A 57,671-nucleotide genomic window follows, 5' to 3' on the forward strand; every position below is an offset into this window, starting at 1 on the left:
TCATTGGAACAGGAAGCTGCTTCGCGTTAAATCCACCTAAGTATTGGTATAAAGGAATATCTAAGTAGTTTGCTGCTGCATGTGCAACCGCCATCGAAACACCAAGGATTGCATTTGCTCCTAGTTTACCTTTATTATCTGTACCATCTAGCTCGATTAGAGCTTTATCGATTCCTACTTGGTCTAACACATTAAATTCTTCAGCAACAAGAAATGGAGCGATGATTTCGTTCACATTATCAACCGCTTTTAACACACCTTTTCCAAGGTAACGGTCCTTGTCTCCGTCACGAAGTTCAACCGCCTCATACTCTCCAGTCGATGCTCCACTTGGAACCATTGCGCGTCCGAAAGCGCCTGACTCTGTAAAAACCTCCACTTCAACTGTTGGATTTCCGCGGGAATCTAATACTTCACGAGCATATACGTCTACGATAAATGGCATGAAAAATCTCTCCTTTTGATAAATGGCTATTTTTTTTAAAAATCTTTATTTCTGAATTAATGTTGTGCCTGTCATTTCAGTTGGTTTTGTTATACCTAATAAATCTAGCATAGTTGGTGCTAAATCTCCAAGAATGCCATCTTCACGAAGCTTGGCATCTTGTTTCGTGATAATAACAGGGACGGGATTCGTCGTATGTGCCGTCATTGGTGTTCCTTCGAGTGTGACAACCTCATCAGCATTCCCATGATCAGCAGTAATAATGACCGAACCACCCTTTAATAAAATTAAATCAACAACTTTGCCGAGACATTCATCCACGACTTCGATCGCCTTGATTGTCGGCTCAAGCTTCCCTGAATGCCCAACCATATCTGGGTTTGCAAAGTTTAAGATGATGGCATCGAACTTATCAGCTTCGATTTCCTTTACAAGTGCATCAGTCACTTCAAATGCACTCATTTCAGGCTGTAAATCATATGTAGCAACCTTCGGCGAATTGATTAAAATTCTTTCTTCGCCTGGGAATTCAGCTTCTCGACCCCCACTCATAAAAAAGGTCACATGGGGATACTTCTCAGTTTCCGCAATACGCAATTGCTTTAAACTATTTTGAGATAACACCTCACCAAGCGTATTATCCAAGTTCGTCGGTTTAAATGCAACATATCCATCCACTGTTTCGCTAAAATGAGTTAAACAAACGAAATGCAAGTGTTTCGGATGTTTTGGCCCACGATCGAAGGAGCGGAAATCCTCGTTCGTAAATGTATTAGAAATTTGAATGGCACGGTCTGGACGGAAATTGTAAAAAATGACGGCATCATTGTCCGCAATAGTGGCAATCGGTTCGCCGTTTTCCTTTGTTATAACAGAAGGAAGAACGAATTCGTCGTAGATTCCATTTTTATAAGAGTCTTCAATGACCTCCATTGGCTCTGTATACGCTGGTCCTTCTCCATACACCATCGAGCGGTACGATTTTTCCACTCGCTCCCAACGTTTGTCACGGTCCATTGAATAATAGCGGCCTGAAATCGTGGCAAACTGGCCAACACCATACTCCTTCATTTTTTCCAATGTCTGCTCGATATAGCCACCTGCTGTTTGTGGCCCTACGTCACGTCCATCAAGGAACGCATGAATATATACGTTCTTCACGCCTTCTTCAGCCGCTAATTTCAACAAAGCAAACATATGGTTGATATGACTATGCACACCACCATCTGACAGAAGACCGAACAGATGAAGATTCGTCCCATTCTTTTTCACATGCTCCATGGCAGCGCAAATGGTATCATTTCTTTCAAATTCACCTTCACGAATGGCGACGTTCACACGGGTTAAGCTTTGATACACAACTCTTCCCGCACCAATATTTAAATGCCCGACTTCTGAATTTCCCATCTGCCCTTCTGGTAATCCGACTGCCTCTCCACAAGCCGTTAAATGAGAATGTGGATACTCGTTCCAAAAGCGGTCAAAGTTCGGTTTATTCGCTTGAGCAACGGCATTCCCTTTTCTTTCGCTTCGACAAGCAAATCCGTCTAAGATGATTAAAGCAACAGGTGATTTGCTCATTTCACACCTGCCTCCAATAATTGCAAGAATGAGGTGGATTCTAGACTCGCGCCACCTACAAGAGCTCCGTCAATATCTGGTTGTGCCATGTATTCGGCAATATTACTTGGCTTTACACTACCACCGTATTGAATGCGAACCTCATCAGCCACTTCTGTGGAAAATTGCTCTGCAATCACTTGACGAATATGAGCACATACTTCATTCGCATCTGCAGGAGATGAAGATTTACCTGTACCGATCGCCCAAATCGGTTCATAAGCAATGACTGTTTGTTTTGCTTGCTCATCGGTTAATCCAGTTAAAGCTATTTTCACTTGGTTTCCAACGAGCATGTTAGTTTGTCCGGCTTCCCGCTGCTCTAACGTCTCACCACAGCAAACGATTGGTGTGAGTTTATGCTTAAAAGCGGCTAATGTTTTTTTATTTACTGCTTCATCGGTTTCATTAAACATTTCACGACGTTCAGAATGCCCTAATATGACATAATTTACTCCAAGATCTGATAAAGCTACTGGGCTGATCTCACCAGTAAATGCACCGTTTTCTTCAAAGTGCATATTTTGAGCACCAATTTCTACCTCATTGCCTTTTGAAGCTGAAACTAGACTTTCTAAAAAAAGCGCTGGTGCACAAATCACAGACTCCACTTTGTCTTTCGCTGGCACTAAACCTTTCACCTCTTCCACAAAGCTATTTGCTTCCGAAAGAGTTTTATGCATTTTCCAGTTTCCTGCAATGATTGGTTTACGCATCTAGGTTCCATCCTTTCTCCTTATCCTTTTTCTTTGTTCCACTTTAAGACCTCTTTATAAAGGTTGATCTAAATGAAACTATCGTACTGTTACAACTGGCCACTTTTTAAAAAGTTGGTTTATTTCGCTAATCAGAATTTATATCCATAAATTCTGAACGCATAAGTGCAACTACCCCTCTGTCTTCGCCTTAAGGCTAGCCAATCGGCGAGTTTTCTTTATCGTTTAATGCGACAACGCCTGGAAGTGCTTTACCTTCCATAAACTCTAACGATGCTCCGCCACCAGTGGAGATATGGCTCATTTTATCAGCAAGATGGAATTTCTCCACTGCTGCTGCAGAATCGCCTCCACCAATGACAGAATACGTGTCATTTGCGTCTGCTAGACTTTGTGCTACGGCTTTTGTTCCGTTTGCAAAGGCATCAAATTCAAACACGCCCATCGGTCCGTTCCAAATAACTAGCTTTGATTTTTCGATGACATCCTTATAAATGGCTGCTGTTTTTGGTCCGATATCCAATGCTTGCCAATTGGCTGGGATCTCCGTCACATCTACTTCTTTTGTGTTTGCTGTAGCTGAAAATTCATCGGCTACAACAAAATCAACTGGTATGTAAAAATTAACACCTTTTTCTTTTGCTTTATCCATAAACGATTTTGCTAAGTCGATTTTATCTTCTTCTAAAAGCGATTTTCCGATTTCATGTCCATTCGCTTTTACAAAAGTATTCGCCAGTCCGCCACCGACAATAAGGTTATCGACTTTTTCAAGGAGATTTTCAATCACGTCTATTTTATCTTTTACTTTAGCGCCACCAATTATTGCGGTAAATGGTCTTTCAGGATTGGAAAGAGCTTTGCCTAGAACATCTAGTTCTTTTTCCATTAAGAGTCCAGAAACGGCTGGTAGATAGTGCGCGATTCCTTCAGTTGAGGCATGGGCACGGTGTGCTGCACCGAAGGCGTCATTTACATACAGATCAGCGAGTTCAGCAAAGGCTTTCGCCAGTTCAGGATCATTCTTCTCTTCACCAGGGTAGAAGCGCACGTTTTCAAGAAGAAGGACGTCACCTTCTGTCATTTCAGCGATGAGTTGTTTAACACTTTCTCCATATGCTTCGTCAGCCTTTTGGACGTCTTTGCCGAGAAGCTCAGAAAGTCGTGCTGCAACAGGAGTTAAACGCATTTCTTCGTTTACTTTTCCTTTTGGGCGGCCAAGATGGCTTGCTAAAATAACCTTTGCCCCTTGCTCACTTAAATATTGAATCGTTGGCAAAGCAGCACGAATTCTCGTATCATCCGTTACCTGACCATCCTGCATCGGCACATTGAAATCCACACGGCAAAATACTCTCTTCCCGTTCACATCCACATCTTTCACAGACTTCTTATTCATCACAAAAGAACCTCCCAATCGAAATAAAATAACACTTTACCACATTAACGCACTGGGGGTCAGACCCCCGATGCGTTAATGCGTTATAGTGGTGGGGGACTGACCCCCGACGTGGTAACGTGTTAAAAAGGGGAGTGGGGATTTTTCCCCGCTCCCCTTTCTAAAGACTAGCTTAATTTTCCAATATTCATTATAGCGGTTCTATTCTTCAATTCCAACTTTATTATGAATGTTTTATAGTCCTTTTTGTGCGATGTAGTCACAAAGGTCGACTACGCGGTTGGAATAGCCTGTTTCGTTGTCATACCAAGATAGAACTTTAACCATGTTTCCTTCTAATACCATCGTTGATAGTGCATCGATCGTTGAAGAAGCTGCGTTTCCATTGTAATCACGAGACACTAAAGGCTCTTCGCTATAAGCTAAAATTCCTTTTAATTCGCCTTCTGCCGCATCTTTTAATACTTGATTCACTTCATCTGCGGTTACCGTTTTATCAAGTTCAGCCACTAAATCGACAACAGATACGTTTGGAGTTGGAACACGCATCGCCATCCCATTTAACTTCCCTTTCAATTCAGGTAATACTAACGCAACTGCTTTAGCTGCACCTGTTGAAGTTGGGATAATGGATTCTCCCGCTGCACGTGCACGACGGTAGTCTTTATGTGGAAGGTCTAAAATTTGTTGGTCATTTGTATACGCATGAACCGTCGTCATCATTCCACGCTTAATACCAAATTTGTCATTTAATACTTTAGCAAATGGGGCTAAACAGTTTGTTGTACAAGATGCATTTGAAATGACATGGTGGTTTGCTGCATCATACTTATCATGGTTTACACCCATTACAATTGTGATATCTTCATCATTAGCTGGCGCAGAAATAATAACCTTTTTCGCACCCGCTTCTAAATGCTTCGCTGCATCTGCACGCTTCGTGAAACGGCCAGTCGATTCTATGACGATGTCGACACCAAGCTCTCCCCAAGGAAGCGCTGCAGGATCACGTTCAGCAATTACTTTCACTTTGTGGCCGCCAACTACTAAGTAGTCGCCATCGACCTTCACATCTACATCAAGAGTTCCATGAACGGAATCGTATTTTAAAAGATGAGCCAACATATTTGCATCTGTTAAATCATTGACCGCTACAACCTCTACATTTGGGTTATTTAATGCTGCACGAAAAACTACACGTCCAATACGACCAAATCCATTAATACCAACTTTTACTGCCATTTTTATTTCCTCCTTTTATTGTTTAAGGGTTATATTTATTAAAAAATATTTTGCTAACATATTAGGGTTAGTCAACTAACAAACGTTTTGCTGCCCCTTCATCCGTAATTAGAATGGTTGAAGTTGGAGCTTTTTGCATGTATGCGCGAATCGCTTTTGCTTTTGAAGATCCTCCAGCTACAGCTATGACATTGGGGATATGGTCTAAATCGCTTAATTGAAGGCCGACCGTAAGTACTTTATGAACAACTTCACCGGCTTCATTAAAATAATATCCAAACGCTTCGCCCACTGCTCTCTCCGCTTTCATTTTTTCCAAATCTTGAGGATTCGTTTTACGGCGCTCTGCCATTGTTATAGCGTCTCCAATTCCGTGTAAAACCATGCTAGCTGAACGGATTTTATCAAGCACCTCTTTAATCATTGGTTCCTTCATAAAGGATTCATAAATATCGTCGCTTACCTGATCAGGAACATAAAAAACTCGATGTTTTTGTTTCGTATTAGTTGCCATAATTGAACAAATTGTATTTGCTTGGTTTTGAACATCTTCACCAATTCCACCCCTTGCTGGAACGAATAACAAATCATCCCTTGTGAGATCAGGTGTTAATTTTTCGGCCACAGCAGCCATCGTTGTTCCACCAGTAACGGCGATCGTTTCATTACCACGAATGAAATCCTTCATACTTGTTGCACAAGCCCTACCTAATTCACTTTTTATCCAAGGAGATTCATCGCTATCACCAGAGACGATCACCACTTTACGAATATTAAAGCGTTGCCTTAATTGCTCTTCCATCACGTCGATACCCGCCGCTTCCCTCATCACCGAGTCAAGCTTTTCTAACAAGTCGATTCCGATAGAAGTAACCTCCATCCCGACGCTTTTAACCGAGATCAAGTGTTGATCTTTTAAAAAATCAACCTCACTGCGCAAAACTCTCTCCGTTAATCCTAAGCTTTGGGCTAAACTCCTTCTTCCTACCGGCTGCATTCGATAGATATATTGAAGGATATGATATCGTTTCTGCATAATTTCAAGCAGGTCAGGTAATAATTTCTTTTGTATATCAATCAATGAATACATAAGTCAAAACTCCTTCATGCCACTATTCAGTCTAGGTGGACAGAAAATGTCCCTGTTAGACAAATTATGTCCCACTAAGGATAAAAAAAATCACCCCTGCTACAATTTTCATTTTAACAGGAGTAAAAAAGAGTTTCAAGCTATATGCTTTCTTGTAACCGCTTACTAATAATAAATTTATTAATATGGCCGTATTCAACCTCTTCCCCGTCTATTTCAACTACTGGAATCATCAGCCCGTACTTTTCCGTTAACTCATCACTTTCATCTATATCTTTTTCAATCCATTCAAATTCCATTTCTTGATGGAGCTCCTCTATGACCACTTTTGCTTTGTCACATAAGGAACATTTTTGTCTTGTATAAAAAATTAGTGTCGGCATTTTTCATTTTACCCCTTTAATGATCGTATCTTTTCCTTTTAGAAGAGGATGGAATGCTTAGCTGATCGCGATATTTCGCGACCGTTCTACGTGAAACTACGATACCCTCTTGATCTTCTAATAGCGCTACGATCTCTTGATCAGAAAGTGGTTTTTGCTTATTTTCGTTATCAATTAGTTTCTTTAAAGCATCTTTCACTTGAGTAGATGAGGTCGAATCCTCATTTGTCGTTTGAATCGAGCTAGTAAAAAACGATTTTAGTTCAAAAATACCAAATGGTGTTTGCACATATTTTTCCCGAACGGCTCGACTTACCGTTGACTCATGGATCTCGATTTCATCCGCTACTTCCTTCATCGTCATCGGCCTTAAGTTCGATGGCCCACTTTTGAAAAAATCGGGTTGTTTCTCGACAATCTTAAGAGCTACTTTTTGCAGTGTTTCTTTCCTTTGTTCCAGGCTTTTTTGGAGCCATTGATATTGTTGAGCCTGATCTTCCATATAACGAGATACTTGTTTATCATCAGAACTTACATATTGATGATAATAAGCTTGATTAAATGAAATTTTCGGTAAAAGTTCATCAAAGACTGTGATCGAATATTCACTGCCATCCCAAACGACAACAATATCAGGAACGACAAAGGCCGTCGATTCTGTCATATATTTTGCTCCTGGTCTCGGATTCAAGGTTTGAATAAGATCAAAAGCAGACTGAATATCAATTAAACTGACTTGGAGTTGTTTGGATAGTTCTTTCCATTTTTTATCGGCAAAGGCTTCAAAATGCAATTCTACGAGAATAATTGCTAATGGGTGTGGAGTTGGCATTCTTTTTAGCTGAATCGACAAACATTCCTGTAAAGACCTTGCTGCAATTCCTGCTGGCTCCATTGCCTGCAAGATCGCGATGCTTTTTTCCAAATGATCAGAAGGAACATTATTACATGCCGGACACTCTGCTAAATACCCATTTTCATCAATGCATTGAATTAAAAGTTTGAGTGTTTGCCTTAAGGGCTTAATCTCATCATTTAAAGGAATTTGTGCCATTAAATGTTCGACAATTGACTTTTTATGTTCACCTATTTGTTCTAGCCAGTCATTTTGAATGGTAGTGGTCGTTGCTTTTCGTTTCTTTTTTCGGTCTGCAAGAGGGTTCACAGGCACAGCCGTTGGGTCGACTTGGATGAGTGGGTTTTCTAATGCTTTACTTTCAAGGAACTCAGTTAGCTCCTGTGTAGAATATTGTAATAACGCAATCGCCTGTGAAAGCTCCTGTGTCATTGTTAATTTCAAGCTTTGTTGTTGAAAAAGCCCTTGTTTGAAACTCATCACACTCACCCCTTATCCCTTATTTTACAATAATGTGTGAGTTTGGTGAATGGGAATAAAATGGAAGCGTTTACATAAAGGTGATGATCCGTTCAAAAATAGTTGAATAATTCATATTCTAACCTTTAAACGTAACGAATCCGACAAAATACCTAAAAAATTTGACGATACATGTCGAAATATAGTAAATTAGAACTAGCGAAGAATACTCAAACTATTCTTTTTCTTTGGCAAGGGAGCTCGGAGTACCGACCAAGCTTCCTTCTCCTTCAATTAACTAAAAAGGTATGGATCATATGGATATAATAAATACTTTAGAAAAAATAATGAATGAGAATATGGTTCAACTAGTCCTTTACATTCTTGTCATGATGATTTCAGGAACCATTTTATATAGATTAGTAAATTTCATAAAATTACCTGAAATTATTGGTACTCCTATTGCAGGAATGGGTGCATTATTTATTTCCTTTAAGTTATTTATGTTAACAAATGGGTATTAATTATAGGTACGGACACTTCATTGAAATGGAGTGTTTTTTTGTTAAAAATAAAAATGACAAACCTCATTACTAGGTTTGCCACTCTTTTATCCTATTAACGCGCCCGGAGGGAATCGAACCCCCATTTTAAGAACCGGAATCTTACGTGCTATCCGTTGCACCACGGGCGCATATTTACTGCAAGTGCCTTTACATTATATAAAAGGTTTAGGTTCTTTGCAAGAATTATTCAATTTACTAGGTTTGCTCTGATTAAAGTAATCCGAAACTGGTTATGATGAGTAAAAGTTGTCGAACGATTTCATCTATATAGGCAATCGAATTGTTTGACCTTAATTGACCATCAGTGTATGATAACAATACATAATCTTCTAACTTAATCAGCGGGATGAGATCCCTCTGATAGAAGTTTCACCTTATATTCAAGGAGGAAATAATAATGAATTTGATACCTACAGTTATTGAGCAAACGAACCGTGGCGAAAGAGCCTATGATATCTACTCTCGTCTTTTAAAAGACCGCATCATTATGTTAGGAAGTGGTATCGATGACCACGTTGCTAACAGCATTGTTGCCCAATTACTTTTTCTAGAGGCAGAGAATCCTGAAAAGGACATTACCCTTTACATCAATAGCCCTGGTGGAAGTATTACTGCTGGAATGGCGATCTATGATACAATGCAATACATTAAACCGAATGTATCGACGGTTTGTATCGGGATGGCAGCATCGATGGGTGCTTTCTTACTTGCAGCTGGTGAAAAAGGTAAACGATTTGCTTTACCAAATAGCGAAGTTATGATTCATCAACCACTTGGTGGTGCACAAGGTCAGGCGACAGAAATCGAAATCGCTGCCAAACGCATTCTTTTCCTACGAGACAAACTTAACGGAATTTTAGCTGAGCGTACTGGCCAACCGATGGAAGTCATCGCAAAAGATACAGACCGTGACAATTTTATGACAGCTGAGGCAGCGAAAGAATACGGTTTAATTGATAGCATCATTACGCGTAATGTTTTAGAAGATAAAAAGAAGAGTGAAAAATAGGACTTAGTGCTACTGCGCTATACTATAGAAAAAAGGACTGAGGCAACCTCAGTCCTTTTTTCTATCCCTCATGTTGAATAAATTTTTCCAGCGCATCTAATGCTTCTGATTCGTCATGGCCTTCTGTTGTAATGGTAATCATTGATCCTGAGCTAATTGCCAAACTCATTAGTCCCATGATGCTTTTCGCATTGACCTTTTTACCGTCTTTTTCTAAAAAAACATCTGATGAAAAACGGTTTGCCTCTTGAACAAATTGAGCAGCTGGTCGTGCCTGTAATCCTGTTTTCAGTTTTACCTCTACTTGTCTCTCAACCATTTCATTCTTCCTCCCTTAAAATTTGTATAGTTTCTCAATATGAGATTGTTTCCCCAGTACGCAGCTTGTCAGCAATTTCATCTATTTTTCGAAGGCGATGATTGATTCCGGATTTACTAATCGAACCACCCGATACCATCTCACCTAGTTCTTTCAATGTAATATCTTGATATTGAACTCGAAGCTCAGCAATTTCTCGAAGTTTCTCTGGCAATATATGAAGACCAGCCGTTTTTTCAATAAAACGGATGTTTTCCACCTGCCTGATCGAAGCTCCAATGGTTTTATTCAAATTTGCTGTTTCACAGTTTACTAATCGATTAACTGAATTTCTCATATCACGAACAATTCGAATATCTTCAAAATGCATAAGCGCATTATGTGCTCCAATGATATTAAGGAATTCCGTAATCTTCTCGGCCTCTTTTAAATACGTAATAAAGCCCTTTTTTCGTTCAAGCGTTTTGCTGTTTAAATCAAAAGTGTTCATTAACTCACAAAGTGAATCGTTATGTTCCTTATAAAGTGAAAACACTTCTAAATGATAAGAGGACGTCTCAGGGTTATTAACAGAACCCCCTGCTAAGAATGCCCCTCTTAAATAAGACCGTCGACAACATTTTTTTCGCACTAGCTCTTCGGCAATATCATGGGTAAAGGTAAAGCCTTCCCCTAGTATTTTCAAGTCTTCTAAAATTTCTTTTGCCTGCTCCGCTAAGCGGACAATATACACATTATTCTTTTTCAGTTTCATTTTCTTCCGAACAAGCAATTCTACTCGAACTTGGTAATTTCTCTTAATCAGTGTATAAATACGTCTAGCAATCGCCGCATTTTCCGTTTGGACATCGACAATTAACTTTCGATTGGAAAAGGATAAAGACCCATTCATCCGAATCAAAGCCGATAACTCCGATTTTCCACAGCATTCTTTTAATTCTAAATTCGTTAATTCCTTTTTCGTCTCCGATGCAAAAGACACCCCGTCACCTCCCTCTTTAACAAACGCTAGATTTTAGGGACATGCCTAGATTGGCGTCTATCCCATGGATGATAAGACAAACGATTGCACCTTAATCTTTACGAATGAAAGCGCTTTTTAGTTTCATCTTTTATCATATTATATAAAATTTCTGCCACTTTTTTCGTATCATGGCGAATGACATTTTTTTCATAACTGACAATTTTATCTTGAAGCACTTCAAGACCAAGCTCTTCTAACCTTTTAATATCGTAAACAACTGGCTTCGCAAGCTCCTCGTGATAACGCAACTGTACCTTTTCAGGAATATTTTCATTATTAACGAGAATCGTGTCAATGAATGAAGCATTCATATGGTCATAAATAGCCTGAACATGGTCACTTGCCGTAAAATTATGAGTCTCCCCAGCTTGCGTCATTAAATTGCAAATATACACCTTTTTCCCCTTCGCCTTGCATACCTCTTCCCCCAATCTCGGAACAAGTAGATTCGGCAAAATACTAGTATACAAACTTCCCGGCCCCATCACAATTAAATCGGCTTGCCGAATGGCTAATAAAGATTCTGGAAGCGGTTTAATATTTTTCGGAGAAAGAAACACTCGGTGAATTTTTTTCCCAGAGAAAGGAATTTTCGATTCTCCCGACACAATCGTTCCATCTTCCATCTCCGCATTCAAAATCACATTTTGATTCGCTGCTGGAAGAACCTTTCCTCTTACATTCAACACCTTACTCATCTCTTGGATTGCGTGCACAAAATTGCCTGTAATCGAAGTCATTGCTGCTAAAATCAAATTCCCAAGTGAATGGCCAGACAATTCATTCGATGTCTTAAATCGATGCTGAAACATCTCTTCTACTAAAGGCTCAACATCTGATAGGGCTGCTAACACATTACGGATATCTCCTGGTGGCGGAATATCCAAGTCCTCCCGAAGTCTTCCGGAGCTTCCCCCATCATCAGCCACCGTAACAATAGCCGTGATATCTACAGGATATTGCTTTAAACCCCTTAATAGAACAGGAAGTCCCGTCCCACCACCGATAATCACAACCCGTGGATTCCCTTTTCCTGTCATGTCGTGATATCCTTTCTCCTCTCAATGTCACGATGCGAAATGCAAGTGTAATAATCTTTTTTGAAAAATTGGCCAATATGCTCAGCTAGCGCGACTGACCGGTGCTGACCTCCTGTGCATCCGATGGCAATCACTAACTGGGCTTTGCCCTCTCTCTTATAGTGCGGGAGCATAAAACTAAGTAAATCGGTCACTTTTTCTAAAAATTTCTGCGTCTCATTCCACTTTAATACATAAGTGGATACTTCCTCTTCAAGACCTGTTTTTGGACGCATATGGTCGATATAATGAGGATTTGGTAGAAAGCGTACGTCAAATACTAAATCTGCATCAATCGGAAGTCCGTGTTTGAAGCCAAATGACATCACATTGACCGTAAAAATCTTTTTCTTATCCGCAGTAAATTCGGTTAATATTTTTTCACGGAGCTCTCGAGGCTTCAATTGTGATGTATTGAAAATTTGTTGAGCGCGTCCTTTTAAATCCTCAAGTAATTGTCTCTCTAGTTTAATCCCTTCTAGTGGAGATCCAGATGGTGCTAACGGATGAAACCTTCTCGTTTCTTTGTAGCGCCTAACTAGAGCGGAATCGTCCGCATCTAGAAAAAGAATTTGTGGGTTCACCCATGAGGTTTCAGCTAATTCATCTAACGCTTTAAATAAATGGTCAAAAAACTCCCGACCTCTCAAGTCCATGACCAATGCAACCTTATTCATTTTATTTCCTGACTCTTTCATTAGCTCAAGAAATTTCGGAAGAAGGGTAGGCGGAAGATTATCTACACAAAAGAACCCCAAGTCCTCAAAACTTTGAATCGCAACCGTCTTCCCCGCTCCCGACATTCCAGTTATGATAACCATCTGCGTTTCCGAAATCGATCCCGTACTCATCACAAATCCCCCTTACTTTACCACTTTAAAGTACCGGGGGTCAGTCCCCCGATGCTTTAACGCGCTAAAATGTGTAATTATAATCTTATGTTACGAACTAGGATCTAGTCGATAACTGATTAATTCAAAATCTGGTGTATATGTAAATGTTCCATATATGATGCCTTTGCCGTGTATCATGTAATCAAGGATATGATAATCCCCAGGTGCCATAGGCAGATGACGTACGTTGTCAATCTCGCACCATGACAACTTTCCCTCTTCTGAAGCATCTACATTTACCCCGTCCGAATCAGTCGCCATAAAAGTAAACAACATCCATTCAGAGGTAACCTTACTATCCTCTTCAATAATGATTGTAAAGATCCCTTTAATTTGGGGATTTTTCAAATAGACTCCCGTTTCTTCACGGTATTCTCTGATACATGAGTCCCGAACAGACTCTCCAGGCTCCATTTTCCCTCCTGGTGCCACCCACCAGCCACGACGCGGCTTTTGGAGCATTAAAATTTTCCCATCCTTAACAAGGACACAATTAGTTACCCGTTGCAAAAACCTTCACCTCGAATAGGTATAAGTGTATTCTTTTTATTATACTATTTTTGAATAGCAGTAACAACGAACAGAATTATACACACAAAATGCGAAAAACGCTCTAGTTTAGCCCCCTGAAGAATTTCTATGCAAAAAAAAGGCACAGGATCCGCTCCTGTGCTTTGAAAAATATTTTTAAAAGGGGGTCAATTTCTACCCTTATCATACCTTATCAATATTTCACTATTGTTACATTCAAATTAAAACAAAGTTACTTTTCTGTGAAAAATTTGTTAACACGCTTCACCGCTTTAAAGTTACGGGGGACTGACCCCCAGTGCTTTAAAGCGTTAAATTATTTAAGCTCTTCAAGTAGTTCTTCCACATAGTGTTGGGCGCTTTGGGCTGCGATGCTTCCGTCGCCTGTTGCTGTGACAATTTGACGTAGTGTTTTTTCACGGATGTCTCCCGCCGCAAAGATACCAGGCACCTTTGTTTCCATTCGTTCATTTGTTTCGATATAACCATTTTCATTTGTGATACCTAAGTTAGCAAAAGGTTTCGAAAGTGGAACCATTCCGATGTAAATAAATACACCATCAGCTTTGAATTCTTGTTCTTCCCCATTTTCAGTAGAAACAAGTGTCACGCTACCAACTTTTCCATCTTTTTCATTAATTTCTTTAATGGTATGGTTCCAAATGAAATCAATTTTCTCATTAGCAAAGGCACGATCTTGAAGAATTTTTTGCGCACGTAGCTCATCACGTCGATGCACAATCGTTACCTTCGAAGCGAAGCGAGTTAAATAAACACCCTCCTCGACTGCAGAGTCTCCTCCACCGATAACGACAAGCTCCTTTTGTTTGAAAAAAGCACCATCACAAACAGCACAATAGGATACACCGCGACCGCCAAGCTCTTTCTCCCCAGGGACGCCAACTTTTTTATATTCAGCACCTGTTGAGATAATGATTGAACGTGCTTTATATTGCTTGGATCCCGCAACAACGGTTTTATATTCTTTGCCATCAATAATTTCTTTAATATCGCCATAAGCATATTCTGCGCCAAACTTTTTCGCATGTTCAAACATTTTAGTCGATAAGTCTGGTCCTAAAATATGATCATACCCAGGATAGTTTTCTACTTCCTCCGTATTGGCCATTTGTCCCCCCGGAACCCCACGCTCTAACATTAAAGTTGAAAGGTTCGCACGAGATGTATATACAGCAGCTGTCATACCGGCAGGTCCTGCACCAGCGATAATGACGTCATAAATTTTTTCTTCAGACATGATTCCCACTCCTTAATGAACATCCGTTTGTCCAGCTCAATGTCTCCTCATGAAAGAGATCTTAGCTAGAAAACGGCTTTTCTTGGATTATTATTGCCTATATTCTTTATCCTATAAAACAACAGTATGGGAGTCCAAGAATATGCTCACCGAAGGCTATTATTCACAAATTTTACATATTTTTGAACCGTTGAAACAGATAAATCGTATTTTTCAGCTACTTCTGTTTGGGAAATTTTTTCACCACGAAGCTTAAACCATGTGTATTCCACAGCTGCTGCCCATGCCTGATGATTTTTCAAAGATTGTTGTACATCTTGAAAAATCGAAAACCAAAGTAAATAAATTCCCGATTTTAAAACCCCGATGGGCTGATGATATTCATAAAGCTGTAAAGCAACCTGATGAAAATCATACTCTTTTTGGTGAATATTTTTTATATACAACAAATAGTCCTGCTCTAAAGTTGTCAATTTTTTGCAATGTTTAGAAGAAAGTGTTTCAATTAACTGATCTTTTTTAGAAGATACAGCGATTAAAAAGAGAGCAAACATTCGTTCTTCCATATAATCACTATCAAGTTTTTGAAAAATCGATGCCGTATGATCCTCAAAACCACTTAAAACGGGCTGATCGTCATTCCAAGGTTCATGACCAACCTTATCTGGGCTCAACTCAAGAACAATTTTCCAAATGGACTTTGCGAATGCTGGATGCCCTGAATGAAAAGCTGTGTACGACAACCAATAATAAAAGGATCCATCACCCTCAAAGCCCTTTTTATAAAGCTTTCGAAGCCAAAAATGACCGAGCGTAAACTCTCCGATTAAAGCAAAGGTCGCACCTAATTTAAACTGATGCTCGGCAATCAACGGATTGATTTTTTCAAGTGCATACTTTAGCTTTAATGTTTTTTCTTCATCATGTAAATAATAAGCGAAAACCGCTTGATTACATATAGCATGTAGGTTTCCTGGATTTTTCAGAAGAACATCTTGTAAAATTTCGTCCGCTTTTTCCGTTTCCCCTAAATAAAAATAGGCTAGAGCAAGATTATTGTATGCAGACCAGTACTCAGGATAATTCTCAATCACTTCCTCCAGTACCTCTATGGCCTTAGGAAAATAACCGGATTCAAGTAATTCCCTCGCATGCTCCTGTTTAACAATTAGATCATCCTGTTCGTATAGTTCTTCATCCAGATCATCGGCTTCAAACGTTAATAGCTCGATTAAATCATCTGTATCTACACTGAATTCACCATCTGGTGCAAATTGTTTATATAAATTGGCGTGATGATAGGCATCTTTAAATAAGCCTAAGTGAGCATAATTGTTTGCTAAGAAATAGTGACACTCCATCATTTCCTCATCAAATTCTTCAAGAATCTGATGTAGTAAACGATTGGACTCATCGTATTCACCCATTTCTGTTGACAAAATAGCCAACTGGCAAGCAATCATCGGTTCCCCTGGCTCAAGTTGTAACGCACGCTCTAAATACTTTTTCGCACGTAGGAAATCTCGGCGGTGAAACGCCTTCAAACCCTTTGAAAAGTAATATTCTCCTGTAGGTAAAAAGGAAAGAAGCATTCCCGTATCTTGTCTTGCTTTAGAGTCTTTAATCATGGATTCCTCCAAATACATTAATAACCTATGTAGTATACCACATGGGAAAGGCAATCGAGAAGAGTTCCCAACCATAAATAATCACACTTTCACACATTAACGCATTGGGGGTCAGTCCCCCGATGCGTTAATGCGTGAAAGTTTCCTTTTTTCTCGGTATTTGCCACCTATACTTTTTGAGTCGAATTAGCAAAATAAAAAAGTATCATACCATGTCATGTACTAAAAAGGAGGAAGGAAAAACATGATAAAAAAGATACAGGTGGTTGCTGCTGCGAGTTCCCTTTTACTAGTTCTGGGAGCGTGTAATTATGATAACAACGCTGCAAACGATAGACGAGGGGATAATCTAAATGATGCGTTCACTACTCGAAATGGAAATGATACCGCAGAAGGTTTAAATACGGCTAATACACGTAATAACATTACGACTGATCGAGTTAATTATCGAGTAAATGATTGGGATGGTTTAGGTTATGATAACAATCGAAACAATGACCTAAATGGTGGAGTTGGTCATAGGGATTATGACTTAAATGTTGGTTTTAATAACAACAATCGAAATACGAAAAATGGCCTTGGCGGCAATATGAATGACAATATTTCTGCTGATTTTACCACTATTAATAGTGGTAAATATCCACATACAAGAGCAGTACAAATTCAGCCTGCTAAGTATGGTTATATAATATTTAGTCCACAACAAGGAAACGCCCAAAAATTTCAGTTTACAGTTCCAAATGCTGCACAGAGATATACGCAGCAATTTCAAACTGGAACCGTTCAGCCTGGTCTAACTCAACAACAGCCAAGACCACAAATGCAACAACCTAGTATGCAGCAACCGCAGCAAAATCAGGTAACAGGACAACAAAAACCTGTACAACAAACACAACCGAAGCAACAGACTCAAACAACTCAACCAAAACCTGCAGCACAAACGACACAAGGAATTAGTGCAACAGAACAAAAGGTTATTGAATTAACTAACGTGGAAAGAAGAAAAAATGGGTTACGTGATTTAATTGGTGATTCAAAGTTAAGTTCTGTCGCTAGAACGAAATCAAATGACATGCAAGCAAAGGGTTATTTTTCCCATACAAGCCCGACGTATGGTTCTCCTTTTGACATGATGCGTGACTTTGGTGTGTCCTATAAGACGGCTGGTGAGAACATCGCTCAAGGGCAACGTACACCTGAGGAAGTTGTTCGAGCTTGGATGAATAGTGAAGGACACCGAAAAAATATTTTAAACGGCAGCTTTACACATATTGGTGTCGGTCACAACACGACTGGAAATCAGTGGACACAAATGTTTATTGGTAAATAAAAAATACATTGAATGGGTCTGAGTAATCAGACCCTTTTCAAATCAACTAAATTGTGTATAATAAAGGGCAAGTAAATAAAAAATGTTTTCTAGGGTTCCGCTGTCATTTTTTCAGGTCTGGTCCGAGAGAAAACTCGCAGCTTTGTTTTACCGCTTTAAAGTGTCGGGGGACTGACCCCCATTGCTTTAAATTGGTAAAGTAAAATCTGTGTCACGGAGGGATAAAAGCCCGGGAGATTATAAGTGATTATAATCTTCTGGGCTTTTTTGTTTATTTTAGAAAGGGGTTGCTGCAAATTGAACAGAGAATGGTTGAAAGTTTTTATTGCCGCGTTTTTTGAAGTGTTTTGGGTGATTGGGTTAAAACATGCAGATGATTTTTGGACTTGGTTGGGGACGATTATCAGCATCTCAATCAGTTTCTATATTCTCATAATGGCTGGAAAAAAGCTTCCTGTTGGCACTGTATATGCCGTTTTTGTCGGCTTAGGGACTGCTGGGACAGTTGCATCGGAAATTCTCTTTTTTGGTGAGCCATTCAAATTGGTCAAACTTATACTTATTTTAATTTTGCTGGCGGGGGTTATCGGTTTGAAGCTTGTAACAGGTGAAAAGGAAGAGGTTGTTGCAAAATGAGTTGGATATTTTTGATTCTCGCTGGATTATTTGAAATGTTTGGAGTCGTGATGATTAACCGTCTTCATCACCATCGAAATTGGCAATCGCTCCTTTTACTTATAGCTGGTTTCGGAGGTAGTTTTCTCTTTCTTGCCATGGCAATGAAATACTTGCCAATGGGGACTGCCTACGCTGTGTGGACAGGAATTGGAGCTTCCGGGGGTGCCATGCTCGGCATCATTTTATATGGTGAACCTAAGAATTGGAAACGAATTGTCTTTATTACAATGGTGCTCATGGCGGCAGTAGGATTGAAGCTGGTTTCATGAGATTTATTTAGCACATTAAAGCACTGGGGGACTGACCCCCATTACGTTACAGCGTTAAAGCACCGGGGGTCAGTCCCCCATCGCTTTAACGCGGTAATGGGTGCTTTAGTTTTTTTGTGTGTTTCCGTATATTGGGTCGTCTGCCCAGCGTTGTTGTAGTTGTTCTTTTGTGTAGATGATTCGCATGGGGTTACCGCCGACGAAGGATCCTGCTGGGACGTCTTTATGTACAAGGGTTCCAGCAGATACGATAGCTCCGTCGCCAATAATGATACCAGGCAGGATCGTCGTGTTCGCGCCGATCATCACTTCACTACCGATATGAACATCACCAAGACGGAATTCTTTGATTAAATATTCATGGGCAAGAATCGTCGTGTTGTAGCCGATGACGGTGTTACGACCGACACTAATTTTCTCAGGAAACATGACATCCAGCATAACCATTAATGCGAATGAAGTCTGGTCACCAATTTTCATTTTTAAAAATGTACGGTATAACCAATTCTTCATTCCCAAAAATGGTGTGTAACGAGCAAGCTGGATGACGATGAAATTTTTGACCACCTTCCAAAAGGGGACGGTTTTGTACACATGCCATAAAGAGTTAGCGCCCTCTACTGGGTAGCGAACGGTTTTCCTCATGCCGATGATACCTCTAAAATTTCAAGCAATTCGCTCATTTCCTCCAAGATGTAATCTGGATTGTACTGTTCCAAATGCTCGCGCCCTTTGATGGACCATGAAACACCAGCTGTTTTCGTGCCAGCATTTTTTCCAGCTAAAATGTCGTGATAATTGTCGCCGACCATGATCGTTTCCTCTGGCTTGGAGTCAAGCTGTTTCAGCGCGTTAAAAATCGGTTCTGGATCTGGCTTTGCTTTTTCTACATGATCAAGAGCAACAATAACATCAAAATATTCGTCAAGTTGGGTCAGTTTAAGCCCCATTAATACGACATCAGAAACTTTTGTCGAAACGATGGCTAGTTTAAAACCTTTTTCCTTTAAAGTACGCACCGTTTCTAAAACTGTCGGAAAAATCGTCACAAATGCATCGTGATTGCTAATATTAAATGCCCGATAGGTGGCAATCATCTCATCTACTCGATCTTTATCCATCGGTTCGAATGTTTCCCTCAAAGTAGGGCCTAAGAACGGAAGAACATCCTCCCTCTTGTACTTATTTGGAAAATACTTCTCCAATGTGTGTAAAAAAGAAGTGATAATCAATTCGTTTGTATTAATTAATGTTCCATCTAAATCAAAGAGAATAGTCGTTATTTTATTGTTCATACGTTGCTGCTTCCTTTCTTTTTGTCGAAATGGTACGGTTCCAAATAAAGGAGACGACTAATGTTAAGACAATTGCGACCCCAAGTCGAATCAGTAAAAGTGGTAATACAGGTATTCCTAATGGAACAAAGATAAGTGTGTCTTCAACAACTGCGTGGCAAGCTACTAGAAAAATAAACGCCGTAGTCACATCTTTATGACTAACTCCATCTTCTTTCACTGCTTGAATCATAACCCCAGCACCGTAAGCCAAACCGAAAAGCAATCCTGCAGCCAACGTCGTTGAAGTATTTTCCTTCATCCCTAAAGATTTGGTAATCGGTGACATCCATTTTGAAAAAACATCCAACCATTTTTTATCTTTTAAAATTTGTATCCCTACCATGAGCGGAATAACTATGATAGCCAATTGAAAAATTCCGATGCCTGCTTTTTGTAAAGCTTCAACTAATATGGCAAGAAATCCTGAAACATGTTCTTCCTTTGTAGGGATGAGTCCATATTGAGCGGTTTCACCGCCACCGCGCCAAACAAGATTGATGATGATAGCTGAAACGAAAGCAAGTCCAAGTCTAACAAGGAGTACTAACCAAAGTTTTACCCCTACTTTGATAGCTACACCCGTCTCGATAAGTAAGTTATGCGAAAAGGACAACATGACCGCAATAATAAAAACTTCTTTTACGGTGAAATCTAATGTTAAGATGGAGCCAATGGCTGCGTAAAGATTGAGAAAAGTCCCAAGTACAAGAGGAATTGCTGCATCCCCTGACAGACCAATAAGCTTCATTAGCGGCTCAATTTGTTTGATGATCCAAGGTAAGACAGGTGTATATTGTAAGAGTGCGACGATAAGGGTCACGGGAAAAATAATTTTTCCAAGTGTCCATGTTGTTTTTAAACCGACAAGTAATCCCCTTTTGATTGAACCAGCTAGCATTTCTTCTCTTCTCCCTTATTTTTATATGTTAGAAGGATCTAAATAACGAGCCTCAGCGAGTCCCTTTTTTCGACGATAGATGATTAAGGAAACAGCAAGTACGATTAAGAATATTGAAATCGTCTGAGCCACTCGCAAGTAATCCGTAAGCATTAGGCTATCCGTTCTTAGTCCCTCAACAAAGAAGCGACCAATCGAATACCAAATCACATACGTTAAAAAGCTTTCACCTCGTCGTAAGTTCACCTTCCGTAAAGTGAGTAATAATATGACCCCTGCAAAATCCCAAAGTGATTCATATAAAAAGGTCGGATGATAATAGGCACCCTCAATATACATTTGGTTAATGATGAAATCTGGTAAAAATAAATTTTCTAAATAGCTGCGCGTAACTTCGCCTCCATGGGCCTCTTGGTTCATAAAATTTCCCCATCGACCGATGGCCTGCCCAAGAATAATACTCGGTGAGGCAATATCAGCTAACTTCCAAAAAGAGACACCTCTTGCCTTCGTAAAAAAGTAAGCAGTAGCCACCGAACCAATTAAGGCACCGTGAATGGCAATACCACCTTCCCAAATTTTAGGGATTTGACTCAAATTTTGTGAATAAAAATCCCACTCAAAGGCGACATAATAAATTCTAGCCGAAATAATCGCAATCGGTATCGCCCAAAGCATCAAATCCGCGAAGACTTCCTTTTGTAAATGACGTTTTTCAGATTCTCTCATTGCCATCCATAATGCTAGCGCCAAACCCGTTCCAATGATTATCCCATACCAATGAACTTGAATGGCCCCAAACTCAATTGCAATCGGATTAAGCGGCTGTATCTTCTCCTCCATCTCCTCACTCCTCCTTTAACACATTAACGTGGTGGGGGTCAGTCCCCCGGCACTTCACCGCGGTAAACCGCCGGGGGACTGACCCCCATTGCTTTAAAGTGGTGAAGTTACTCTTCTTCGTGGTCGCCTTCTTCGATGACGCCGTGGAGGCGTGCGTTGAATTGTTGGGCGGCGTCCATGCCCATTTTCTTGAGACGGTAGTTCATGGCTGCGACTTCGATGATAACCGCTAAGTTACGGCCTGGACGAACGGGTACGGTCAATTTGGTAATATGAGAATCAATAATTTTCATCTTTTCCTCATCCAAACCTAGTCGATCATATTGTTTGGTCTTGTCCCAAATTTCTAAGTTAATGACGAGTGTAATTCGTTTGTAGCTACGAACTGCTCCCGCTCCAAATAAGGTCATCACATTAATAATCCCTAATCCACGAATTTCAAGCAGATGTTCAATTAATTCGGGCGAATTACCAACTAGCATTCCTTCTTCTTCCTGTCGAATTTCCACGCAATCGTCGGCCACTAATCGGTGTCCTCGTTTCACAAGCTCCAATGCCGTTTCACTTTTACCGACACCGCTTTTACCTGTAATGAGCACTCCAACACCATAAATATCTACTAACACTCCGTGAACTGCTGTGGTAGGTGCTAGCTTGCTTTCTAAAAAATTCGTCAATTTACTTGAAAAGTGAGTCGTTTTCTGTTTTGTACGTATAAGAGGCACAGCTTCATGCTCACATGCTTCGATCAATTCTTCGGGTACGTCCAATTCTCTCGTAATGATGATGCCTGGTGTAATATCCGTACACAATCGTTTCATTCTCGAATTACGTTCAAACTCACTTAACTGTTTAATAAACGATAATTCCGTCTTTCCAAGCAATTGAATTCGTTCCGCAGGATAATACTCAAAATAACCAGCCATTTCAATCCCTGGTCTAGATATATCACTCGTTAAAATCGGGCGATTAATCCCTTCTTCACCGCTGATTAGCTCGAGATCAAATTGTTCTATTATATCTTTTGTTCGAACCTTAGCCAATGAAACCCTCCTCCTTGTGCGAAAAGCATATGTACACTTACACTATTTTAGCACTTTTTATAAAAGAACAAAAAGATGTGGTTTACGCTTGGCTATATTTTCCCACCCAAGACAACCATAACCTTTTTTAACCTTCCTACATATATTAATAATGAGACAATATTTTTCAAGTTAGAAAGGAGAGAAATGATGAAAATAATGTTGGATGCCGGGCATGGGTACAATACCCCCGGAAAAAGAAGTCCTGATGGTCTAAAAGAATATGAATTTACCCGAGCTGTTGCGAATTATGCGAAAAAACTACTGGACACCTATCGCAATGTGACAGTCTATTTTTCTCACTCTGACGACCGAGATGTCCCTCTAAAAGAACGAACAGACCTTGCCAATCGCTTAAACGTCGATTTGTTTGTATCTATACACGCCAATGCTTTTGGTTCTGCTTGGAATAATGCATCAGGAATTGAAACATATGTTTATGTGACAAAGCCTCCTTTAGCTACTGCACTTGCACAGAAAATTCAACGTAACCTCATCACTTCAACACAGTTAAAAAACCGAGGTGTCAAAACAGCCGATTTCCACGTTCTTCGGGAAACAAAAATGGATGCTGTGTTAGTTGAATGTGGATTTTATACGAATCCTGAAGAAATTAAGCTCATTCGTTCAGAGGATTATCGTAAAAAATGTGCTGATGCAATCGTCAAAGGAATTGTCGAGCAATTTAAATTAGTAAAAGAAAAAACATCATCTACTTCAACCCCTACTCCATCACAGCCGAAACCACCAGCAAATCCAACCACAAAAGGGTTATACAAAGTTCAAGTTGGTGCTTATGCGAATCGAGCAAACGCCGAAGAACTTCTACAGAGCTTAGAATCTGATGGGTATGAGGGCTTTATAACTTTTGAATAAGACGAGAAAGCTCGTGCTACCAGTTGCATTGTCGACACTAGTACTCCCTGTACGTCGGGGCTAGGACGCTTGCGCTGGACTATTTAAAAAAAGGGTGACCACATCTACTAGATGCTGGCTCACCCTCTTTTTTATCGATCCCGATCTTTTTTATCCAATATCGTTTTCTGAATGATGGTATTGGCGATCGCCATAATAATTGCGAACAAAAGTGCCATCCCAAACCCAGAAATCTCAAAGTCTTCACCCATTATCCCGTCAGTTAACAGTAAAGTAAAAGCATTTATAACAAATAAAAACAACCCTAATGATAAAATAGTGAATGGCAAAGTTAAAATCACGAGCAGTGGCCGAACTAAGACATTCAAGATAGATAGAGTAAAGCTGGCAATGAGAGCAGAACTAAATCCAGCAATATGAAAGAATTCATTAAAAAAACCTGCCAATGCCATGAACAAGATCGCATTAATTAGGATACTAAATAGCCACCGCATCTTTGTCCTCCTTTTAGAAAAGCGTGGGGCGCCTTGATCAGCCCCGATAAAGAAGACTGGTCGATTGGCGAGAGTAGCGAAGCCAGAGACCTAGACGCACTTATGCAAACCGTTCTTTGGTTTGCCAAGCAAATGCTTCGCCAGCCGGAAAGTCGTTCTTTGACTTTTTGGCTGGCGAACATTTGACCTCGAGGTGACAAAAACGCGACGTCCTGTCGCATTGTCGACACTAGTACATCCTGTCCGTCGGGGCTAGGACGCTTGCGCTTGACAATTTTCGAAGTCCGAAAATGTTATACTTATCCTTTAAAAATAAACCTCGTCCTTTTCTGCTGGCTTGATTTTAATCGAGCCTGTTTTTGTTTCTGAAATGACTTGTAGTACTTTTTCCATTTGTTGTACAGTTTGGAACTTCAGTTGTTTTTGCACCATTTCGCTTTTTTCATGAGATATTTGAATGCCCTTTAGATTTACATCAAAGTTACCAAGATTGGTCTTTAATTCACCTGAGACCGCTACTTCAGCCGGTACGAATAATTCAATATTACCCGTTGTTGCTTTTAAAGAAATTTTTTCGCATGCTGGACCCTTTACTGCACAAAGGATATTTCCATTAAACGAATGGAGCTCGCCTCTTTGAATGTCACCTTCAAATTTGATCGCTCCATTAATTGTTTCCGCTTCAAACTCCTCCAAATAACTATTTTTTACTTCGATTTTTCCATTCGCCGTTTCTACATCTACCTTATGCCCTTTTACCCCTTCGAGTGTGATCCTTCCATTTGCGGTATCTAGCTTCATATCATTAACATTTAAGTTTTCAGCTGCAATTGGCCCATTATACAATCTGACACGCACTTTATGATAATCCGCATGTGGAATATACACTTTCGCATCGACCTTCATCCACTTATGTTGCGTCTGTAACGTTAAACGATTATTTTCTATGGAAAAAATAACACCGTTCAAGAAAGTCGTCCGCGCTTCCTCTAACGTTTCCACACGATAAATTTTTGCTTGGCACTCCACTCGAACATCTGGTTGGTCCCAAGGAATCAATTTAACAGAGCCGTTCGCCACATGAATGTCCATATCCGTAAAGTCGGCACTAGCTTGTTGAAAAATATGAGCCATTTCAATCGATTTTCCAAAATTAAAATCGATATCTATATCCTTCAACTTTTTAAAGGCGGTATCAACAAATTCAAAAATCTTTTCTTTCGCTGATTGAAATTTATAGTACGACTCGTCTTTCTTCTCCGACTCATGTTTGAATTGTGATTCCTCCATTTTCGCTGTAGTTGAAAGCTCAGATTCTAGCTTCTCTGTAGTTCCATCTTTTTCTAACAATTCCAACAAAGTTAAAGCTTCCTCAACCGTTAATTTTCCACCTTCAACCATTTTTAAAATTCGTTCTCTTTCCTGTTTCATGTTGTTTTCTCCTCCATCCATTTCTCTATTTCTATTACTGTATTTATGCACTATTTAACATTTTCTCTCCTCATATGTACGATTTATTTTTTGGAAAGTTTCATGAATTTCGGCAAAAAAAAGAGTGAATCTGAAATTTTCAGTTTCACTCTTTTTGTATCGCTATTTTGATCATACATTCGAAGCTGCTTTTTCTAAGTCCTTTAGCCCTTTTTCCATTCTTGCACGATCTCGTTCAAGGATGGGCTTTAAATATTTTCCGGTATATGATTTCGTGACTTCTGCCACATCTTCTGGTGTTCCTGTTGCGACAATTGTTCCACCTTTATCGCCGCCTTCTGGACCGAGGTCAATAAGATAATCAGATGCTTTAATCACATCTAAATTATGCTCGATGGTGAGAACTGTATCGCCATTTTCAACGAGTCGTTGCAAGACAACTAACAGACGTGAAATATCATCGACATGAAGTCCTGTTGTAGGTTCATCTAAAATGTATAACGTACGACCGTTGGAGCGACGATGTAATTCTGACGCAAGCTTCACACGTTGGGCCTCTCCGCCTGATAATGTTGTCGCTGGCTGCCCTAGCGTAATATAGCCTAAACCTACATCATACATCGTCTGCATTTTTCTTGCGATTTTCGGGATGTTCTCAAAGTAAACTAATGCATCCTCTACCGTCATCTCCAAAACTTCGGAAATATTTTTCCCCTTATAACGGACGTCTAGCGTTTCACGATTATATCGTTTTCCATGACACACTTCGCAAGGGACATACACATCTGGTAAGAAGTGCATTTCAATTTTGATAATTCCATCTCCACGGCAAGCCTCACATCGGCCTCCTTTAACATTAAAGCTAAAGCGCCCCTTTTTATAACCACGTACTTTTGCCTCATTCGTCACCGCAAAAACATCACGAATGTCATCGAAAACTCCTGTATATGTAGCAGGATTAGAACGAGGTGTTCTTCCAATTGGTGATTGGTCAATATCGATTACTTTCTCAAGATACTCGATTCCTTTTATTTCCTTATACTCACCAGGCTTTGTTTTCGCATTATGTAGCTTTTGTGCTAATGTTTTATGTAAAATTTCATTAATTAATGTACTTTTACCTGAACCTGAAACCCCAGTAACAGAAACAAACATTCCAAGAGGAATCTTTACATTTACCTTTTTAAGATTGTTTTCAACAGCACCTTTAATTTCAATGAAACGACCATCTGGCTTCCGTCTTTCGATTGGCAATGGGATGTACTTTTTCCCAGATAAATATTGCCCGGTTAACGAATTTGGATCATTCATCACTTCTTCTGGTGTACCTGCAGAAATGATCTGGCCACCATGGACTCCAGCACCAGGTCCAACATCGATTAAATAGTCTGCAGCAAGCATCGTGTCTTCATCATGCTCAACAACAATTAAGGTGTTTCCGATGTCCCGCATATTTTGGAGCGTACTAATGAGTCGGTCATTATCACGTTGATGCAGCCCTATGGAAGGTTCATCTAATATATATAATACTCCCGTTAATCTGGAGCCAATTTGCGTAGCAAGACGGATCCGCTGTGCTTCTCCACCTGACAAGGTGCCCGCTGCTCGGCTTAGTGTTAAATAATCTAAACCGACATTAACGAGAAAACCTAACCGTTCGCTGATCTCTCTAAATATCAGCTTTGCAATTTGCATTTCTTTATCAGTCAACTCTAGATTCGCAAAAAATTTCTGTGCCTCTTCGACCGACAGTGAGGTTACTTTTCCAATATGCTGACCAGAAATAAGTACAGCCAATGTTTCTTCTTTTAATCGATAGCCTTTACATTTCGGACAAGGGTGTTGGGCCATATATTTTTCCATTTGCTCACGGATGTAGTCCGAGCTTGTATCTTTATAGCGGCGTTCAATATTTGTTAAAACTCCTTCAAACTCCACATAGCCTTCACGAATTTGTCCGAAATCATTTTCATAGCGGAAAAAGATTTTATCTCCATTCGAACCATGTAGCACACGGTCAAATAAATTCTTCGGAATATCTTTGACGGGAACATCCATGTCAATGCCATAATGATTACAAACCGCTTCAAGCAATTGTGGATAATATTGCGAGCTGGTTGGTTCCCACGGGGCGATTGCATGCTCCTTCAATGTCAAATCCCAATTTGGAATGACTAAATCAGGGTCAACCTCTAGACGTGAACCTAATCCATCACAGCTCGGACAAGCTCCGAACGGACTGTTAAAGGAAAACATTCTTGGCTCTAATTCACCGATGGAAAAATCGCAGTACGGACAGGAATGGTTTTCATTAAACAAGAGCTCCTCCTCACCGATCACATCAATAAGGACCTTGCCGGCACCTAATTTCAGTGCACTTTCCAAGGAGTCCGCAATTCGAGGCCCAATTCCTTCCTTTATAACGACCCGGTCAATGACTACTTCAATCGAATGCTTCTTATTTTTCTCTAACTCAATTTCGTCACTTACATCCATCATTTCGCCATTCACACGTACACGTACATAGCCTTGTTTTTTAACATCTTCAAAAACTTTGACATGTGTTCCCTTACGTCCGGAAACGACAGGTGCTAAAATTTGCAGTTTTGTTTTTTCAGGATACTCTAAAATTCGATCGACCATTTGTTCAACGGTTTGTGAGGTAATCTCGACACCATGATTAGGACAGGTTGGACGACCCACACGAGCATATAATAGCCTCAAATAATCATAGATTTCCGTCACGGTTCCAACCGTTGACCTAGGATTTCGACTTGTTGTCTTTTGATCGATGGAGATCGCTGGCGACAATCCTTCAATTGCGTCCACATCCGGTTTGTCCATTTGTCCGAGGAACTGCCTTGCATAGGCCGACAATGATTCGACGTAGCGTCTTTGTCCTTCTGCATAGATCGTATCAAAGGCAAGCGAGGACTTTCCTGAACCAGAAAGTCCTGTAAGCACAACAAGCTTATCTCTCGGAATGGTGACATCTATATTTTTCAAATTGTGCGCTCTTGCACCCTTGACAATCAGTTTATCCATTGCCATCTTCTACATTTCATCCTTCCACTGTCGAATCTTATTTCTATTTAGCTTTCTGCTTTCAGCTCTAATATGAGATCACGGAGCTCGGCTGCACGTTCAAAGTTGAGAGCTTTAGCCGCTTCTTTCATTTCTTTTTCCATATCAGCGATTACTTTTTCTCGTTCTTTCTTCGTCAATTTACCCAATGATGCAGCTGGTTTGTACTCTTCCTGTTCTTCGGCCGCATGGGTTGCTCTAATGACATCACGAATTCCCTTTTGAATCGTTTGTGGGGTAATGCCATGTTTTTCATTGTACTCTTCTTGGATCGCTCGACGGCGTTTCGTCTCGCTGATCGCCACTTCCATTGAGTTTGTCATTTTATCTGCATACATAATGACATGACCATTGGCGTTACGAGCTGCACGGCCAATGGTTTGAATTAAAGATCGCTCTGAACGCAAGAATCCTTCCTTGTCAGCATCTAATATCGCCACAAGTGAAACTTCAGGGATATCGAGTCCTTCACGAAGAAGGTTAATCCCTATGAGCACATCATACTTTCCTAAACGTAAATCACGTATAATTTCAATCCGCTCAAGCGTCTTTACTTCAGAATGAAGGTATTGCACCTTAATACCAATTTCCTTCAAGTAATCAGTTAAGTCTTCTGACATCTTTTTCGTCAAAGTAGTTACTAAAATACGTTCTTTTTTAGCGATTCGGTCATGAATCTCCCCAATTAAATCATCAATTTGTCCTTGAATTGGTCGCACATCAATCTTAGGATCAAGCAATCCTGTTGGACGAATAATTTGCTGAATCATTTCAGGTGAATGCTCCATCTCATACGGCCCTGGTGTTGCCGAAACATACAGGATTTGATTAACATGTTCTTCAAATTCATTAAACATGAGCGGACGATTATCCAATGCGGACGGCAGACGGAATCCATGCTCTACAAGCACTCCTTTACGTGCCTGGTCTCCATTGTACATTCCCCGAATCTGTGGCAATGTTACATGTGACTCATCTACAACAATCAAGGAATCCTTTGGAAAAAAGTCAAGCAGTGTATACGGGGTTGACCCTTCCGGACGGAGCGTTAAATGGCGGGAATAGTTCTCAATTCCAGAACAAAAACCCATCTCCCGCATCATTTCTAAATCATAATTCGTTCGTTGTTGGAGCCTTTGTGCCTCAAGAAGCTTTCCTTTTTCATGAAGCTCCGCTAAACGGACCTCAAGCTCTTTTTCGATATTCTCAATTGCAATTCTCAGCTTTTCTTCACGTGTGACGAAGTGGGATGCCGGGAAAATAGCGACATGTTCACGCTCACCGAGAATTTCACCGGTTAGTGCGTTTACTTCACGAATTCGATCGATTTCATCGCCAAAAAATTCGACACGAATACACTGTTCATCTCGAGATACAGGAAATATTTCCACGACATCCCCACGTACCCGAAACGTCCCCCGTTTAAAATCAATATCATTACGCTCATATTGGATATCCACCAAGCGATGCAGAAGTTGATTCCGTTCAATCTCCATTTCTGTTCGTAGTGAAAGAACCATTTCACGATATTCTTCTGGCGACCCTAAACCGTAAATACAAGAAACACTGGCAATGACGATGACATCTCTTCGCTCAAGTAAAGAAGAGGTAGCAGAGTGACGAAGCTTGTCAATTTCATCATTAATACTTGAATCCTTTTCAATAAAAGTATCGGTCTGTGGGATATAGGCTTCAGGCTGAAAATAGTCGTAGTAACTGACGAAATATTCGACAGCATTGTTAGGAAAAAACTCTTTAAACTCACTGTATAACTGACCAGCAAGTGTTTTATTATGTGCGATGATCAAAGTTGGTTTGTTTGTTTCTTTAATGACATTGGAAACAGTAAAGGTTTTCCCTGTTCCTGTAGCCCCTAGCAAGGTTTGATGACGTTTCCCCTCATTAATACCCTTCACAATTTCTTTAATCGCTGAGGGCTGGTCACCTTGAGGCGAATACTTTGAGACAAGTTCAAACTGATCTTTCAAAAAAACAGCCTCCTGTTCGAAATCGAGAGTGGCGGTACTTTTTCCGTTGAATGTAAGATTAGCCAATCTGAAAAATATAGATTTTTATGGCACCGCTCGTAATATATTATTCACTATCATCATTCTACCACAAAGTATCCAAAACTAACCAATAATATGCGAACGGATATTCGTTTTTTTTTATAAAAGACTTATTTTCCACAAAAAAAATCCAGCCGAAGGGAAATTCGACTGGCAATCTTTCACATTGTTTCTAAATGTTTTTAAACAAGATCGTTTTTAATAGATACATACAGATGATAAATATAATAAAATTTTTCCAGTTCATAACAATCCGATTATTTTTGGGCTGGACAATGCCGAATGCAACAATATTCCAAAACCATTTTTTATCAGTCCATGTTTTCTTTGTTGATGGTTTGTTTTCTCTTTTTTTGTTTTCGTGTCTCGCCCAAAGAATAATAATGACTACATCAAGAACGGAGGCGGCAGAAATGGCAATGATCATAAACCGTTTTGAAGGTCTCCATTTTCCTTCACGTTCTTTCTCTTTTTCTAGCTTTTTCTCTTCATAGGAGTCTAATTCCTTTTGAAAAGTAGTTGAAACCTCACTCTTTTTTTCCTTTACCTCTGTTATACTTTCTGATTTATTTCCTTGATAGGAGAGAGCAAAAAAAATCAATGAGACAATTAAAATCACGTACAATACAAAAAAGCCTAACACTGGGGATTTAAATCGTAGATTCATTTTGGGTACCTTTCTTAAATCACCAGTGGATTCATCCAATAAATGATTATGATTCGGTCAACTCCATGTATCTTTGAATATTCGATTCGATTCGATTAATCGCTTGCTGCCAGAAGTCAGGTTTCGTTAAATCGATGTCAAAATGCTTCATGGATAACTCTTCAACAGAAAGTATACCAGTATCTTTCAAAAGTTCAATATATTTACTTTCAAAATCGTCCCCATACGATTTTGATTGTTCATATAGCCCATTACTAAATAGGAAGCCAAACGTATATACAAAATTATAAAAAGGCTCTTCCACATAATAGAAATGCGGCGTGACAATCCAAAAATAATCTTGATAATGCTCTAATTGGTCACCAAACACTTCTCTCTGTTTTTCAACAACCATTTTCGTTAATTCCGCTGCTGTTGGATTCAATCCTTCCGCTTTCAGACGATAAAATTCGATTTCGAAAAAGAAGTGAAATTGAACATATAGAAGGTATAGTACAGCCGCATTAATTTGCTCCTCTAAGACTTCAAGTTCTTCTTCTTTTGAACTAACATTTTCTGAATCTGTAATGATTAACTCTGAAAGAGTAGAGGCTGTTTCAGCTAGACTCATAGGGTATTTTTGTAATAGCGATGGTTGGTCGAACAATACAGTCCCATGGAAGGTATGCCCTAATTCATGTGCTAAAACCGCTACATCATTAAAGCTTCCATAATAATTAAGAAACACCCTTGACTCCCTACTCACTGGGAAGGCAGCTGCAAATCCTCCTAGTTGCTTATCCACTCTAATTTCAGAATCAATCCATTGATTTTGATAGGATTTCTCAACAAACTTCGAAAAGATCGGAAATTGTTTTTTCGTTTTTTCTAAAATGAATTGAATTCCCTCTTCCAAGCTGTATTGCTTTTGACCGTCATTCTTTTGATCAATAGGGACGAATAGATCGAAATAACTAAGCTTGTCTATGCCAAGTAATTTTGCTTTATGTTTAAAATAGGAATGAAAAATATGATTATTCGATTTAATCGTATCCCACATTGTATTTAAAGTGTGTTGTGAAATCTTATTTAAAATTAGAGGCTCCTTTAGTACTGAATCCCAGCCTCTTTGTTTATATACTTTCATCCTAAATCCAGCAAAATGATTAAGGATCGCCGCAAAAGTTTCCTCATTTTCACGAAGCGTATTTTGTCGTGTATGATGGACTTCTTCCCTAATAATACGATTATTGTCCTTACTATATTTTGAAAGCTCTCCAAGAGTTAATTGTTCCTCTTGAAATTGAAATCTAAGATTGCTAATAGATAATTGGTATAATTCAGCCCACCCTTTATATCCATCAATAGCTAACTCTGATATTAAATTTTCCATTTCAACTGGCAATCGATCTTTCGCATTTTCGCGTAAATGATGTAAGTAAAGGGAAATTCGATCATCATTTAATTCTTTTTCTAGTTCCAAAAAATCTACATCATGTATTTCTATTAAAAAGTTTTGAAAGAGCATTTCCATGAAAGAATGTCTGGTGGAAATTTCGCTTGCCCTTGCATCTAATTGTTGTGCCTTTTCATCTTTTGTATTTTGAGAAACTAGGCAAAGAGTAAACTCAACTAACTCCTCTAATCTCTTTTTTAAGTCCTCCATGGTGTTCAAATAGAAAAAAAACAAGGATTTATTTGCTTTCTCTTCTTTATTCATTAATCTATTAATCTGTTTTTCAATGTCATTATGTAAATCCCTTACAAAATGTTGTAATTCTTCGGAGTCACTATAACCTTGATATAAATTATCTAAATTCCATTTTCCGTTTGACATCTATTACACATCCACATTTTATTCTATAAATTTTTTAGCATATAAACTTGTTTTGCAATTGGAGTGAAACCAATTTTTGTTAGAACATTATGAGTTAATTGACTTCTCTTTAATGGCAAATTCGGAATAACACGTCGAATGTCATCAGTAAATGATCCAAAAACATGATTCAACAGGAAGTGCGTTATTGTTAAAGAATCAGGATGTTCTTGAGAAGCTTCACATTGAAATAAGACGGTTCCAACATGCTTACCTGTCGAATCAATCGACTTGCGATAATAGGCATAGCCGACAACCTCACCATCCTTATCTTTAACCACTACTGCTTCACTGTCTTTTGCGCTTTGCCATTGTGTTTGCCATGGATTCAATCCTTTGTATAAAGCGAGAGATCCAATCTGCTGCGGCAATACTTTTTCAATAGAATAGTTTTCAAATGATTCTTCGAAAGGAGCTTTTGACAGAGCACCTTTCAATTCTAAGTGCTCTAGCTGATCAACCACTTCATAACCCATATTTTCGTATAAAGCGATTGCCTTTTGATTGTCAGCAATTGCTTCTAGAGATGCTAAGGTTACGCCCTCTTCTTTCAAAATTGATAGAGTCGCTTCCATAAGCATCTTTCCAATGCCTTGTTTTCGATAGTCTGTTGCAACACCCGTGCCGCCATTCCATCCCAGCTTCACATCATTGAATGTTCGAACCCCGTTCTTAACGATTCCAATTGGTTGACTGTCTTTAAAAGCGACAAGAGATAAGGTTGGTGACAATCCTTCACTCACTAATCGATTCACAAAATTTTCAACTGAGGTAGTCGCGTCGAAATAATATCCCTCAAAACCGACATTCCATGCTTTAACCCCTTCTTCTAGCGTACATTCTGATAATCTTTTTATTTGAATCATCTTATGCCATCCCTTTCTATATTTAAGTTCTAAATTGCTGATTTCCCTCTTATAGTTTTTACTAATCGATATGAAGGACAAATCCTTCTAAATTAGCAATCAAAATGTCTTTAATATGCACTATGAAGGACATTCCCCTTTTAAAACAATCGAATATCCTTCAAAAGTTTCTTAAAAATAAGATTTAAATAATCTCGTTCTAAAACCCCGTCAAACAGATCGGCTGCTTGCAAGAACCGAAAAACTGTCTCAAGGATTCAAGATAAGCTGGGTCACTTATTTTCAACTTACCATATTGATAGAGAGTGAGAGTCTCAACAGAACCCATAAAAAGTGACGAACAATCTGCAATATCTAATTCAATGTCAAAATCATAGTTTTTCTGTTCAGTTACTTGGAACGCCCCATTCTCCACACGAATTCCAATTGTTTCAGGCTGATTGGACACAAGTGTGTCAATAACGTTCATTTTGAATGAAAACGTTTGATTCGTGTCAATTTTAAACGTCAATTGGCTCAAGAAGAGATTCATATCAATAATTTTGTACATGATTCCCGTACCCGAAGTGTTTGTCTCGTGATAAACGCTTGGGATTAAATGCTTACTTCCATTCGTTGGGTCACTTAGGAGAAATTCAAGAGAATTGTCCTGTGTATTAAGAATTACTCGATGTATTTGATCTGCTTGGCTATGTAAAAATGTGTTGATTTTCGAGAAAGCTGTTGGCGTATTGTAAACCAATTCTTTAACGACAATATTATTCGTTAAGAAATTAGATGGATCTTCACTTTTAAAGGAGAACATGAGATAACCCTCTAACTCCCCGTTATTCATATATCCTACAAATTTAAACGCAGGGTTTTTGAACATCGATTCCAATTCATAGTTTGTTTTAAGCAGACCGCCATGAGTGTTCTCTGCATAGCGATTAAAGCAATTTCTAATCAAATCTTTATGGGATTCATCTAAGAAAACAATTCCTTCTTTTGTGCTAGTGCTTGGAAAACTTAATGGAGCTACTTGATATTGGTTCATCTTTGTCCCATGACCAAAGCCCATTTTTTTATAAAAGCCGGGATTGAAAGGATATAGCATCGCGACGGATGCACCTCTTTCCTGAAAATGGCTGATAAAAAAGGAAATGAGCTCCTTTGCTACCTTTTCTTTTTTATGCAAAAGGTCAACGGCCACAAGACCTACTCCGCCTGCTTCAATCATTCTAGAATACAAGTTCAATTGATAGTAATGAATTCTCATCCCACCCAATAGTTTTCCTTCGCGGAAAAGCCCAAAGAATTTGATAGAATCTTCATTCTCTTGAGTTTGTACAAGATTATTTGTAAATCGCTCTTTGAATTCAGGCGTATTTTGCATAACACCTGGATACGCATTAATCACAATCGATACAAAATCAGAAATTTCTTCACTAGTTAGTTTTCTTATTTGACTGTTCATTTTTTCACTCTCCAAAGTAGTCTATGATCATAGATTGCAAGACATCTGGCTTTTCAACCGCTGTCCAATGTCCACATTCTGAAAGCACTTTTATTTGTACATGTGGAAGATATTTCACAATTAATTCATTCAAATCGTCCGGAGTAATGATATCTGACTCCCCTTGAGCAATTAAGATCGGAATCTCACGTAAATTATCTAAAATAATCAATTGATTATAGTTTTCGATAATGTCCTGACCAAGTACTTGATTCACTTCCGCATTACTCTTTGTTTTCGTTTTACGTTCTAAGGTTTCTGGAGAGTGAACATAATATCGGTCTAAAATTTTGAAAATTTCAGACACCTCAGCTTCTCCTTTTTTATATCTTTCTACCACACTATCAAAGCTCGTCTTATCTTCTGGAGATAATTTATTATTTAATTTCTCCCCAAAGCCTAAATATCCACTTGTTGTTGCTCCGACGGCCGCTGTAAGAAATAGTCGGTTCACATGCTTTGGATATCTAGAGGCATAGGCTAAAGCAAGCATGCTTCCCCACGATTCACCTACTAGATTTAGTTTTTTAATCTCTAACTTTTGACGAAGTTCTTCCAGTGTTTCTACTTCCTCAGAGATCGTATAACTTTTTTTATCTTGAGGCTCCTCGGATTGTCCGCAGCCCCTTTGATCATAAAATACTAATTGAAATTGATTTGCTAATCCTTCTAAATGGGGCAAGAAAAAACGATGTTCTCCACCTGGACCACCATGTAAAAACACTAATGGGGTGCCTTCTCCCATTTTTTTCGTAAAAATATTTAATCCCCTTATCGTTATAAATTCTTCAATCACTTAAAACCCCTCCTCATTTTGAAAATTTGTAATTTTATCATAATACAAATAGACCAATTAGTCACATGATAACTCTTCAAATTTTTATAAAAATACCTCTGCCAACTTAGTTGCAGAGGTTTATGTATGAATGGAAAATTTCCAAAGAGATTCTACTAATTAAAATATTATCTTCTTAAACTATGAAGAGCCGTTTGATCTAATTTCTTTACTAACTCTACGAACAATTGAACAGTATGCTCAAAATCATCTTCATGGATGATCGAAGCATGACTATGAATATATCTGGTTGGAATTAATATTGCTAAGGACGGAACACCATTTCCACTTAAATGTGTACTTCCTGCGTCTGTTCCTCCACCTGACATCGCATCAAACTGGTATGGAATGTTTAATTCCTTAGCTGTTTCAATCACGAGATTCCTTAATTCCTTGTGAGGAACCATCGTTTTATCAAATAATACAATTTGTGGTCCATGACCAATCTTCCCTCTTGCTTGATACGCTTGAACTCCTGGAACATCTCCTGCTACACCCACATCTATCGCAATCGAAATGTCTGGATTGATAAGGTGTGCTGCCGTTTTTGCCCCTCTAAGACCTACCTCTTCTTGTACTGCTCCAACACCGTAAACGATATTTTCATGTGACTGACCTTTAAGCCTTTTCAAAACTTCGATCACAATCGCACAACCTAATCGGTTGTCCCAAGCTTTAGCCATTAGATGTTTAGGGTTTTTCATGACGGTGAAAGGACAAATAGGGGCAATCGTATCACCTAGTTGAACACCGAACTCTAGAGCCTCAGCCTTGGATGTAGCACCAATATCAATGAACATATCCTTTATCTCTACTACTTTATTTCTTTCTGCATCTGACAGAATATGTGGAGGTTTAGAACCTATTACACCAGTAATTTCACCGTTTTCAGTCACAATATTGACCCGTTGTGCCAACATAACTTGCGACCACCAACCACCTAAAGGCATAAACTTTAAAAATCCATCCTCCGTAATATCAGATACTAAAAATCCCACTTCATCGAGATGGGAGGTGATCATGACTTTTGGACCTGATTCATTCCCTGTTTTTACAGCAATAAGACTGCCAAGGTTATCGTAGGTTATTTCATCGGCGTATGGTTCAATATATTTTTCCATGACCTGTCTCGCCTGCTTTTCATCCCCAACAACACCAGCGACCTCAGTTAATTCTTTGAACATCCAATACTGATTTTCTGTCATAGTTTCTCCTCCTAAAAATAAAACGACTATTTAGTTTATATAATTAAAACATAGCAGCCAATTTTCTTCAAGATATTTCCGCAGAATATTTCATTTTTTTGAATATTTTAATTAGTATTTAAAACAAAAAGAAAAAAGGCAAATTCATCTGCCTTTTTCATGGTTACAGCTTTATTCTGTTATAAAACATGACTTGCATTTCCTTTAACACTTCATGATATGGATAATCTTCATAGACGGTTTGAGCTAAAAGACCATCCATCATCGTCCAAAAAAGGTCTGCAAAAACTTCTGGTTTATTTTCCTTTATCAGTTCACCATTTTGTTGACCTTGGCGAATAATTTCGGTTAGTAGTCCCAAAAAATATGTGTGTCGGCGTTTCGTTAAGATATCATTTACCTCTTTATTTCTAGAAGAATGTAGCTTAAATTCGAAACTTACAACAATTTCACCTAAATCCGCTTCATTATAGGGAAATGTTGTGTCATAAATGGAAAACAAGTAATCAAGTTTTTCAGAAGTAGTCTTGTATTCATCAATCGCTTTTTTAATTTCATTAAAGTTATTTTCTGTTTTTTGACTCATTAATTCTAAATAAATTTCTTCTTTGCTTTTAAAGTAATTGTAGATAGCTCCTTTACTAATTCCGGACTGAGCAACAATATCATCTACAGTGGATGTTTCAAAACCTTTTTTTGCAAAACAAATAAGAGCACTTTCAAGAATTTCTTGTTTTCTTTTTTCTTTATAACTATCTGATACGATCGGCGTCATTATTACCTCCTGTATTTATAAATTAATTATGTATAATTAGCTACTCATCCCTATTTAAACATAATAAATTCATTCTTACAATATGGTGTACAGTTAAGAACAGCTTAAATGACAGTCATTTTTCGGCATATGAGTTGTAAGATAGTCATTGGCGTTATTGTGATATAGGCAATATTATGGTGATATGAGTTCCTTTTCCTTTCGTGCTGTTTATTTGTATCGTTCCTCTCATTTTTCCTATGATATGATAGACCGTTACGATACCCATTCCTGTACCTTTCACTTTTGTTGAGTAGAAGAGCGTACCCAGTCTGCTTATTTCTTCTTCAGTCATTCCTATTCCTGAATCAATGATTTCAAAAACTAAATTAGAACTTTGTTCATAGGCACGTACTGTCAAAATTCCACCCTTCTCCATTGCTTCCACTGAATTTTGTAGAATATTTAGTAATACTTGCTTAATATCCGTTTTACTTCCGGAGAAAGTTAATGAATCCTCTATTTCTACATTTACATGAATGTTGGAAATAGAATGAAATTGAACTAATCCGAGGACCGTTTTAACTACCTCACTTACACGGAATGTTTGTATGGAGTAATGGTTAGGCTTTGAAAAATCAATAAACTCTCCTATTTTATATTCAATGGTCTTAATTTCCTGCAACATTAGATCAATAGCTTCTCTTTTCTTATCGTCTGGGTCTAACACAAGAAAATATTGCAAATAGCCTTTAATCGTTGTTAACGGATTCATAATTTCATGTGCTAAAACTGCCCCTAATTGACTAATCGCATTCATTTTATCCGTACTTTGTATCTTTTCAATTAACAACGTTTTTTCTTTAATATGTTGAACGACGTCCAAAGCTTCGCTAATTGTTCCACCTGTACGAATTTCTATAACCTCATTAGCCCCCTTTACGAAGGAAATTTTCTCATTAAATATCGTTGCGGTGATATTCAATGTAGCAAAAAGGCGCTTAATTTCTCTTGCCATGACATTAAAATTTTCCGTAAGTTCCTTTAATTCACCTATATGATTATTCGGTATTTCAACTTCAAAATTTCCAGTGCTGACTTGTTTGATTCCTTTTAGTAATTGTGAAAGGGGAACAAAGATTTTTCTTAACCCAATGTATTGGATGGAAATCGTAACAGTTAGTAAAATAAATAAAAAAATAAATAAAGATACAATCAGTTCACTTTGTCCTTTTTCTAGAATACTGGCACTCATGTCGATGGCAAAAATCGCCATTACTTTTCCATTATCATTAAGAATAGGATGTAAGGTCGTAATCCAAGAACCAAATGCGTCTGTATAAACTCCAGTATGTGCCACTTGTTTTGTCTTAAGTAATATTTTTGCCGCCTTTAGCCACTCTTTAGGCTGCTCATATTCCTCTCCCATTTTTATTCCTGCATCTAATATATTCTCTGGATTAGCCATCGCAATAGTTTTATTTCCATCTATAATTTCTGCTTTAAAGAAATAGGCTTGACCAATATTTTTATTGGTGTCTGACAGGAGTGTCAGCTGTTGAATTAATTTTTGATTCATTGGCGATTCTAGGCGATAATCAATCTGACCATTTTTGATTTCTTCTAAATCCATTAGTTTAATCCACGTATTTCCAATTTCAATCGCTTGATTAACTAAATTTTCTTTAAGAATTTTTTTTTGAATATTTAAACTCGTTGTGAAAAAACTGACTGATGAAAAAATAATAATGACGACTGAGAACATGAGATTTTTAGTGAAAATAGAGATGGCTTTTTTAGGCATACACTTATTCCTTTATTGAAATTTTTCTATAAATAATGAATTTTTAATAATGGGGAAAGAGTTTTAAACAATGCGGAAATATTTTTCTTATGAGGTTGGTTATCTAACCCAAATTAGCCCCGTTTTACCCGAGGCTAAGGGGTGGGTGCGAATTTCTAAGCTGATGGACTTAAATGTTCATGAATTAATTTCCATTCATTGTCCATTTTACTAAAAATATTTGTTGCATTTCCTGATCCACTTACAAGATTTCCATTGTAATAGCCTTCCCAATGATAGGTATAAAGGCAAGTGGCAAGGTTTTGATCAATCGCGATCCAATTAACTTTTGAAATACTGTACTTTTCATCCTTAATCAGATTCCAAGTATTATTAAAATAACCCTCTATCTCATCAAAAGTAGAGTATTCCTTTTCTTTAAACCAATAAATCGCATCTGGTGAGACGTATTTTGCCACATTCGTAAAGTCATGTGTATTTGTTGCGTGTATATATCCCTCTAATGCATGTTGGACATCCATCATTTACACCTCCCTTCTATATAAAAAAAGTAAAACATATCCATGACTGAAAGACTAGCAATTTGCTAGTCTCTATTCTACTGCTAATTTCAAAGGTGTTTCTCCCCCGCGAATCTCGTCGAATTGGAGCTTGTGACCAATACCCCAAACTGTTTTAATCGTAAGGTTAATATGGTTTTGCTTTAGTTTCTTTCGTAGACGATTTAGATGCGTATCAATAATTCGATCATCATCTATTTGAGAGTAACTCCATACGACATTAAGCAATTTCTCTCTAGTCACAACGGCATTTTTGTTTTTCGCAAGAATCCATAATATATGAAATTCCTTTTTGGTAAAATTCAATTCTTTTTTCCCATATAAAACTTTACAATCACTTCGATTCAAAAGGAGCTTGCCAAACCGAAATTCTTCCTCGTTATCATAACGTTTCATCACTTCATGATTAAGCGATACTTTAATTTTACAAAGAAGGACAGGATTACTGATTGGAAATTCATATACTTCAAAAGCACCAGCATGATAAAACTGAATCTTTTGATCCTCAGTTAACGTTTTTCCGACAATAATAATGATCGTGTCCATTTTTTCACGGATTTGACGACATAATTCTAAACTGTCTACATTTGTCAACGAATGATTGATGATGATGACATTCGGACACCATTCAATCGCATTGATCAATCCCTGCAACCCATTATTGTAGAACTTTACAGAGAAATAAGCTTCAAAGAAATGAAATAGGCTTGAAGTGCTTTGACTATTTTCTTCTATTATTAACATTTTCTTTTCCATACTTAAACCTCCCTCATGCATATAAAGTGAAACTTCCATCAGTGGGGGTTTTCTTCATCCCCCATTGATGGTTAGTTGAACTAATCGGACCTTTACGGGCAGTTGATCCCCCACCTATCTTCTTTGTTCACTCAGAATCTTGAATTGGGGGTCTTACTGCCCGTTAAGAGTGGGATAAACTATCATTATCCACTTCTAAGCTAGTGGATAATGACAGGCAACGAAATGGTTATCATTTGCTTGAACAAACTTAGGTATTTCCTCACGACATTTCGGCTGGGCATATGGACAACGCGTATGGAAGGTGCAGCCTGAAGGTGGATTGATTGGGCTCGGTACATCCCCTTCTAAGATAATTTTGGGTTTATCGCGTAATTTCGGATTCGGTATAGGGTTCGCCGAAATGAGCGCTTGCGTATACGGATGCTTAGGTGATTCAAACAATGTATCTGAATCGGTTAACTCAACCATTTTCCCTAAATACATGACCCCAACGCGGTCACTTATGTGACGAACAATATTTAATCCATGTGAAATAAATAAGTACGTTAAGCCTAATTGGTCTTGAAGATCCTCAAGTAAATTAACTACTTGTGATTGAATTGAAACGTCGAGAGCCGAAACGGGCTCATCCAAAACAATAAGCTTTGGATTTAAAGCAAGAGCACGCGCAATTCCGATCCGTTGCCTTTGCCCACCACTGAATTCATGAGGATAGCGTCTCATATGAAATGGTCTTAAACCGACAAGTTCAAGCAGTTCCTTTACTCGATCTTCACGTTCTTGTGCGTTACCCATTCCATGGATTTTAAGAACACGAGCAATCGTTTCCCCTACACTTAATCTAGGATTAAGTGAAGAAAATGGATCTTGGAAAATAAGCTGCATATCACGTCTTAATGATCTTAATTCAGTTTCAGGTAAACTAAGTACATCCCTTCCTTCAAAGGTGACTTTACCACTTGTTGCGTTAAGTAATCGTAAAAGGGCACGACCAGTCGTTGATTTTCCACAACCACTTTCTCCTACTAAACCTAGTGTTTCACCTCTGAATATATCAAAGCTTACACCATCAACGGCTTTGACATGACCTTGGGTTCGGCCAAGAAGACCACCTTTTATTGGGAAATGCATTTTTACATCTTCTACTTTTAATAAAATGTCCTTCGGATTTTTAGTACCGACATCATTTTTGATATTAACTGGTTCAACTACTCCACTTACCATATTTACGCCTCCCAACGATCGGTGTATTTCCAGCAGCGCACTACTTCGTCATCACTTAATTTTTGTATTTCTGGCATTTCCTGATGACATAATGCTGTTGCATACTCACAACGGTCCGCAAAACGGCAACCAGGAGGAAGATTTAATGGATTCGGAACAACTCCATCAATCGCATAAAGCTTACCTATACGTTTTTCAGAGCTTGGCATCGATTTAAGTAAGCCTTCTGTGTATGGATGCTTCGGTTTATCAAAAAGGGTAAAGATATCAGCCTGTTCCACTACTTGACCGGCGTACATAACGACTACACGATCTGCCATTTCCGCAACAACCCCAAGATCATGGGTGATCAACATTATCGACATATTCGATTTTTCCTTTAAATTCTTCATTAATTGAAGAATTTGGTTCTGAATCGTTACATCGAGTGCAGTTGTCGGCTCATCGGCAATTAGTAACTCTGGATGACAAGCTAGGGCAATCGCAATCATCACACGCTGTCTCATCCCACCGCTTAGTTCATGCGGATACTGATTCACCCTACGTTCTGGTTCAGGAATTCCAACTAAAGTCAAAAGATTAATAGCTTCTTGTATAGCCTCTTTTTTATTTTTCTTTTGATGAAGTATGATTGTTTCAGAAATTTGGTCGCCAACCTTGTACACAGGGTTTAATGATGTCATCGGCTCTTGAAAAATCATCGAAATTCGGTTTCCACGAATGGAGCGCATTTCAGCATCAGACTTTTCTATTAAGCTTTCACCATGGAACTGAATATCTCCCTCGACTATTTTCCCTGGAGGTGAGGGAATCAATCTCATAATCGATAGTGATGTCACACTTTTTCCGCTTCCTGATTCTCCAACAATGGCTAGCGTCTCTCCCTTTTTCACTTCAAAGCTAACCCCATCAATAGCAGGAACGGTTCCATCTTCTGTATAAAAATAGGTTTTAAGATTTTCAACTGAGACTAATGTTTCTGTTTTTATTTTTGTAGTTGACATGGTCGGTTTCTCCTATTCTTTCATTCTTGGATCAAGAGCGTCACGAAGACCATCACCAATAAAGTTCACGGCTAAAACAGTTAAGATAATAAAGGAGCCTGGGAATAGAACGATCCAAATATAATCCATTACCGTTGTTAGTTCTTGGGCATTGGTTAACATATTTCCCCAGCTTGGTGTAGGTGGTTGAATTCCTAAACCAAGAAAGCTTAGTGCAGATTCGGCTAATATGTTATTAGCAATATCTAAAGTAGCAATTACTGTAATCGGTGCAATTGCATTCGGCAAGACGTGATAGAAAATAATACTTGATTTCTTTTCTCCTGTTGCTCTCGCAGCCTCCACGTAATCCCGTTTCTTAATTGATAAAATTTCCCCACGAACGATACGTGCCATCCCCGTCCAACCGAAGGCACTTAGCACAAGTACAGTAGACCATAATGAAGGCGTGATAAGAGCAGCAACGATTAGTAATAAGAAAAACACCGGAATCGATTGGATCGCATCGACGATACGCATCATCAAATTATCCACAGCTCCACCAAAATAGCCAGATACAGCTCCGTAAACGATACCGATTGAAACCGTACAAATCATCGCTAGTAAGGCTACGCTAAGAGAAATTCTTGCACCGAATAAAATTCGTGTCCACACATCTCCACCCATGGAATCTGTTCCCATAATATGCTTTTTACTTGGTGCTAGGAATTGGTCTAAAATATCATAAACATCTGGTGAATACGGAGTTAATAATGGTGCGAAGATCGCTAAAAAGCACATGATCAAAAACACCACTAGTCCCACAACCGCTAATTTATTCTTCCGATAACGACGCCAAATAATCGTTGCTCTACTTTCAATCTTATATTCTTTTTCTGTTGACTTCATTTGAACATGATTATTAACTGATGGATTTGGAATCCCCATTCTTTGTACTCCTCTCTAGTTCTTACCTAACTGAATACGCGGATCGACTATTGCATAGAAAATGTCTGCAATTAAATTGGAAAACACGACCATAACACCAGCAATCATTGTCGTCCCCATAATGACTTGATAGTCTCGTATAAAGATCGCATTGACGGTTAATCTCCCCATCCCTGGCCATGCAAATAGCTGCTCAATAAATAGAGCGCCACCAAATAATGCAGGCAACTGTAAAGCGATAATCGTGATAATTGGAATTAAAGCATTTCGTAAGGCGTGTTTGAAAATAACCTTTCCTTCTGATAAACCTTTTGCTCTTGCTGTTCTGACAAAATCTTGTTTAATTACCTCTAGCATACTTGAACGCATATAGCGGGACTTCGAAGCAATTAATCCAAAAGCTAGAGTTAATGATGGCAATATTAAATGATGGATTCGGTCCCATAAATCAAAGGCATCAAAATTCTCTCTCATACCTGATGCTGGGAACCAGTTTAAATTTAATGAGAAAACAAGAATCACCACAAGCGCAATAAAAAACGGTGGAACAGCGATCCCTAAAAATGAGTAAAAAGTAAAAAAATAGTCAAATATCGAGTATTTCTTAATGGCAGAGTAGATTCCAATTGGAATGGCAATGATGATGGAAATAAGAATGGCAACGGACATTAATAATAATGTGGCAGGTACCCTTTGTAAAATTTTCTCCATAACTGGTTGACCATCTTGGAAGGAGTACCCCAAATTCCCCTCTAACACCAATAACTTCAGCCATTTATAGTATTGAACATAAATGGGTTGGTCGACTCCTAATTGATCTTTGATAGCAGAAAGATCCTGCTCACCGCCAGATTCTGGATTTTGATACATGGCGGTCGGATCTCCAGGTGCGAGAGACATCAGTAAAAATGAGATTATTGAAATAATTAATAACAGAGGAATCGCCTGAAGTGTTCTTCGAATAATATATTTAGTCAAAGGTCTCACTACTTTCTGTTTAACTTGTTTTATATGATTTATTCTTGCAGCTTCTATTTAAATAGAAGACTTTCTTTCAAGGTAAGTTAAAAAATACAATGAGAAGATAAGATTTTCTATTTTTAATAATGCTCTTAATTTTTCATTCTATTAAAAAGAGAACCGCTAGCGATTCCAGTCGCTAACGGCCGCTTCAATTTGTCAACTATTTTCTTTTCTTTGGATCTCCCCAATACCAATCTTGTAAATTGAACATAGCGTTACCTAGAGACGTTTTAATACCTTTTAGATCCTTATCAAGACCCATGTTTCTCATTGGATGTACGGTCCAAATTAATGTGGCATCTTCAGCCATATATTTGTGCATATCTTGGTACATCTTAATACGCTTATTGCGATCTTCTTCTTTTAAGTAATCATCTAACCACTTATCGATTTTTGGATTTGAGACACGGTTACGGTTATTCCCTATACCCGTACCAGCTTTAGGAATACCATCTGTATGGAAGAAACCTCTGTGCTCAACATTTCCATCATATCCAGACCAACCTAAAGTATAGGTATCAAGCTCACCAGCAGCATATCTGTCAAGGAAAATCGACCACTCTAAACCACGAACGTTCAGCTTCACACCTAGTTTGCCCCAGTTTTGTTGTGCAAGTAATCCGACTTTCTCTCGCACTTTGTTTCCGTTGTTGAAGTAGAAATCAAATTCCATCTTTTTGCCGTCTTTTTGACGTACACCGTCTTTCATTTTCCAGCCAGCTTTATCTAGTAATTCAGCTGCTTTCTTAAGATCAAATGGAAGTGGCTTAACCGCTTTATTGTATTGTGGAATTTTCGGATGAAACGGACCAGTCGCAACATATGCTTTACCTAACATTAATTTGGAAACGATTGATTGCCGATCTAAACCATAAGTTAAAGCTAGACGTACATCCTTATCATTAAATGGTGCTTTTTGATAATTGAAACCAATAAAGTCAAATTGACCAAAATCCCATTTCGTTATCTTAAGATCCTTATCTTTCGCTACCTGTGCAACTGTTGCTGGGGTTAATGCTTCAACCCAGTCAACATCACCTTTAATTAAGTTAATTGCTTCCACGTTTGCATCAGGAAGAATACGTGTTACTACTTCATCCATATATGGACGACCATTCCAATGGTCTTTGTTTGCTACTACTACGATGCGCTCATCCGTTCTCCACTCTTTAAATTTGAATGGACCTGTACCAATTGGGTTACGGTGAATTTTCGTATTATTATTAAAATCTTCTACACCTTTAGGAAATTGGTGTTTAGGTATAATTGACGCTGCAGCAAAGATTCTTGGAACGATCATTGCGTTTGGTTCTTTTAATTTAAACGTTACTTTATATGGATCAACCTTTTTCACTTCACCAATAGATTTGAAGTTGGAAATATAACTATTGATTGATTTTGGATTCATAAACATATTATATGAGAATACGACATCATCAGCTGTAAAAGGCTTACCATCATGCCATTTAACGCCTTTACGAAGTTCAAATGTATACGTTTGTGTTGCTTTATTAAATGACCATTTTGTTGCTAGACCGGGAATAGGATTTCCTTGTTGGTCAACACCCAATAATGCTTCAAAAAGCATTCCTTGAATATCACTTGATGCTGAATCAGATGTTGTATACGGGATTAATCTTACAGCATCGGAGAACGATGTTACTACCACTTTTCCCCCAACTTTTTTAGGATCAAAACCAGGTCTTGCTGCATCTGCTTTATCAGCACCTAAGAATGTGAATCCGCTGAAAGCAACTGTTGATGCTATTGCTGTCATTGCTAATTTCTTATTGAAATTTTGCATCACTTTTTTCCTCCTTTTTATTTTTTAGGTTCTTCTGCTTTAACAGACAACACTTTTGCCGTACCGTCTGCTCCTGCTTCAAGATTCGCTGTGATTACTTTACCGGCAGATTGAAGAGCAACGATATCAGCTAATGTTGCTTCTTTTAATTTATCTTCTGATTTACCAGTCGCCTCATCTTTAACTGTTTCTACAATGTTAAATTTAGCATCTTCAGCAAACTTGAATGTTTGATTTTTAAGAGCAAAGCCGCTGAAGTCAAAAGTGACAGTATCACCAGCAATTTTCGCAGGCTTAAACTTCTCAATTTTTGTGATATAAGGCTCCAGCATCGTTACTTCATCCGTTACCGTGCTTGAATAAAGCGCACCTTCAAATTTCACGTCCGCTTTAGCGGCATAGTTACTAAATTCAGTAAATGTGAATGCTGTAGTTGGATTATTAGGGAGATTCTGAACAATAGCATTTAAGTTAAATTTCTTAGCAGCATCGTTAAATGTTAAGTTTCCGCCCACATAGCCTAATTTACCATCGACTAATTCAAGTCCATCTCCTGATACGAATGCTACTTCATTTTTGCTATTGAAAAGAATTTGTATCTCTGTTCCAGCTGCTAAATTATCTTTCTCACCTTGTTGCGCATCTAAGAAGATTGATGCATTAGCTGCTAGTTTATAGCTTACAACTCCAGATTCATTCTTAAGTGAGAAACCGGTAGCTGTTAAGCCTGAAACAATACCCTTCTTCGTTTTATAGCCTTCTTTAACAAGCATATATTTGTCAATCGCAACAGCTGCTTGCTCTCTTGTTACTGCTGCATCAAGATCAGTATCAATATCTAGAACGCCTTTACGCTCTAAATAGAATAAATAATCGATTGGACGGTTAGACCAAGCCTTTTTGAATCCAAGTCCGTAAGCTAAAGCCTTAGCTAATTCGCCTTGTGTAATATTAGACTTTGGTTTGTACTCGCCATTTTTATTTAGGCTTAGCAGACCGGTGTTAAGAACTTTTAATACCGCTGCATTTTGCCCCTTCGTTGTGTTAACGTCTTTAATTTTCACTACTTTTGCAGCACTTAAAGGAACAATTCTGCTTGTGATTTCCGCAAATTCAAGACGACTTAACCCAGCTTCTGGGTTGAAATATGTATCCTTGTCTACAATAATTCCTAAAGACACTAACTTATGGATTGCCATTTCACCTTCAGAACCAGATAGATCATCAAAACTTACCGCCATTGCAGAAATACTGCTAAATGTAAGTGTCGTTGCTAAAGCTCCTGTTACGATAAATTTCCGCCAATTTAACATGTTTGAACCTCCTAAATTCATCATTTTACTCAAAACGGAAAAACGAATAGAAAAAATCACCCCTTCCAATTTTTTGATTTGTCAGTAAATTGATAGCATACTAGAGTCTTGCACTTCAAACCGACTAGTTAGTTTCAATTCGGTTAAAAAAATAAATCTTCATTTTTGCTTAAAACAATAGCTATCATCAAACTGACTAGTTAGTTTTTTTAATTTTAGCATTTGCCTATTTAAATATCAACATGAAATATTCAGTAACTAGTAAATTTTGTCCATTACCTATATGAAACTATAAGGCGAGCTACCTATTATGTTAGATTCTCGCCTTTATTACTATTTCTCTAATTCAATTGTCATATCTAAATTTTCTAAAAAATGAGGGGAACTCATCTTGACTGTGGCAATATTTAAATTTTCAAGGGCTGGCATGTTCGAAAATGTTACTTCATATTGATTTGGCGTACTTCCCATTCGTTCAGCTGGCTGATCTCGGTCAAACCGATTCCCCTTTGCATCTTCAAGCCAAAATGAGTTTGCCTGTTTATAAGCGTCATCGCCTTCTACCTCATAAATGAATGTTGTAACTCCATTTTTCTCATTTGCTTGCAAAATAGTTAATTGCCCGATTTCACCTTGTGATAGAGTTAACTTTGCTCCCTCCCATTTTTGTCTTTCAATTATCGGGGACGAATTCTGTTTATCACGAAGATATGGCTTAATGGTGATTGATTTCGGTATTGACTCCAAAGGCTCATAATAATATTTGTATGACTGAACGAGTTTACCATTCTGCGGACTTCCACCACCACTTCCACTAAAGGGTTGTAAGGTACGCCCATGTTCATCCATCAATTGGTAATTTAACAACATGTATTTATCGTTAGCAACATCCTCTTCACTAATTACTCGAAGAGAAATCTCTGTTGAGGTCGGGAAGAAGGTTACTTTTTCATAGTAAATCGTTAAATCTTCTATTTCCTTCTTTTGATTCACAAGAAAAACTTTATTTGGCCCTTTCCTTTCAATCGGGAGTTCAACAAAACTTGCGTTTGCTTTTGTAGAACGAATTCTAAGTTTAAAAGATTCTGGGATTCTGTCTTGTACATGAATATTAATCGTTCCTGCATAAATCCCCTTACCAATCTTAACTTCTTTTCCACCTATTCCATAATTTTGAATGGGGTGACTATTTATGAAAAATTCTAGGCTATTTACAAATTTTGTTGGCTTACTGTTTTTTGGGGATTCGATTAAATACCCAAGATGAATTTCGCCTCCGTCATAGAGAGTCTCTGTAAACGTAATTATCTGCCCGTCTATCTCAAGCTTCATCCCTTGCACTGTTGATAAACCTTCATCCTTCCCCTTTTTCACTCCAATATTACCAACAAACTCAAATGCAGAACCTATCAAAGGGAGATTCTTCATGGTGTTAGCAAAAGCTGGAGAAACAAAAGATAATCCAGACGTAACTAAAATGGCGATAGTAGCAATCGCTAATCCATAATAAAGTTTTGGTCTTTGATTTTTTCTTGGCAGTTGTCGAAGCGTTTCTTCAATCCGCTGATCTATGCTACTTGGAAGGGTGCCGTTCACATCCTTTTTTAATTGTTGTTCCCATTTGTCCATGTCTCAAATTCCCCCTTTTCGATTAGAATCATGCGCAATTTCTCACGTGCTCGACGTAGCTTTGTTTTAATTGTATTTTCGGGTGCTTCATATATAAGAGCAAGTTCTTGAATGGAGAGGTCCTCAATATGAAATAATTTAATTAGTTGCTTTTGCTCTTCAGGCAAGAGATCAAGTAATTGATCTATCTCGATTTTGAAATAACCCTGATCAAGTGATATTGGCTCTTGATATTCGTCAAAAGGGATTATTTTTTTCCGATGTCTATGAATCTGGTAGCACTCATTTATTAATATACGAATTAACCAGGTTTTAAAAAAAGCTGGTTTTTTTAGTGAATGGATGTTTTTATATGCTTTTAATATCGCTTCCTGAATCGCATCCGCACAATCTTCCTCACTTGAAAGAATGGTACGAGCAACTCGATACATCGTTAATTTATTTGTTTGAATCAAGTTTTCAAAGGAGGATACATTCCCTTTTATCGCCCTTTTCACGTCTTTAATAATATCCATAGTCACTCTCCTTTCTTTTAGATTTATTTGTTAGATGCGTAAGTGGCTAGTTAGGTTTCATTGATGGAAGAACAAAATGCGCAAGCGCCTTGACAGCCCCGACAAGCAAATGCTTCTCCACCCGGAAAGTCGTTCTTTGACTTTTTGGGTGGAGAACATTTGACCTCGAGGGGCTAGGCGCTGGAGCTGGATTACGCCAAACTTCTTCAGAGTTTTCCACATCTTGTTATTTTATAAATTCTTAAGCTACAAAAAAGCAAACCAGAAATAAAAAATTCAGGTTTGCCTTAATGTTTTTCTTTACTTCTATAACTTAAATTGCTCCATTAGTTCCTGCATTTCTTGTGAAACTTTACTTAACGCAACTGCTGAAGCTTGTATCTCTTCCATTGATGCATTTTGTTGTTGTGAGGAAGCAGCAATAGTTGAAACGTTATCAGAAGATTCACGTGCTATATTGTTTAAATTCTTGACTAGTTCTGATACCTGTTTTGATTCATTAGACAATTTTTCTGCTGCTTCGGATACTAAACTAATTTTGTTGGATACATCATCTGTGGAATTCAGTATGTTTCCAAATACCTCACCTGCATCACTGACTACCTTCATTCCGTTCTCGACCTCAATCGTTCCAGAGTTCATCGATTCAACAGCTTTTAATGTTTCTTGTTGGATCACATGGACAACGCCAGTTATTTGTTGCGCTGACTTTTCAGATTGCTCAGCAAGCTTCCTCACTTCATCCGCAACAACAGCAAATCCTTTTCCACTTTCACCCGCACGTGCAGCCTCAATCGCGGCATTTAGCGCAAGTAAATTGGTTTGCGAGGCTATCTCCGTTATTACTTTGACAAACTGACCTATTTCTTTGGATCTATCCCCTAAAATTTTAACTATAGAAGCTGATTGATTAACAGATTGATTGAGTGTTTTCATCTGTTCTGTTATTTTCCCAATATGTTCGCTTCCTGTTTGAGCTTGTTTATACATAAGAGTGGAAGCGCTTGAAACATCATGTGATGTTTTCGCAATTTCTATGATTCCAATAGCAATCTTCTCCATTGAATTCGAACTTTCACTTGTTGTACTCTCCTGTGTATCTATCCCGTTAGCAATTTCTTGGATAGAAAGGGTAATTTCATTCGTCGACAATGCGGTTTGCTCTGCACTAGCAAGTAATTCTTCTGATGAAGCCGCTACTTGTTCAGCTGTTTCTCCGACACTCTTTATCATGCCTCTAATATTTCTAACCATTGCATTAAATTGTTGACTCAGCTTTCCTAACTCATCATTTCTCCGCTCGGGTAATCGAACGTTTAGTTCACCTTGCCCTACAAGGGAGATAGCTGAAAACAGATCTTTAACCGGCGCAAAGATTTTCCTTAAAGCAATAAATTGAATAAAACAAATAACAATTAATAATAGTAGTAAAGCAACGCTCATCTTCATGACTAATTCATTTTGGCTTTTGGTGATCAAACTTGCGTCCGTATCAATTCCAAAAATAGCGATCACCTCACCATTTTCATCGATGACAGGTTCTAATGTAGTGACCCACGTCCCGATACTATCCTTATATACATTTGTTGAGGCTGGCTTCTTTTCCTTTAAAACCATTTTCGCTGCGTCTATCCAATAATTGGATTGTTCAAGCATATCCCCAAGTACTACTTCTTCGATATCCATTAGATGCTTTGGTCCAGGCATAATCATCGTTTTGTTGCCATCGACGATCTCCGCCCCGAAGAAATAGCCTTGTGCTACATTTTTGTTTTTATCTGATAATTTAGTTAGGTTTTCTATTAACCTAATATTATTTTCAGAACTCTTATCAAAGTCTTCTAATGCTAGTTTGATATCTTCGGTGTCAAATGTACTTATCCAAAGATCAGCCACTCCCATTGATTGAGTAGTCAAGCTTTTCGTCATCACTGTTTTCTGAATAAAATAACTTGCAATAATTAATACAATGCCTAACACAAATAAACTAGATATGGTAAATAATAGATTTCTTCCAAAAAGAGATTTCAACATGATCGTTCCTCCAAAACTGTATTCTTAATTCGCTCATTTCTGAAATAAATTCTTACTGTCAGACCCATTCTTTCGTATGATCTACGCGAAAGGAACTCTATAAACGATGGGGTTTGGAAATATAATAGCCTTGAATAATAGGTATTCCCATATTAATGGCTCTTAAAAGGTCGCTTTCGGTCTCAATTCCTTCTATAACTAAATCTATATCGACACTTTCATCTCCTTGTAGAAATGATATTCCTGATTGATCTTCTTTTAGATAAAGTTTTTTTATAAAAGTTCGATCCAATTTAACAAAATGCGGACAAAAATTATTTATTTTACAGAGTGAGGACTCAATATTTTTAATATCATCAAAAGCTAACTTAAATCCTTCATTCTTAAGAAGCTGTAAACGAGCTTTAAATGAGCTTTGCTCCCAGATATTTTCTTCTATTGGATCTTCATTGATTTCAAAAACTACCCTGCCCTTAATATGTGGGTAAACAGCAATCATTTTCTCTAGAAATGAATTGAAATCCTTATGTACAATTGTCGACGGAAAAATATTTATAAATAGATAAAATTCATTAAGAAACTTTAGGGGGTATTCTTTAACTGCATTTAAGATAGCAGCTATATCCAAGTCATATAGTAAATTTCTGCTACGAGCATAATTAAATAGTTCAGTGGGATTCATTTTTGTAGGGGTTCTTAATAATGCCTCATATGCAAAAATACTTTTACTCAGATTGCTCCAGAGGGGTTGAAACTCATTGTAAAAGAGCTTATCTCTTATGAAATCCTTTAATATCATTTCATCCACTACTAAACCTCCCTTCTAAAGTATTTATTTTTTCAAAAAAATTAAGTCTCTACATGTCATTCCAATATCAAGAATTACCTTCGACAATATTTTTCAAATATAGACAATATTATTATATTTTAAATAGACCTAATAGTCTAGTTTGATTATAATTAAATAATAATCATTAATTTGGCTGCCTTTAAAATGAAGGTAGGAGGAGGCAAAGTATGAGTCAGACGGCAATCGAATACGAGTTAACTAATGAGAAGCCTTTGAAAACACTCTATAAAAATAAGAAATTCATTCTTTTATGGATTTCAAGTTTATTTACAGGGCTTTCATTGTCCATGTATATGTTGACTGAAACATGGTACGTAGTTAATGTATTGGAAAAAAAATCTATGCTCGGATTCGTTCTTATGGCTACAACACTACCGAGGGTGCTGCTACTGATGATTGGAGGGGTTATAGCAGATCGAATGAAATCATCTACCATCATGTTTTTGTCCAATAGTATGAGGGGAATATTAATTTTAATTATGATCTTCTTTTTACATGTCGGATTATTAAACATTTGGCTACTCATTTGCTTTGCCTTATTATTTGGGATACTAGATGCCTTTTTTTGGCCAGCAAGTACTTCCATTATTCCAATTATTGTTGATAAGCAAATATTAACAAGGGCGAATTCCATTATCCAAACGACAAGTCAGATTACAACAATAAGCGGCTCCGTTGTGGCTGGATGGCTATTATCGATTAGTTCCTTCAGTGTAACCTTTGGTTTTGTTTCTATTATTTTAGTTATTAGTGGGATTCTAGCCTTTCGTATAAATGATGAGAATCGAGTTAGAATTTCTAGTGGCTCTACTTGGGGGCAATTATTAGAAGGATTAGTATATGTAAAAAAATCACCTCTATTAATAAGTACAATGCTTTTAGGAGTTATCGTTAACCTATTATTCGCGGGTCCAGTTTCACTTGCGGGACCACTATTAGTAAGTGATCTATTCCAAGGAGACATTCAGGATTTAAGTTTTGTTCAAAGTGCTCTACCTGTTGGGATCGTTATTGGAGGATTTCTTGTAGCGGTTTGGAACCCTACGAAAAAAAGAGGAAGAGTGTTTTTACAGCGGCTTGTTATTATGGGATTTGTATTAGTGTTGTATAGCCAGGTAAAGGAATTATGGCAATGTATTCTTACTACTGGCTGGCTCGGAATATTAATTGCAGCAGGAATACCCCTCAGGTCACTCATCCAAGAAAATACCGAACCTGATAAACTTGGCAGAGTACAGGGAATCAATTTTACTGCCACTACTGGATTAATTCCATTGTCCTATGCTCTTACATCCATTTTATTATCTTGGGATATTTCTATTCAAAGCATCCTTTTCTATAGTGGGGTATTTTTGATTTTAGTAACTTTACTTGCTACTTGGAAATTTCCAATCTTAAGAAAAGCTGATTAAAAAAATGCAGTGGAATCGTCAATCGATTCACACTGCATTTTTTACCCCCTAATATTTACAATTTTATATAACTATTAATTATTTTCCCCCCAAAAGGAACATTTAAATTTTGAAAGTCATCAATAAAACGCTCTAAATCATGGTTATTATACTCGATATCTTTAAACTGAATATGAATTGTATTGCCAATTTCGATGATCGCATATTTAGCCCTTGGTCCTCTATTTATGCCTAGTGGTCCTGGATTCAGATAATATCTTCCTTCTGATTGAAAGTAATACACAACATGATGGTGACCAAAACAAACCATATCGATTGATGAATTATGATAAAGAGCATCTAATTTCTTTATTGATGACTCAGAATCAACTGGAATAAAGCTTTGACTGCCATCTAAATGATAGTGTTTAAATAGTACTTTCTTTCCTTCGTATTCACTCAATATTGTTTGGGATAACCCAAATAAGAATGGGAAGAACTTTGGATCAATTCGCTCTGCAATCCAATAATGATGTTCCTTAAATAAGTCATCAGGATTTTCTTCACCGTTTAAAATGCTTATAATTTCTTGATCATGGTTTCCTTTAACATAAGAAATATTATTCCGATTTGATAACAATTCTAAAACCTTGTTTGATTCGTGACCGACACCAATCATATCCCCCAAACAATATAAATGTTCTATGTCTTGATATTTATCGATGTCTTCTAACACCGCTTTAAGTGCCGAGCTATTACCATGAATATCTGAAAAAACAGCAATTTTTATACTCATTCTCGATCCCCTGTTCTACACTACTATAGGATGATTTTCCATATATTGTTCAATCTCATCGACCGTACGAATGATGTTTTTAGATAAGTTCTCATATCCTGTATCCGTAACGAGAATATTATCTTCGATTCGAATTCCTATACCTTCCTCATCTATATAAAGCCCTGGTTCTACTGTGATAACCATACCTGGTTGTAGAATACGATTGTGATAACTGCCTACGTCATGAGTGTCTAACCCGAGGAAATGGCTAACTCCATGATAAAAATAATTTTTAATTTGGTGATCTTCCTTAATTAATCCAATTTCTTTACATCCTTTTATTAAAATTTCCTTAGCAACACTATTCAATCTACTAAACTCTAAACCTGGTTTAATTATTTCCTCGACTGCATAAAGAGTTTTGAGTACAATATTATAAATTTGTTTTTGTCTTTCCGTAAATTTCCCATTTACGGGAAAGGTGAAACTTATATCGGCTTTGTAGAGACCGCGCTCCGCCCCTAAATCTAATAGAATAAGATCTCCATCCTTCGTTTGACAATTATTATCCTTATAATGCAATATTGTCGCATTTTTACCGCTTGCAACAATGGACTTATAAGCTTTATTTGAATTTCCGTTTTGCTTCAATGCAAAGTCAAAGAAAGCTTCTAACTGGTATTCCCATAAATATGATTCTGCGTTTTCTAACATATTTCTAATTCCTTTATCCGTTACCTCAATTGCTTCTTTTATTTTATTGATTTCGACCTCTGTTTTAATAACCCGCATCTCACAAATCTCATGATAAAGATTTTCAATTTTTAAATTGGGGTAGAATTTTTGAATGTCTTTAGCAATCTTATGTGAGGGACTCTCAGCTTCTTCAAAGCTATGTGCTTCTAAATCGAGATAGAGTGTTTCGTAATGATTGCTTCTCAATTCATTAGACAGGAATGAATGAAAATCATTTAAGTAAACGACTTGATCGACACTGGATAGATATTTCGCCTGCTCTTTAGAAATGGTCTTACCTTCCCATTTTTCTTTAAGAGGATTGGGCTCTTTTATGAACAATAATTCACTGACCATGTTATTTACCTTTTTCATGGCATAAATAACATTAGCCTCCGTTATCCCAGTTAAATAATAGAAGTTTTTATTTGGAGTAAAGTCATAATATTCGTCAGCAGATTTTCTAGGCGCCTTTCCAGAAAAAAGAATCATTATCGATTGATCTAGCAGTTGGTCACATAACTTTTTTCGATTTTTTTCAAAAAATTCGGGTTTCATTTATTTAACTCCCTTTTATGTCAGATTCTAGTGTGAGAAACCAGACTATTTATTTATATAAAACAAAAAACCAGGCAATCCCTACATGAAGGAACTGCTGGCCTTTTCAAAAAGTCCTATAGGATACGTGAAATCATGGGTTTGGGTCTAGATTTAGAACCTGATTGATCATCAATTT

The 57,671-nt window shown here is 38.0% G+C and carries 53 protein-coding genes, 1 tRNA gene, 1 pseudogene and 1 riboswitch (1 of these 56 only partly in view); of the genes and pseudogenes, 7 read left to right on the forward strand and 48 right to left on the reverse strand.

Features of this window, described 5'->3' with window-relative positions; translation table 11 throughout:
• The 8 genes from eno to rpoN all read right to left on the reverse strand — a co-directional run.
• Positions 1-445, reverse strand: partial view of a phosphopyruvate hydratase gene (gene eno / locus ACFSO7_RS11865; RefSeq protein WP_377877522.1) — the beginning only. It extends 851 nt beyond the left edge of the window; the window shows 445 of its 1,296 coding nt (coding positions 1-445); its start codon is at positions 443-445; its stop codon lies beyond the left edge, outside the window.
• A 45-nt stretch (positions 446-490) separates the two neighbouring features.
• Positions 491-2,026, reverse strand: coding sequence for a 2,3-bisphosphoglycerate-independent phosphoglycerate mutase (gene gpmI, locus ACFSO7_RS11870; protein WP_377877523.1), 1,536 nt, complete (start codon positions 2,024-2,026; stop codon positions 491-493).
• A complete protein-coding gene (tpiA, locus tag ACFSO7_RS11875; protein WP_377877524.1) occupies positions 2,023-2,781 on the reverse strand; it encodes a triose-phosphate isomerase in 759 nt (252 codons plus the stop codon). Before tpiA ends, gpmI begins: the two co-directional genes overlap by 4 nt.
• Positions 2,782-2,977: 196 nt before the next feature.
• Positions 2,978-4,180, reverse strand: a complete 1,203-nt coding sequence (locus tag ACFSO7_RS11880) for a phosphoglycerate kinase (protein ID WP_377877525.1) — start codon at positions 4,178-4,180, stop codon at positions 2,978-2,980.
• A 234-nt stretch (positions 4,181-4,414) separates the two neighbouring features.
• Positions 4,415-5,422 (reverse strand): type I glyceraldehyde-3-phosphate dehydrogenase, encoded by a 1,008-nt coding sequence (gene gap / locus ACFSO7_RS11885; protein ID WP_377877526.1) that lies wholly within the window; start codon positions 5,420-5,422, stop codon positions 4,415-4,417.
• Positions 5,423-5,489: 67 nt separating this feature from the next.
• On the reverse strand, positions 5,490-6,512 hold the full coding sequence (locus tag ACFSO7_RS11890) for a sugar-binding transcriptional regulator (RefSeq protein WP_377877527.1): 1,023 nt from the start codon (positions 6,510-6,512) through the stop codon (positions 5,490-5,492).
• Between the two features lie 140 nt (positions 6,513-6,652).
• Positions 6,653-6,895, reverse strand: coding sequence for a glutaredoxin family protein (locus tag ACFSO7_RS11895; RefSeq protein ID WP_377877528.1), 243 nt, complete (start codon positions 6,893-6,895; stop codon positions 6,653-6,655).
• A gap of 16 nt (positions 6,896-6,911) precedes the next feature.
• Positions 6,912-8,231, reverse strand: a complete 1,320-nt coding sequence (rpoN, locus tag ACFSO7_RS11900; protein WP_377877529.1) for an RNA polymerase factor sigma-54 — start codon at positions 8,229-8,231, stop codon at positions 6,912-6,914.
• A 296-nt stretch (positions 8,232-8,527) separates the two neighbouring features.
• Between rpoN and ACFSO7_RS11905 the strand changes: the two genes are divergently transcribed.
• Complete coding sequence (locus ACFSO7_RS11905) at positions 8,528-8,734, forward strand: hypothetical protein (RefSeq protein WP_377877530.1); 207 nt, start codon at positions 8,528-8,530, stop codon at positions 8,732-8,734.
• A gap of 98 nt (positions 8,735-8,832) precedes the next feature.
• Here ACFSO7_RS11905 and ACFSO7_RS11910 read toward each other — a convergent pair.
• Positions 8,833-8,904 (reverse strand) — tRNA-Arg (locus ACFSO7_RS11910).
• A 269-nt stretch (positions 8,905-9,173) separates the two neighbouring features.
• Between ACFSO7_RS11910 and clpP the strand changes: the two genes are divergently transcribed.
• On the forward strand, positions 9,174-9,785 hold the full coding sequence (clpP, locus tag ACFSO7_RS11915) for an ATP-dependent Clp endopeptidase proteolytic subunit ClpP (RefSeq protein ID WP_377877531.1): 612 nt from the start codon (positions 9,174-9,176) through the stop codon (positions 9,783-9,785).
• Positions 9,786-9,846: 61 nt separating this feature from the next.
• On the opposite strand, the gene ACFSO7_RS11920 is transcribed toward clpP, so the two are convergent.
• The 7 genes from ACFSO7_RS11920 to ACFSO7_RS11950 all read right to left on the reverse strand — a co-directional run bounded on the left by ACFSO7_RS11920 (position 9,847) and on the right by ACFSO7_RS11950 (position 16,517).
• Positions 9,847-10,104 (reverse strand): HPr family phosphocarrier protein, encoded by a 258-nt coding sequence (locus ACFSO7_RS11920; protein ID WP_377877532.1) that lies wholly within the window; start codon positions 10,102-10,104, stop codon positions 9,847-9,849.
• A 34-nt stretch (positions 10,105-10,138) separates the two neighbouring features.
• The gene (gene whiA, locus ACFSO7_RS11925; RefSeq protein WP_377877533.1) at positions 10,139-11,086 is read right to left on the reverse strand and encodes a DNA-binding protein WhiA; all 948 of its coding nucleotides are present in this window, start codon (positions 11,084-11,086) and stop codon (positions 10,139-10,141) included.
• Positions 11,087-11,184: 98 nt separating this feature from the next.
• Complete coding sequence (locus ACFSO7_RS11930; protein WP_377877534.1) at positions 11,185-12,168, reverse strand: gluconeogenesis factor YvcK family protein; 984 nt, start codon at positions 12,166-12,168, stop codon at positions 11,185-11,187.
• On the reverse strand, positions 12,165-13,058 hold the full coding sequence (gene rapZ / locus ACFSO7_RS11935; RefSeq protein ID WP_377877535.1) for an RNase adapter RapZ: 894 nt from the start codon (positions 13,056-13,058) through the stop codon (positions 12,165-12,167). The genes ACFSO7_RS11930 and rapZ overlap by 4 nt, the downstream gene beginning before the upstream one ends.
• A gap of 90 nt (positions 13,059-13,148) precedes the next feature.
• A complete protein-coding gene (locus ACFSO7_RS11940) occupies positions 13,149-13,610 on the reverse strand; it encodes an NUDIX hydrolase (protein WP_377877536.1) in 462 nt (153 codons plus the stop codon).
• A 337-nt stretch (positions 13,611-13,947) separates the two neighbouring features.
• Complete coding sequence (gene trxB, locus ACFSO7_RS11945) at positions 13,948-14,889, reverse strand: thioredoxin-disulfide reductase (RefSeq protein WP_377877537.1); 942 nt, start codon at positions 14,887-14,889, stop codon at positions 13,948-13,950.
• Between the two features lie 146 nt (positions 14,890-15,035).
• Positions 15,036-16,517 carry a tetratricopeptide repeat protein gene (locus tag ACFSO7_RS11950; RefSeq protein ID WP_377877538.1) on the reverse strand — a complete coding sequence of 494 codons (1,482 nt, stop codon included), beginning with the start codon at positions 16,515-16,517 and terminating at the stop codon, positions 15,036-15,038.
• A 244-nt stretch (positions 16,518-16,761) separates the two neighbouring features.
• On the opposite strand from ACFSO7_RS11950, the gene ACFSO7_RS11955 reads away from it, so the two are divergent.
• From ACFSO7_RS11955 to ACFSO7_RS11965, 3 genes are all read left to right on the forward strand, one after another.
• Positions 16,762-17,847, forward strand: a complete 1,086-nt coding sequence (locus tag ACFSO7_RS11955; RefSeq protein ID WP_377877539.1) for a CAP domain-containing protein — start codon at positions 16,762-16,764, stop codon at positions 17,845-17,847.
• Between the two features lie 78 nt (positions 17,848-17,925).
• A riboswitch (guanidine-I (ykkC/yxkD leader) is annotated at positions 17,926-18,085 on the forward strand.
• Between the two features lie 59 nt (positions 18,086-18,144).
• Entirely contained in the window at positions 18,145-18,483 is a 339-nt protein-coding gene (locus tag ACFSO7_RS11960; RefSeq protein WP_377877540.1) for a DMT family transporter, read from the forward strand.
• The gene (locus ACFSO7_RS11965) at positions 18,480-18,794 is read left to right on the forward strand and encodes a DMT family transporter (RefSeq protein WP_377877541.1); all 315 of its coding nucleotides are present in this window, start codon (positions 18,480-18,482) and stop codon (positions 18,792-18,794) included. Before ACFSO7_RS11960 ends, ACFSO7_RS11965 begins: the two co-directional genes overlap by 4 nt.
• 105 nt (positions 18,795-18,899) lie before the next feature.
• On the opposite strand, the gene ACFSO7_RS11970 is transcribed toward ACFSO7_RS11965, so the two are convergent.
• From ACFSO7_RS11970 to hprK, 5 genes are all read right to left on the reverse strand, one after another.
• On the reverse strand, positions 18,900-19,439 hold the full coding sequence (locus ACFSO7_RS11970) for an acyltransferase (protein ID WP_377877542.1): 540 nt from the start codon (positions 19,437-19,439) through the stop codon (positions 18,900-18,902).
• A complete protein-coding gene (gene ppaX, locus ACFSO7_RS11975; protein WP_377877543.1) occupies positions 19,436-20,089 on the reverse strand; it encodes a pyrophosphatase PpaX in 654 nt (217 codons plus the stop codon). The genes ACFSO7_RS11970 and ppaX overlap by 4 nt, the downstream gene beginning before the upstream one ends.
• Positions 20,079-21,029 carry a nucleoside recognition domain-containing protein gene (locus ACFSO7_RS11980; RefSeq protein ID WP_377877544.1) on the reverse strand — a complete coding sequence of 317 codons (951 nt, stop codon included), beginning with the start codon at positions 21,027-21,029 and terminating at the stop codon, positions 20,079-20,081. Before ACFSO7_RS11980 ends, ppaX begins: the two co-directional genes overlap by 11 nt.
• A 21-nt stretch (positions 21,030-21,050) precedes the next feature.
• A complete protein-coding gene (lgt, locus tag ACFSO7_RS11985; RefSeq protein WP_377877545.1) occupies positions 21,051-21,872 on the reverse strand; it encodes a prolipoprotein diacylglyceryl transferase in 822 nt (273 codons plus the stop codon).
• A gap of 107 nt (positions 21,873-21,979) precedes the next feature.
• Positions 21,980-22,915 (reverse strand): HPr(Ser) kinase/phosphatase, encoded by a 936-nt coding sequence (gene hprK / locus ACFSO7_RS11990; protein WP_377877546.1) that lies wholly within the window; start codon positions 22,913-22,915, stop codon positions 21,980-21,982.
• A 189-nt stretch (positions 22,916-23,104) separates the two neighbouring features.
• Here hprK and ACFSO7_RS11995 point away from each other — a divergent pair, with 189 nt between their 5' ends.
• Positions 23,105-23,830, forward strand: coding sequence for an N-acetylmuramoyl-L-alanine amidase (locus tag ACFSO7_RS11995; protein WP_377877547.1), 726 nt, complete (start codon positions 23,105-23,107; stop codon positions 23,828-23,830).
• A 131-nt stretch (positions 23,831-23,961) separates the two neighbouring features.
• Here the strand turns inward: ACFSO7_RS11995 and ACFSO7_RS12000 are convergent, their stop codons facing one another.
• From ACFSO7_RS12000 to ACFSO7_RS12120, 25 genes and pseudogenes are all read right to left on the reverse strand, one after another.
• Positions 23,962-24,324, reverse strand: coding sequence for a phage holin family protein (locus ACFSO7_RS12000; protein WP_377877548.1), 363 nt, complete (start codon positions 24,322-24,324; stop codon positions 23,962-23,964).
• A gap of 306 nt (positions 24,325-24,630) precedes the next feature.
• Positions 24,631-25,755, reverse strand: coding sequence for a DUF4097 family beta strand repeat-containing protein (locus ACFSO7_RS12005; RefSeq protein ID WP_377877549.1), 1,125 nt, complete (start codon positions 25,753-25,755; stop codon positions 24,631-24,633).
• Between the two features lie 171 nt (positions 25,756-25,926).
• Positions 25,927-28,806: an excinuclease ABC subunit UvrA gene (gene uvrA / locus ACFSO7_RS12010; RefSeq protein WP_377877550.1), complete on the reverse strand. Its 2,880-nt coding sequence runs from the start codon at positions 28,804-28,806 to the stop codon at positions 25,927-25,929.
• A 41-nt stretch (positions 28,807-28,847) separates the two neighbouring features.
• Entirely contained in the window at positions 28,848-30,827 is a 1,980-nt protein-coding gene (uvrB, locus tag ACFSO7_RS12015) for an excinuclease ABC subunit UvrB (RefSeq protein WP_377877551.1), read from the reverse strand.
• Positions 30,828-31,080: 253 nt separating this feature from the next.
• Positions 31,081-31,575, reverse strand: a complete 495-nt coding sequence (locus ACFSO7_RS12020; RefSeq protein WP_377877552.1) for a hypothetical protein — start codon at positions 31,573-31,575, stop codon at positions 31,081-31,083.
• A gap of 46 nt (positions 31,576-31,621) precedes the next feature.
• Complete coding sequence (locus ACFSO7_RS12025) at positions 31,622-33,391, reverse strand: gluzincin family metallopeptidase (RefSeq protein ID WP_377877553.1); 1,770 nt, start codon at positions 33,389-33,391, stop codon at positions 31,622-31,624.
• Between the two features lie 23 nt (positions 33,392-33,414).
• The gene (locus ACFSO7_RS12030) at positions 33,415-34,296 is read right to left on the reverse strand and encodes a GNAT family N-acetyltransferase (RefSeq protein ID WP_377877554.1); all 882 of its coding nucleotides are present in this window, start codon (positions 34,294-34,296) and stop codon (positions 33,415-33,417) included.
• A 199-nt stretch (positions 34,297-34,495) separates the two neighbouring features.
• Complete coding sequence (locus tag ACFSO7_RS12035; RefSeq protein WP_377877555.1) at positions 34,496-35,752, reverse strand: GNAT family N-acetyltransferase; 1,257 nt, start codon at positions 35,750-35,752, stop codon at positions 34,496-34,498.
• Positions 35,753-35,756: 4 nt separating this feature from the next.
• The gene (locus ACFSO7_RS12040) at positions 35,757-36,587 is read right to left on the reverse strand and encodes an alpha/beta fold hydrolase (protein WP_377877556.1); all 831 of its coding nucleotides are present in this window, start codon (positions 36,585-36,587) and stop codon (positions 35,757-35,759) included.
• Positions 36,588-36,754: 167 nt separating this feature from the next.
• Positions 36,755-37,831 (reverse strand): M42 family metallopeptidase, encoded by a 1,077-nt coding sequence (locus ACFSO7_RS12045; RefSeq protein ID WP_377877557.1) that lies wholly within the window; start codon positions 37,829-37,831, stop codon positions 36,755-36,757.
• A 163-nt stretch (positions 37,832-37,994) separates the two neighbouring features.
• Complete coding sequence (locus ACFSO7_RS12050; protein WP_377877558.1) at positions 37,995-38,606, reverse strand: TetR/AcrR family transcriptional regulator; 612 nt, start codon at positions 38,604-38,606, stop codon at positions 37,995-37,997.
• Between the two features lie 154 nt (positions 38,607-38,760).
• Complete coding sequence (locus ACFSO7_RS12055) at positions 38,761-40,389, reverse strand: ATP-binding protein (protein WP_377877559.1); 1,629 nt, start codon at positions 40,387-40,389, stop codon at positions 38,761-38,763.
• Positions 40,390-40,544: 155 nt separating this feature from the next.
• Positions 40,545-40,910, reverse strand: coding sequence for a YybH family protein (locus ACFSO7_RS12060; protein WP_377877641.1), 366 nt, complete (start codon positions 40,908-40,910; stop codon positions 40,545-40,547).
• Between the two features lie 72 nt (positions 40,911-40,982).
• Positions 40,983-41,705 (reverse strand): response regulator transcription factor, encoded by a 723-nt coding sequence (locus tag ACFSO7_RS12065; protein WP_377877560.1) that lies wholly within the window; start codon positions 41,703-41,705, stop codon positions 40,983-40,985.
• A 195-nt stretch (positions 41,706-41,900) separates the two neighbouring features.
• A complete protein-coding gene (locus ACFSO7_RS12070; protein WP_377877561.1) occupies positions 41,901-42,932 on the reverse strand; it encodes an ABC transporter ATP-binding protein in 1,032 nt (343 codons plus the stop codon).
• 2 nt (positions 42,933-42,934) lie between these two features.
• Positions 42,935-43,936 (reverse strand): ABC transporter ATP-binding protein, encoded by a 1,002-nt coding sequence (locus tag ACFSO7_RS12075; protein WP_377877562.1) that lies wholly within the window; start codon positions 43,934-43,936, stop codon positions 42,935-42,937.
• A 12-nt stretch (positions 43,937-43,948) separates the two neighbouring features.
• Positions 43,949-44,863, reverse strand: coding sequence for an oligopeptide ABC transporter permease (gene opp4C / locus ACFSO7_RS12080; protein ID WP_377877563.1), 915 nt, complete (start codon positions 44,861-44,863; stop codon positions 43,949-43,951).
• A gap of 15 nt (positions 44,864-44,878) precedes the next feature.
• Positions 44,879-45,841, reverse strand: a complete 963-nt coding sequence (locus ACFSO7_RS12085; RefSeq protein ID WP_377877564.1) for an ABC transporter permease — start codon at positions 45,839-45,841, stop codon at positions 44,879-44,881.
• A 205-nt stretch (positions 45,842-46,046) separates the two neighbouring features.
• Positions 46,047-47,690 carry an ABC transporter substrate-binding protein gene (locus ACFSO7_RS12090; protein ID WP_377877565.1) on the reverse strand — a complete coding sequence of 548 codons (1,644 nt, stop codon included), beginning with the start codon at positions 47,688-47,690 and terminating at the stop codon, positions 46,047-46,049.
• Between the two features lie 17 nt (positions 47,691-47,707).
• A complete protein-coding gene (locus tag ACFSO7_RS12095) occupies positions 47,708-49,003 on the reverse strand; it encodes an S-layer homology domain-containing protein (RefSeq protein WP_377877566.1) in 1,296 nt (431 codons plus the stop codon).
• 333 nt (positions 49,004-49,336) lie between these two features.
• Positions 49,337-50,632, reverse strand: coding sequence for a DUF4179 domain-containing protein (locus ACFSO7_RS12100; protein WP_377877567.1), 1,296 nt, complete (start codon positions 50,630-50,632; stop codon positions 49,337-49,339).
• Positions 50,608-51,147, reverse strand: coding sequence for a sigma-70 family RNA polymerase sigma factor (locus ACFSO7_RS12105; RefSeq protein ID WP_377877568.1), 540 nt, complete (start codon positions 51,145-51,147; stop codon positions 50,608-50,610). Before ACFSO7_RS12105 ends, ACFSO7_RS12100 begins: the two co-directional genes overlap by 25 nt.
• A 306-nt stretch (positions 51,148-51,453) precedes the next feature.
• Positions 51,454-52,401, reverse strand: a complete 948-nt coding sequence (locus ACFSO7_RS12110; RefSeq protein WP_377877642.1) for a methyl-accepting chemotaxis protein — start codon at positions 52,399-52,401, stop codon at positions 51,454-51,456.
• Positions 52,396-53,181, reverse strand: a pseudogene (locus ACFSO7_RS12115) (HAMP domain-containing protein); the annotation flags it as partial. The pseudogene ACFSO7_RS12115 and the gene ACFSO7_RS12110, both read right to left, overlap by 6 nt.
• Before the next feature lie 97 nt (positions 53,182-53,278).
• Positions 53,279-53,980, reverse strand: coding sequence for an EAL domain-containing protein (locus ACFSO7_RS12120; RefSeq protein WP_377877643.1), 702 nt, complete (start codon positions 53,978-53,980; stop codon positions 53,279-53,281).
• A 218-nt stretch (positions 53,981-54,198) separates the two neighbouring features.
• Here ACFSO7_RS12120 and ACFSO7_RS12125 point away from each other — a divergent pair, with 218 nt between their 5' ends.
• Positions 54,199-55,443 carry an MFS transporter gene (locus tag ACFSO7_RS12125; RefSeq protein WP_377877569.1) on the forward strand — a complete coding sequence of 415 codons (1,245 nt, stop codon included), beginning with the start codon at positions 54,199-54,201 and terminating at the stop codon, positions 55,441-55,443.
• Positions 55,444-55,498: 55 nt separating this feature from the next.
• Here ACFSO7_RS12125 and ACFSO7_RS12130 read toward each other — a convergent pair whose 3' ends face one another.
• Both ACFSO7_RS12130 and ACFSO7_RS12135 read right to left on the reverse strand, forming a co-directional pair.
• Positions 55,499-56,218, reverse strand: a complete 720-nt coding sequence (locus ACFSO7_RS12130; protein ID WP_377877570.1) for a metallophosphoesterase family protein — start codon at positions 56,216-56,218, stop codon at positions 55,499-55,501.
• Between the two features lie 15 nt (positions 56,219-56,233).
• Complete coding sequence (locus ACFSO7_RS12135; protein WP_377877571.1) at positions 56,234-57,493, reverse strand: aminopeptidase P family protein; 1,260 nt, start codon at positions 57,491-57,493, stop codon at positions 56,234-56,236.
• Between the last annotated feature and the right edge of the window lie 178 nt (positions 57,494-57,671).

The sequence above is a fragment of the Bacillus sp. CGMCC 1.16607 genome (assembly GCF_042683745.1).
Taxonomy (GTDB): Bacteria; Bacillota; Bacilli; order Bacillales; family Cytobacillaceae; genus Pseudoneobacillus.

Excerpts from the sequence above, each read along its gene's own strand:
- ACFSO7_RS12050 (WP_377877558.1), bottom strand. The coding sequence starts at position 38,606 with ATGACGCCGATCGTATCAGATAGTTATAAAGAAAAAAGAAAACAAGAA.
- ACFSO7_RS12120 (WP_377877643.1), bottom strand. The coding sequence starts at position 53,980 with ATGATATTAAAGGATTTCATAAGAGATAAGCTCTTTTACAATGAGTTT.
- ACFSO7_RS11970 (WP_377877542.1), bottom strand. The coding sequence starts at position 19,439 with ATGAGGAAAACCGTTCGCTACCCAGTAGAGGGCGCTAACTCTTTATGG.
- ACFSO7_RS12045 (WP_377877557.1), bottom strand. The coding sequence starts at position 37,831 with ATGACAGAAAATCAGTATTGGATGTTCAAAGAATTAACTGAGGTCGCT.
- lgt (WP_377877545.1), bottom strand. The coding sequence starts at position 21,872 with ATGGAGGAGAAGATACAGCCGCTTAATCCGATTGCAATTGAGTTTGGG.
- ACFSO7_RS12020 (WP_377877552.1), bottom strand. The coding sequence starts at position 31,575 with ATGAATCTACGATTTAAATCCCCAGTGTTAGGCTTTTTTGTATTGTAC.
- ACFSO7_RS11965 (WP_377877541.1), top strand. The coding sequence starts at position 18,480 with ATGAGTTGGATATTTTTGATTCTCGCTGGATTATTTGAAATGTTTGGA.
- ACFSO7_RS11955 (WP_377877539.1), top strand. The coding sequence starts at position 16,762 with ATGATAAAAAAGATACAGGTGGTTGCTGCTGCGAGTTCCCTTTTACTA.
- ACFSO7_RS12125 (WP_377877569.1), top strand. The coding sequence starts at position 54,199 with ATGAGTCAGACGGCAATCGAATACGAGTTAACTAATGAGAAGCCTTTG.
- ACFSO7_RS11880 (WP_377877525.1), bottom strand. The coding sequence starts at position 4,180 with ATGAATAAGAAGTCTGTGAAAGATGTGGATGTGAACGGGAAGAGAGTA.
- ACFSO7_RS12000 (WP_377877548.1), bottom strand. The coding sequence starts at position 24,324 with ATGCGGTGGCTATTTAGTATCCTAATTAATGCGATCTTGTTCATGGCA.
- rapZ (WP_377877535.1), bottom strand. The coding sequence starts at position 13,058 with ATGAGTACGGGATCGATTTCGGAAACGCAGATGGTTATCATAACTGGA.
- ACFSO7_RS12035 (WP_377877555.1), bottom strand. The coding sequence starts at position 35,752 with ATGAACAGTCAAATAAGAAAACTAACTAGTGAAGAAATTTCTGATTTT.
- ACFSO7_RS12065 (WP_377877560.1), bottom strand. The coding sequence starts at position 41,705 with ATGGAAAAGAAAATGTTAATAATAGAAGAAAATAGTCAAAGCACTTCA.
- ACFSO7_RS12025 (WP_377877553.1), bottom strand. The coding sequence starts at position 33,391 with ATGTCAAACGGAAAATGGAATTTAGATAATTTATATCAAGGTTATAGT.
- ACFSO7_RS11905 (WP_377877530.1), top strand. The coding sequence starts at position 8,528 with ATGGATATAATAAATACTTTAGAAAAAATAATGAATGAGAATATGGTT.
- ACFSO7_RS12070 (WP_377877561.1), bottom strand. The coding sequence starts at position 42,932 with ATGGTAAGTGGAGTAGTTGAACCAGTTAATATCAAAAATGATGTCGGT.
- ACFSO7_RS11920 (WP_377877532.1), bottom strand. The coding sequence starts at position 10,104 with ATGGTTGAGAGACAAGTAGAGGTAAAACTGAAAACAGGATTACAGGCA.
- uvrA (WP_377877550.1), bottom strand. The coding sequence starts at position 28,806 with ATGGCAATGGATAAACTGATTGTCAAGGGTGCAAGAGCGCACAATTTG.
- ACFSO7_RS11890 (WP_377877527.1), bottom strand. The coding sequence starts at position 6,512 with ATGTATTCATTGATTGATATACAAAAGAAATTATTACCTGACCTGCTT.
- ACFSO7_RS11895 (WP_377877528.1), bottom strand. The coding sequence starts at position 6,895 with ATGCCGACACTAATTTTTTATACAAGACAAAAATGTTCCTTATGTGAC.
- ACFSO7_RS11980 (WP_377877544.1), bottom strand. The coding sequence starts at position 21,029 with ATGCTAGCTGGTTCAATCAAAAGGGGATTACTTGTCGGTTTAAAAACA.
- ACFSO7_RS12075 (WP_377877562.1), bottom strand. The coding sequence starts at position 43,936 with ATGTCAACTACAAAAATAAAAACAGAAACATTAGTCTCAGTTGAAAAT.
- ACFSO7_RS12135 (WP_377877571.1), bottom strand. The coding sequence starts at position 57,493 with ATGAAACCCGAATTTTTTGAAAAAAATCGAAAAAAGTTATGTGACCAA.
- ppaX (WP_377877543.1), bottom strand. The coding sequence starts at position 20,089 with ATGAACAATAAAATAACGACTATTCTCTTTGATTTAGATGGAACATTA.
- trxB (WP_377877537.1), bottom strand. The coding sequence starts at position 14,889 with ATGTCTGAAGAAAAAATTTATGACGTCATTATCGCTGGTGCAGGACCT.
- gpmI (WP_377877523.1), bottom strand. The coding sequence starts at position 2,026 with ATGAGCAAATCACCTGTTGCTTTAATCATCTTAGACGGATTTGCTTGT.
- ACFSO7_RS12090 (WP_377877565.1), bottom strand. The coding sequence starts at position 47,690 with ATGCAAAATTTCAATAAGAAATTAGCAATGACAGCAATAGCATCAACA.
- ACFSO7_RS11930 (WP_377877534.1), bottom strand. The coding sequence starts at position 12,168 with ATGACAGGAAAAGGGAATCCACGGGTTGTGATTATCGGTGGTGGGACG.
- ACFSO7_RS12030 (WP_377877554.1), bottom strand. The coding sequence starts at position 34,296 with ATGATTCAAATAAAAAGATTATCAGAATGTACGCTAGAAGAAGGGGTT.
- rpoN (WP_377877529.1), bottom strand. The coding sequence starts at position 8,231 with ATGAGTTTCAAACAAGGGCTTTTTCAACAACAAAGCTTGAAATTAACA.
- ACFSO7_RS11950 (WP_377877538.1), bottom strand. The coding sequence starts at position 16,517 with ATGATTAAAGACTCTAAAGCAAGACAAGATACGGGAATGCTTCTTTCC.
- gap (WP_377877526.1), bottom strand. The coding sequence starts at position 5,422 with ATGGCAGTAAAAGTTGGTATTAATGGATTTGGTCGTATTGGACGTGTA.
- ACFSO7_RS12055 (WP_377877559.1), bottom strand. The coding sequence starts at position 40,389 with ATGCCTAAAAAAGCCATCTCTATTTTCACTAAAAATCTCATGTTCTCA.
- ACFSO7_RS12130 (WP_377877570.1), bottom strand. The coding sequence starts at position 56,218 with ATGAGTATAAAAATTGCTGTTTTTTCAGATATTCATGGTAATAGCTCG.
- opp4C (WP_377877563.1), bottom strand. The coding sequence starts at position 44,863 with ATGGGGATTCCAAATCCATCAGTTAATAATCATGTTCAAATGAAGTCA.
- ACFSO7_RS12110 (WP_377877642.1), bottom strand. The coding sequence starts at position 52,401 with ATGGTTAGAAATATTAGAGGCATGATAAAGAGTGTCGGAGAAACAGCT.
- ACFSO7_RS12060 (WP_377877641.1), bottom strand. The coding sequence starts at position 40,910 with ATGGATGTCCAACATGCATTAGAGGGATATATACACGCAACAAATACA.
- ACFSO7_RS11995 (WP_377877547.1), top strand. The coding sequence starts at position 23,105 with ATGAAAATAATGTTGGATGCCGGGCATGGGTACAATACCCCCGGAAAA.
- clpP (WP_377877531.1), top strand. The coding sequence starts at position 9,174 with ATGAATTTGATACCTACAGTTATTGAGCAAACGAACCGTGGCGAAAGA.
- ACFSO7_RS12105 (WP_377877568.1), bottom strand. The coding sequence starts at position 51,147 with ATGGATATTATTAAAGACGTGAAAAGGGCGATAAAAGGGAATGTATCC.
- ACFSO7_RS12100 (WP_377877567.1), bottom strand. The coding sequence starts at position 50,632 with ATGGACAAATGGGAACAACAATTAAAAAAGGATGTGAACGGCACCCTT.
- tpiA (WP_377877524.1), bottom strand. The coding sequence starts at position 2,781 with ATGCGTAAACCAATCATTGCAGGAAACTGGAAAATGCATAAAACTCTT.
- ACFSO7_RS12005 (WP_377877549.1), bottom strand. The coding sequence starts at position 25,755 with ATGAAACAGGAAAGAGAACGAATTTTAAAAATGGTTGAAGGTGGAAAA.
- ACFSO7_RS12095 (WP_377877566.1), bottom strand. The coding sequence starts at position 49,003 with ATGTTAAATTGGCGGAAATTTATCGTAACAGGAGCTTTAGCAACGACA.